Below are 55,174 nucleotides of genomic sequence, written 5' to 3'. Positions count from 1 at the left end.
CCGGGGTGAGACGGGTGCGGTATGAAAGCCGTCGTACTCGCGGGGGGTTACGCGACCAGACTCTGGCCGATCACCGAGCACCGTCCGAAGATGTTCCTGCCGGTGGGCGACAACACCGTCATCGACGAGATCTTCGAGGACCTAGAGGCCGACGAGCGCGTCGACGAGGTGTTCGTCTCCACCAACGAGCGCTTCGCCGACACGTTCGACGAGTACCTCACCGACAGCCCGTTCGAGAAGCCGACGCTCTCGGTCGAGGAGACCGTCGAGGAGGACGAGAAGTTCGGCGTCGTGGGGGCGCTCGAACAGCTCGTCGACCGCGAGGACGTCGACGACGACCTCATCGTCGTCGCCGGCGACAACATGATCAGCTTCGACCTGGCCGACTTCACCGACTTCTTCGAGTCGAAGGGGACGCCGACGCTGGCCGCCTACGACGTCGGCGACCGCGAGCGCGCGAAGTCGTACGGGCTCGTCCAGCTCGACGGCGACGAGGTGATCGACTTCCAGGAGAAGCCCGAGGACCCGCAGTCGACGCTCGTCTCCATCGCCTGCTACGCGTTCCCCGCCGAGACGCTCCCGAAGCTCACGACCTACCTGGACGACGACAACAACCCGGACGAGCCGGGCTGGTTCCTCCAGTGGCTCCAGCGGCGCGGGGCGGTCCACGCGTACACCTTCGACGGCGCGTGGTTCGACATCGGCACCGCCGACAGCTACCTCGACGCGGTCGAGTACGCCTTAGAGGGCGGCACGCTCGTCGCCGACGACGCGACCGTCGAGGGCTCCGACCTCGGCGACGTGGTCCACGTCATGTCGGGCGCGACCGTCACCGACTCGACGCTCGACCGCGCGGTCGTCTTCCCGGACGCGACGATCACTGATTCCGAAATCCGGAACTCCGTGATCGACGAGGGCGTCACGCTGGAGGGGGTCGACCTCTCCGGCGCGCTGATCGGCTCGTACACCTCGATCACCGAGGGCGACGGCTTCTAGGTCGACTTCGCGGTTCGACCGCGACCCCGTCAGTCGGTGCCGGCCTGCTCGTGCGTGTGGTGATAGCAGTCGAAGGCGGGGTCGCCGTCGTCGGTCGCGGGGTGGAAACAGACCCGCCGGTAGCGCTCGTTGTCCAGCAGGTTCGCCACGAAGCCGCCCGCGTGTCGCGAGACCGAGTCGTACGGGTCGCCGCAGGCGGGGCAGGCGTCGGGCGGGTCGTCGGGGACGTGCATGCTGGTCGCGGCGCGCTCGCTCGGGGATACGGAACCGACGAGTAAAACGGATCCGGCGGTCGGGCCGGCGGTGCTCGCGTCGACGCGTCCCGCTACGACCCGTTCCCGCCGTCGCCGCCCTCGACGCCGAGGGCGTCGAACAGCTTCCGGCGGACGGCCTCCTCGGTGAGGTGGAGGAGGGTGTCGCGGTTCTCGCCGCTCGCCTCGATGCCGGTGAAGATGCCGAGGGGGATCTCCAGCGACCCCTGCGTCGAGTGACCGGCGGCGTCGCCCATCTCCGAGAACGCCTCGTCGAGGACGTTGCCGATGTTCAGCCGGATGTCCTTCGAGCGCGCGGCGAGGTAGATGGTGTCGTCGGCGATCCCGAGGACGGCGGTCGTCGTGATCCCCTCCAGGTTGAGGAGGTGTTGGGCCGCCTGCGCGAGCGCCTCGCGGTCCCGGATGAAGCCGGCGGTCGAGAAGAGGTGGCTCCCCTGCACCTCGCGGTTCTGGATCGCCTCCGCGAGCACGTCCAGCGTCTCGGGGCTCATCGACGGCGACTCCACCTGTTCGAGGGTGTCGTGGTTCGCGAACGGGTGGAGGTACGCGGCCGCCGTCAGGTCCGCGGGCGTCGTGTCGCGCTTGAAGTCGAGCGTCTCGGCGCGGATCCCGTAGAGGAGCGCGGTCGCGACCGCCTCGGTCGGCGACTGGTCGAACTCCTGGAGGTACTTCGTGAGGATCGTCGACGTCGAGGAGACGTTGGTCCGCACATCGACGAACCGGGCGTCGAACGGCACGTCGGCTTCCAGGTGGTCGACGTAGACGTCGATGTCGACGTCGAAGTCGAAGCCGTCGTCGGCCGACTTCGCGAGGTCGACCGCGGCGACCGTCTCGTACTCCGAGAGGTCGGGCGCGTCGGACCGCGCGACGAGGTCGATCCCGAGGAGGTTGACGAACGCGCGGTTCTCCTGGTGCCCCACGTCGCCGGAGTAGAGGATGTCGGCCTCGACGCCGAACGCGCCCGCGATCGCCTGGAGCGCGGTCGCCGACGCGATCGAGTCGGGCTCCGGGTTGTCGTGGGTCAGGATCGCCATCCGGCCGCCGCCCTTCTCGATGATCTCCGCGAGCTGGCGCGCCATGTACTCCAGCTCCCCCGTTTCGAGCGACTGGAGGGCGCTGTCGGCGATCACGGTCGAGGGGTTGATCACCACGTCGGCGCCGCGCTCGCGGAGCTCGTCCTCGCTGACCGGGTCGGAGGCGCGGGCGACGAGGTAGTGGTCGCCGCCGACGTCGCGGATGGCCGAGACGGCCGCCTTGTTGGCCTCGACGTCGCTGGCGAGGATCAGCACGATGTCGCGGCCGTCGATCGCGTCGACGACGTCCGGCTCGGCGATGTCCTGCACCTGGGCGTTGAGGTCCTGATCGCGGAGCGCCTCGACGCGGCTCTCGTCGCGGTCGAGGATGAGCACGTCCTTGCCGCGACCGGTCAGCTCCTCCGCGACGGCGTGTCCGACGCTGCCACAGCCGAGGATGGCGTATCGCGTCCGCGCCGATCCGGATGCCCCACTCATTGCACGTGATTTCCCCGGGACGACACTTAACGAGTGCGCTCTCCGCGCGGGGCGGGCGGAAGCGGTGAGTCCATCGGGGACGACGGCGCCCCGGAGACCGCGTCGTCGAATGAAAAGGTCTTTTACCTCGACAGCGGTAGAATTCGGTGAGGGCCGGTAGCTCAGTTAGGGAGAGCGACGGACTCTTAATCCGTCGGTCGCGTGTTCAAATCGCGCCCGGCCCGTGCACCGAACCGCAGAGCGACAGCGATGCGGTGAGGGAACCGGACGGAAGCGGTTTGAAGTAGAGAAGTCGCAGCGCGAGCGAAGCGAGCGACCGTCTTCTCGTAGTTCACAATCGCGCCTGGCCCGCTCATTCACTAAACAATTTGAGCCGCGTATATCACAGGACTGCAGACTTACCACCTCAAAGTCAACACAAATCGCAGAGTGAGTTCGTCTGGTAACTGAACATTTCCCGGGTACCTGAGCCCACATTTAATGAGTGCGCGGATGAGTGTCATCTCCGTGGTGTTGCGGTGTCTGTCTCAGCGTGAGAATTGACTGTGACAAAGTCGAGATACCACTACATAACCTGAACAGTGAGCGAGAACGACAAGCCTCCTCAATGCAGCTCTTCCTGAATGTCATCAAAAATGCGTACTCTGCAGTCCTCAAAATATAGTATGAGGAGACTCAAGCCGGAATCACGATTAGGCCAAACAATGATCCGAGCGATACACACATTATACAAATAATTCCAAATATCCAGGTTCCAATAGAGCCTATTTCTCGTCTATTTTTGTCAATTGCATTCTGATATATCCCAACAATCTCCTCAGTAGCGATACTTCTCGATTCTGAATTTATTTCTGCTACAAATTCACGATTAAGCCCGTATCCCCAAGCTTCAGTCAAATTTCTGTATTTGATTATGGCGAGTAGAATAGCTAATATCTGTAATGCAATTGGTATGGAGAACTCAAGCAGCCCAATAGGTAGGCTTGTTTGTATAGCTACACCGGCAAATGCGAGTAACATACTAAGTAAAACTATATTAAAACTCGCAATTCTCAGTAAGGAAAGGCGTCCTTGTCGCAATGTCTGAAGTTGCTGCTCATGTGTGCTCAATATCGCTTCGAGAATTAGATCACTGTTACCACCGTCACTCATAAGATCGTATTTGACAAACTGATCAAAAAACCACCGTAATGGAGTAGGTTTACTCGTCGGTATAATTACGCTCGAACTCAAGCTCGTATTCACCATAGAGCGTGTTAATATGCTGTGTCAATTTCCTATTGTTGGGGCTGATCTGTCCGTGTCGACCGCAGAACGAGCCACCGCTTCCCCGACGCGATCCTTTATCACCGCGCTCTGCGATCCGCCGGACATGACGACGCTCGACGGCGAGACGGCACTGGTGACGGGCGCGAGCTCCGGGATCGGCGAGGCGACCGCGCACGCGCTGGCGTCCCGCGGCGCGAACGTCGCGCTGCTGGCCCGGCGGCGCGAGGCGCTGGAGTCGGTGGCGGCGGACCTGGAGGCCGAGCACGACGCGAGCGCGCTGGTCGTCGACGGCGACGTCCGCGACCGGGCGACGGGCGAGGCCGCGGTCGAGGCGGTCGTCGACCGCTTCGACGGGCTCGACGTCGTCGTCTCCAACGCGGGGCTCGGCCGCGGCAGCGACGTGGAGACGATGACCGACGAGGAGTACTTCGCCATGCAGGAGACGAACGTCGACGGGACGTTCTTCCTCGCGCGCGAAGCGCTCCCGCGGCTGAAGGAGAGCGAGGGGACGCTCGTCGTGGTCGGGAGCTTCGCGGGCCAGTACCCGCGCTCGTTCAATCCGGTGTACGCCGCGACGAAGTGGTGGGTGCGCGGCTTCGCGCACAGCGTCGCGGCGCAGGTCGGCGACGAGGGCGTCGCCGTCTCGGTAGTGAACCCCTCCGAGGTGCGCACGGAGTTCGGCAGCGAGGACGGCGAGCCGTTCGAGGAGCGGTTCGAGCCGGGCACGGTGACCGAGCCCGAGGAGGTCGCCGAGGCGATCGCGTTCGCGGCCACGCGCCGTGGGTCGTCGGCTCAGGAGATCGACCTCTTCCGCCGAGACAAGTTCGGCGACACGCTCTGACCGCGCCCTCGGTCACTCGGGGAGCGACGCGCCGCACTCGGGGCAGGCGTCGTCGGCCCGCGCGACGGCGAGGTCGCACTCGGGACAGAACCGGCGGTCGCAGGCTGGGTCGCCCATGGCGGGGAGACGCGCGCGCCGAGGTAAAACTCCGGCGGCGGTCGCGAGGCGGCCGCGGGCCGCGGTCGCTGTCCGTCGACGGTCGAGAGAGTCGCTGAGGCCGCTACGGCCGGCGCCGACGGCGGCGTCGACGCTATCGACCCGCCGCGCGGCCGGTGCGACCGCCACGACTGCCCCGGAGCTCACGCGTCGCCACGCTTCCGCAGCGCGGCGCGGTAGTGGTACTCGTTCCCCTCGCCGCCGCGGGCGACCTCGCCGAGCTCCCAGCCCGTCCCGATCGCGGCCTCGCGGAGCCGAGCGGGGCTGAACAGCCGGAGCTGGAGGACCGGGTTCGTCTCGCCCTCGTACTCGAAGAACATGACGCGGTGCGCGAGCCCCGGAGTCGGGTCGTCCCGGTAGCCGACGAGCTCGGCGGTCGCCGGATGGGTCGGATCGTAGGAGTCGACGACGGCGGTCGCGTCCGGCGCGGTCACGTGCGCGAGGTCGCCGAGGAACTCGCTCAGTCCCCGCATCGAGCCGGCGAGCCCGACCTGAGTCCCGTTCGCGAGCGCCGAGCCGAACCGGTCGCGCTCGAACTGCTCGCGCAGCGCGAACATGTCGCCCTCGCGGGCGTCGTCGACGCCGCGGTCCCGCATCGTCTCGACCAGCGCCGGGCTCGGCTCGATCGCGACCGTCTCGAACCGCTCCTGGAAGTACAGCGCGTGTCGACCGGTGCCGGCGCCGAGGTCGACGAGCGGCCCCCGAAGCCGGGACGCCAGCCACTCGTGGGCCGGGTCCGCGCTCGGGTCGAAGTCGGCGAAGTAGAACGCCTCGATCGGGTGTTCGACGGTCTCGCCGCCGTCGCGGTGCAGGAGGGGCTCGTCCCGCTCGCCGCGGAAGTGGTCGCGGATCGCTCGGCCGAACGCGTCGGACATACCGAGACCGCCGTCGGCGACGGACAAAAAGGCGAGTGAGAGGCGGTACCGCGCTCCGGTGCGGGGCGCCGCGGGCTCAGGCCTCGTACCCCTGCTCGGCCAGCGCGTCCGCCAGCGCGGCCAGCAGGTACTCGACGTTCTCCCGGCGTGCGGAGCGCCCCATGCAGCCGATCCGCCAGATCTCCCCTTCGAGATCGCCCAGTCCGGAGGCGATCTCCAGGTCGTACTCGTCGAGGAGCCGGTCGATGACCGCGGCGTCGTCGACGCCGTCGGGGACGCGCACGGCGTTCAGGCTCGGCAGCCAGCACTCCTCGGCGGCGTTCATCTCCAGCCCCAGGTCCCGCAGCCCGGCCTTCAGCTCGCCGGCGACGGCGCGGTGGCGGTCCCACCGGTCCTCGATCCCCTCCTCGGCGACGAGCCGGAGCGCCTCGCGGAGCGCGTAGACGTTCGTGATCGGCGCGGTGTGGTGGTACGCGCGCTCGTCGCCCCAGTACCCCTCCAACAGCGAGAGGTCGAGGTACCACGACCGGGCCCGCTCCTCGCGCGAGAGCACCTTCTCCATCGCGCGGTCGTTGAGCGTGAGCGGGCTCGCGCCCGGCGGACAGGAGAGGCACTTCTGCGGCGCCGAGTAGGCGACGTCGACGCCCCACTCGTCGACGCGCATCTCGACGCCCCCGAGCGAGGTGACGCAGTCGGCGATCACGTACGCGTCGTGGGCGTGGGCGATGTCGGTCAGCTCCGACACGTCGGGCTGGCGGACGCCCGTGCTCGTCTCGGCGTGGACGAAGCCGAACACGTCCGGCTGATGCTCGTCGAACGCGCGCTCGACGTCGACCGGGTCGAGGGGCTCGCCCCACGGGGCGTCGACCTCGACGACGTCGCCGCCCGCCCGCTCGGCCATGGACCGCATCCGCCCGCCGAAGTAGCCGTTCGTCGGGACGAGCATCGTGTCGCCCGGCTCGACGAGGTTCCCGATCGCGGCCTCCATCGACGCGGAGCCGGTGCCCGAGACCGGGATCGTCCACCGGTTGTCCGTCCGGAACGCGTACCGCAGCAGCTCCTGGACCTCGTCCATGATCTCGACGAACGACGGGTCGAGGTGGCCGACCAGCGGCGTGCTCATCGCCCGAAGCACGCGCGGGTGGACGTCGCTCGGCCCGGGCCCCATCAGCGTGCGGTCGGGCGGTGTCAGCTCGCCGACGTCGGGCGGCCGTTCGTCGAGCGTCGGAACCTGCTTCGACATACGCGACAAACGGAGCGGAGACGGTAAAAACGCGACGGAACGCGCAACCGAACGCGGGCCACGGCCGCGTCGCCGCCGCGACGACGCGGGCCGGGATCCGGGTTACCTAAATGGGTGGTGGCCGAACCCGGCGGTATGACTGACCTGTCGCCCGGACCGGGGTCCGAGGAGGACTTCCGGACCGTCCTCGACCGGATGGCCGACGGGTTCTTCGCGGTCGACACCGACTGGCGGGTCACGTACGCCAACGAACGGGCGGCGGAGATCCTCCAATCGGCGATGACCGACGACGCGCTCGGCGACGCGGAGTCGATCGAGGGAACCCACCTGTGGGAGGCGATCCCCGACGCCGTCGACACGGAGTTCTACGACGAGTACCACGAGGCGATGGAGACCCAGGAGCCGGTCTCGTTCGACTCGCACTACCGGCCGCTGGGGACGTGGTTCGATGTGCGAGCGTTCCCGTCCGAGAGCGGGCTCTCGGTGTACCTCCGCGACATCACCGAGCGGCGGGAGCTGGAACAGCGGCGACAGGAGAGCCTCCACGCGACCCAGCGGCTGTACGCGGTGTCGTCCGACCAGGACCGCTCGTTCGAGGAGAAGGTCGAGTCGATGCTGGAGCTGGGCTGTGAGTACCTCGGGATGCCGAACGGCTTCCTCACCCGGATCGAGGGCGACACCCAGTACGTCGAGTTCTCGAACGCCGAACACCCGGAGCTGCGGGCCGGCGAGAGCTGTCCGCTCGAAGAGGCGTACTGCAAGCGGACCGTCGAGCTCGACAGCCTGTTGACGATCGTGAACGCGGCCGACGAGGGGTGGGACGAGGACCCCGCGTACGACCGGTTCGAGCTGAACTCGTACATCGGGGGCCGGATCGAGATCGGGAGCGATCGGTACGGCACCCTCTGTTTCGCGAGCACGGCCGCCAGGGGCGAGGCGTTCACCGACACGCAGCGGACGTTCGTGGAGCTGTTGACCCGCTGGATGAGCTACGAGCTGGAGCGCCAGCGGGCGCGGTCGGAGCTCCGGCGCGAGCGGGACCGGCTCGACCGGTTCGCCAGCGTGGTGAGCCACGACCTGCGGAACCCGCTGAACACCGCGATGGGTCGCCTCGACCTCCTCGCGGCCGAGTGCGACAGCGAGCACGTCCCGCCGATCGACCGCGCGCTCGAACGGATGGAGACGCTCACCGAGGACCTCCTCACGATGGCCCGGGAGGGGCTGCCGGTCGACGACGTGGACGACGTCGACCTCGGCGAGGTCGCGGCCGACGCGTGGGAGACGACCGAGACGGCGGGGGCCGCGCTGCGCTCGGAGGCTGACGGGCACCGGATCACGGCCGACCGGACTCGGCTCCGACAGCTGCTGGAGAACCTCTTCCGGAACAGCGCCGAGCACGCGCCCGCGGACGGGGACGGAGGGGCGGACGGCGCGGACGGGATCACGGTCGCCGTCGGCCCCCTGTCCGACCGCACCGGGTTCTACGTGTCAGACGACGGTCGGGGCGTCCCGACCGCCGAGCGCGACCGGGTGTTCGAGACGGGGTACACGACGACGGACGAGGGCACCGGGTTCGGACTGAGCATCGTCGAGGAGATCGCCGGCGCGCACGGGTGGGAGGTCGCGCTCGTCGAGGGGGACCGCGGCGGCGCGCGGTTCGAGGTCACCGGCGTCGAGCCGGCGTGAGCCGGCGGGGCGAGCGCCCGGGAGCGGCCGGGGTCACGCCGCGTCGACGAAGTCGGGCTCGGTCCGCTTCTCGTCGCGCTCGTCGGTCAGGTGGTCGACGAAGGCGTCGAGCTCGACGTCGCCGCGCTGGTTCTCGAAGCGGTCGCGCACCGAGACGGTGCCGGCCGCCTCCTCGTCGTCGCCGACGATGACCATGTACGGGAGCCGGTCGTCGTGGCCGGCGCGGATCTTGCGGCCGACCGTCCAGTCGCGGTCCTCGACCTCGACGCGGAAGCCGGCCTCGGCCAGCTCGTTTTTCACCTGGTGGGCGTAGCCGAGCGTCTCGTCGGAGACGGGGAGGATCCGGACCTGTTCCGGCGCGAGCCACAGCGGGAAGTCGCCGTCGAAGTGCTCGATGAGCACCATGAAGAAGCGCTCGTAGCTCCCGTACAGCGCGCGGTGGATCATCACCGGCCGGTGGTCCTCGTTGTCCTCGCCGGTGTACGTCAGGTCGAACCGCTCGGGCATGTTGAAGTCGAGCTGGACGGTGGGGCCGTCCCAGACGCGGCCCAGCGCGTCCTCGAAGCCGAAGTCGATCTTCGGGCCGTAGAAGGCGCCGTCGCCGGGCTCGACGTCGTAGTCGTAGCCGCCGGAGTCGAGCACCTCGCGCAGCTGCTCCTCCGCGGACTCCCAGATCTCGTCGCCGCCGACGGACTTCTCCGGGCGGGTCGCCAGCGCGACCTCGACGGAGAGGTCGAGCGTCTCGACGACCTCGAAGATCATCTCGATGACGGACTCGATCTCCCGGCGGATCTGGTCGGGGCGGACGAACAGGTGGCCGTCGTCGATGGTGAACGACCAGACGCGCGAGAGGCCGGAGAGCTCGCCGCGCTGCTCCTTCCGGTACACCTTCCCGTTCTCGAAGTAGCGCTGCGGGAGGTCGCGGTACGACCACGACTGCTGGTCGAAGATCGTCGCGTGGCCCGGGCAGTTCATCGGCTTGAGCCCGTACTCCTCGTCGTTGACGTCGAGGAGGAACATGTCGTCCTTGTAGTTCTCGTAGTGGCCGGACTTCTTCCAGAGCTCGGTGCGGAACACGTGCGGGGTCTCGACCTCCTCGTACCCGTTCTCGCGGTTGAGCTCGTTCGCGAACTCCGAGAGCTCGCGGAGCACGGTCTTGCCCGGCGGGTGGTACAGCGGGAGCCCGGGCCCGGTCACCGTTGGGATGGAGAAGAGGTTCATCTCCTGGCCGATCTTCCGGTGGTCGCGCTCCAACGCCTCCTCGCGCAGTTCGAGGTGCTCTTCGAGGTCGGACTCGGAGGCGAAGGCGGTGCCGTACACGCGCGTGAGCGTGTCGTTGTCCTCGTCGCCGCGCCAGTACGCCGCGGAGACCTCTAGGAGGGCCGCCGCGCCGATCTCGCCGGTCGACTCGACGTGGGGGCCCTGACAGAGGTCGCGCCAGCCGTCCTGGACGTAGAAGGTCACTTCCTCGTCGTCGGCCTCCTCCTCCAAGATCTGCAGCTTGTACTCGTTGTCGGCGTAGATCTCCCTGGCCTCCTCGCCGGAGCGAACCTCGCGTTCGATGTCGTAGTCGGCCTCGATGATCGCCTCCATCTCGTCTTCGATCTCGGCCAGGTCGTCCTCGTCGAGGTCGACGTCGGTCACGTCGTAGTAGAACCCGTCGTCGGTCGGGGGACCGATGGTGAGCGTCGCCTCGGGGCGGAGCCGCTGGAGGGCCTGCGCGAACACGTGGGCGGCGGAGTGGCGCAGCACGGTGAGGTACTCGTCGGACTGGTCGGTGACGATCTCGACCCGCGCGCCGTCGTGGACCTCGGCGTGCTTCTCGACGAGCTCGCCGTCGATCTTCCCCGCCACGGTGTCGCGACCGAGCCCGGGGCCGATCTCGAAGGCGACGTCCTCTACTGTCGCCCCCGCCGGAACGTCCAGCTCTGATCCGTCCGGAAGGACGACCGTCACGTCGGCCTGCGCATCGGTCTCGCTCATACCTCTTCGGAACCGGACGAGGGGCATAAGTTTGTTCGATCCCCGGCACCCGTTGACGAGACCGTCGATCCGGTCGCGTCACGGGCGGCGGCAACGCCCGCCGACGGCGACGACAGGTGGCGGTCGACGCGGCCATGGAAACACGCAAAAGGGGCGGCAACGATTGCGGGAACATGACGACCCATCGGGAGCCCCTGTCGTCCGTGCTGGAGACGATCGGGGAGACGCCGCTCGTCCGGGTACACGACTCGCCGGACGCGGTACCGGTGTACGCGAAGCTGGAGACGTTCAACCCCGGCGCGAGCGTCAAAGACCGGATCGGGAAGCACATGCTCGAACGGATGCTCGAGCGCGGCGACGTGGGCGAGGGCGGCACCGTCGTCGAGCCGACCGCGGGGAACACCGGGATCGGCATCGCCGTCGCGGCGAAGCAGCTCGGGCTGGACGCCGTCTTCGTCGTCCCCGAGCGGTTCTCGGTGGAGAAACAGCAGCTCATGCGGGCGCTCGGCGCGGAGGTTGTCAACACCCCGAGCGAGGACGGGATGGGGTTCGCCATCGACCGCGCGCACGAGATCGCCGACGAGCTCGACGACGCCGTCGTCCCCCAACAGTTCTCGAACCCGCTCAACGCCGAGGCCCACTACGAGACCACCGCCCCCGAGATCGACGAGGCGCTCGACGGCGAGGTGGGCGCCGTCGTCGCGGGCGTCGGCACCGGCGGGACGCTGATGGGGACGGCCCGCTACTTCCGCGAGCGCGACCCCGACACCTGCGTCGTCGCGGTCGAGCCGGAGGGGTCGGCCTACCGCGAGTTCCTCGGCGAGGAGGTCGACCACGGGGCGTACAAGACCGAGGGGATCGGCACCCACGACATCTCGCGGAACGAGCTGTTCGACCCCGACCTCGTCGACGACATCCTGACCGTTCCCGACCGCGCGGTCCACGAGGAGATGGGCCGGCTCGCGGCCGAGGAGGGACAGCTCGTCGCCTCGTCCGCCGCCGCGAACGCCATCGCGGCGAAGCGGGTCGCCCGCGAGGTCCGCGACGGCGACATCGACGCCCCGCACGACGCCGTCGTCACGATATTCTGCGACTCCTCCGAGCGCTACCTCTCGAAGGGCGTCTACCGGAGCTTCGAGGAGTGGGAGGGGTGAGCCCTCTGCCGCCGGTCCCCGCCGTCACCCCCGGAGGCGACCGTGTTCGACCTTCATACAGCGGTCCTGTACGACCTCGATCCCGTCGGCCTCGGCGGCCGCGGCCGCCTCGTCGTGGCCGATCCCGAGCTGGAGCCACGCCGCGCCCGCGTCGCCGCGCGCCGCGTGTCGCTCCCGCACCGCTTCGAGGATCTCCGGCACCTCCTCGCTCGGGCGGAACACGTTCACGAGGTCGACCTCGGCCTCGACGTCCGCGAGCTCGTCGAACGCGGGCTCGCCGAGGACCTCGTCGGCGAAGGGGTTCACGGGCACGATCCGGTAGCCGTGCCGCTGGAGGTACGCCGGCACGTCGTGGGCCGCCTTCCCCGGCGTCGTCGAGCAGCCGATCACGGCGACCGTCTCGGCGTCGAGCAGTCGGTCGAGTCCCTCGTCGTCGGTGGTGGGCATGGCCGGGCGTACGCGGTCGCGGGAATTAAACCGCCCGGCGGTCGCCCCCGCTCGGCGCTCAGGCCAACCGGATACTCGGCTCGTCGTCCTCGGAGAGCGTGACGACGCCGTCGAAGAGCTGCTTGATCGTGTTCATCGCCTGGTCGTCGTGGGAGGTCGAGTCGATGCTGAACAGGCCCAGCCCGTTCACGCTCTGGATGCGTCCGGTGAACACGTGGAGGAACCGGAACACGGTCTGGAGGTCCGAGTACATCAGCAGCGTCGAGAGCGAGTGGACCATCACGCGGTTCCGGTCGATCCCGCGGTCGCCGAACGCCTGCAGGAACTCGGAGAGCTTGATCCCGATGCCCGTCATGTCGACCGGGGAGGAGGCGTACTTGATACGGTCCGACTCGCGGGCGTCGCCGACGCCCTGCTGGCGCGTGACGCAGTCGACGACGGCGACCGGCTTCCCCTCGTACGCGGTTCGCTTCTCGTAGTCTTTCAGCACCCGGTCGGCGCCGTCCTTCGTGGTGACGACGATCGCGCCGTCGCCGCGGTCGGTGCCGGCGGCCAACACGTCCATCATCATGGACCGCTTGCCGGTCAGCGGCGGGCCGGTGAGGAGGAGGTTCGTCCCGGGGTCGACCTCCTCGTCGAAGTGCGGCCTCAGGTCATACATGGGCGCACCTCGGCGACGGCGAAAGCGACCCGGGCCTCTCGTTCGGCCGCGAGGCCGTACGACCAGAACACATCTACTACGGAAACCATGCTCGGTCCCGATAATATTCTTTTTGATCGGTCACGGCCGCGACCCGACGGCCGCCCGCGATGACCGCCGATCGGGTCCGAACCGCGGGAGTTAAAACGTCCAGCGGAATACCACACGGCACGGGCGCTTAGCTCAGTCTGGATAGAGTGCTTGGCTTCGGACCAAGTTGTCGCGGGTTCAAATCCTGCAGCGCCCATCCTGCCGCATAACACCTAGGAGTCAACAGACGGCGACGAGGTGTATTTAAACCTTTCTCCGATATTGGAGTAGAGTTCATTATGCCACGTCATCCCCATCTCCTCCGTCGTGCGATTTGCTAGAGTCAAGATTACCGTAGTTCATAATAAAGCTACTGACGCTTGACCTTCTGGAGAACGATTCAGCCTCTCTCGTGGTCAGCTCGCCACCTCTGATGACATCGTTCTTGTTCAATAGTTTGTGTCCCCAATAGAATTATTGTAGTTCAGCGCTAACCGCTACGCATGACAGATGAATCTGGGGCCGAGCTCTGGAAAGAGCACCAGAGTGCCTTTGACCGCGTGCGCGCGGTCGCCGTTACAGTTTCCGAGCCTAAGCCGGCTGACTGGATTGCAGAGCAGGCCCACGTCGCGGGAAATACTGCGCGCGACCACCTCCAACGCCTCGTGGAAATGAATGTTCTCCGAACCGCTACCGGAGGGACTGCAACCCGGTACGAACCCGACCCGCTCTACACGCGAATGCAAGCTCTCCGCGACCTCCTCGACAACCGGACCCGCGACGACCTTCTCGAACTGCGTGGCGACCTACAGGAGCAGGTCGAGGAGTGGAAAACCGAGTACGACGCGGATTCACCGAGCGACCTTCGCGAGCAGGCGGCACATGCCGATACTGCCGAGGCAACGCGAGAGATGCGCCGGACTGCGAACGACTGGGACATCATCTCGTATCGTCTCCAACTTGTAGAGGACGCTATCGAGCATTACTCTGACTACGCTGGAAGTACCCCAGCACCTGCCTGACCGGATGTTCGCGTTCGACGGCGGCTACGACCCCGGACAGGCATCGCACACGATTCTACTCGAACTCAGACGCACGATTGAGCGACACCCTACCGTCCAACATGCGAGTGGGGAGCCGCCCGGCCAATTCATCCGTGTCGTTGCGACACTTGACCCTGCTATCCTCGGCAGCGAAGCGGACGAGGGAACACTCACCCTTCGGTGGTACGCGGGCGAGGCTGCCGACGCAGACCCCGAATTCGCCTTTCATTACAGCGAAAGCTCGGGCTTCGACTGTGGGTGGCACCACGAACCGAATCCGCACGTGGATGGATGGGCGCACTATCAAGAACGCCCGGCGGCTAATGACGAGTACGTGTATGAGGCTATCTCCTTCCGCAGTCTCCAGCCAGTTCCGTTGCTTTGGGAAATCCTTGACCGCCTTGAAGCCCGCCTTATTGACTAAGTCGCCGAGTGTATGTAGTTTAGACTATTCTCACTGTGTGTCTGTGGATGTTGAAAGCCATTCGAGTATGAATCACAACGAGGCGCACAAGTTAGTGAACGTAGACGGTAGCAGTTTCTGCTACTAACGGTGGACGATGTCGTCACGTTGATTGGCCGAAATGCTCCTCAGCTTTCTCACGGAACCACGTCTTGAATTGCTCATACTTCTCGTGTTCGTAGATATCCGTGGCAGACGACCGCCACAGTGTCCCGTGCCGAGCATAGTAGATGCCGACTTCAGAGAAACGAGGCATTTCATCTAACTCGTCTCCCGCGAGGTCAGCTAACACGACATACCCGACAAGCTGACGCCAATAATCCGGTTTCAATTTGAGATTCTTGACGGTCTTGATGTCGACGAGCATCTCGTCAAGGACGATGTCTGCATCTGCTCCACTCACCAAGCGTGATGCGGACCCGAACGTGGGATTTAGCAGTACGTGATTCGCTCCCCGGAATTCATCTCGCGGAATAATGTCGTACAGACAGCGGCTGCTGGAGGCCTTAGGTGCGATGAGAACTCCACAATCTTCGCAGAAGTTCATGTAACGTACAGAATCGAAGACAAGATAGTCATATGCTATGTGGTGCCCTCAACGAGCTTGTCGTCATCAGTCGAATTTCTTGGGTAAGAGGTCGGTCTTTTGTAAAGGGAGTCTCGACCGAAATGCTCGCGATACCATATTGGACAAACGTCTAATATTATCCAGAATATAGGGCTGCCCCTAGCGAAGATAGCCGATGTGAAAATGCCGATTATTCTCGAACAACACAGACAATTGAAATCTGGGTATAGGGCACAGTAACCCTGAATTTGGCTATTTAACTTCTTCTACTTTCTCAGTCTTTCCTCCATCTAGTATATGAATCCTTCTACTTTAGAAATTCCAAAACTAGTCACACTTATACTACATTCAGACGTTTGTAGGAGTAATGGAAACGAATGAATCGGCTGTGATTGACCCGTGCATGAATCTCAGTAAAATGCCGTCTTTCTTCCGCGAGGTGAGCCACAAATGAGCGCTGCTGACGACACATCTCCGAAGGTCTCTGACCTGTCTGCGGAAGAGATGATGCAGATGTTCACGGACAAGATGTCGGAGGAACTGAGTCCATCACTCTCGTCAAAGACACCGAAAGAGGCCGTGGACAAATACTTCCAGACCCGAAATATGAGAGCTGGTACTGAGTACACGCACCGTTCTGCCTTGTACAACCACTTCGTTGTCTGGTGTGATGAGGTGAGGGGAATCACTGACCTGAGCGAATTAACGGGTAACGACCTCGCGGATTACCGTGTCTGGAGGCGAGAAGAAGCACCGACGAAGGTCAAGAAACTACGACCCAAGTCAGAAGAGACGCAGCAAAAGATTCTTCGAGTGTTCATCAAGCGATGTGAGCAGTGGGAATTCGTCACGCCCGGTCTACACGAGTACGTCCTCATACCGAAGGTCAGCCGAAGTGACGAGGTTCGAGATGAAATTCTCGATTCACACACTGCGAAGCAAATACTCGATTGGCTTGCTCGGTACGAGTATGCGAGCCTTCACCACGTCATCTGGCTCCTGTATGCAGAGAGTGGAGCACAATTGGGTGGAATTCATTCGCTTGACGTGTCGGACTACGTGTCCCAGAGGGAAGGTGGGTATCTGAAATTGAGACACCGACCGAAGACGGGAACGACACTGAAGAATGGTGAGGAGGGTGAACGCGATGTTAGTATTACTCTGGACGTTTGTGACGTTCTGGATGACTACCTTGATGATAAGCGGGTGGACCAGTCAGACGAGTACGGCCGAGCACCGTTGCTGACTACCTCGCATGGGCGAGTTTCGAAGTCGACCATTCGCACGTACTTCTACGCGTGGACGCGTCCCTGCGCTATCGGTATGGAGTGTCCCTACGGTAGAGACCCGCGTGAGTGCGATGCCGCCAAGAGAAATAACTGGGCATTCAAGTGCCCAGACAGTCTGAGCACCCATCCGGTTCGGAAAGGGTATATCACAGCCAGTCTCAAGGATGCGATTCCAAAGATGGTACTCTCAGAGAGGTGCGACGTATCCGAGAAGATTCTCGACCGGCACTACGACTTCCGGACCAAGCAAGAAAAGATGGAGGCCCGGATGAGGTTGATGAAGATGGCACACCAACAAAACCAGAAATATGGCGCATAGAGGCCTTTCCATCAAATAATTCCTTAGAGGGCACGAAACAGCAGATAGCGGAAGCTCTGAGTTTTCCCACAGTAGCTCATACTTTGACTGAAATCACAATGACCTTCATAGATGGTTTCCAGACTTCCACTTTCGGAGCTGATGGCTAGGGAGTAGATTTATAGCGATGAATCACTTAACTGCTCGTATGTCGACTGAATTCGCTCGGGAACCCGCTCAGTCAGAGGGAGACGATGAGCCCTCTGTACCGGTAGAGGTTCTCGAAGCGATTGATAACCTTGCAGAGGGCAACACCGCTAGCAAGGACGAAATCGAAGCCGTTCTCAAATTTTAAACTTTTAAGTCGCATTACCGTCTCTTGAAGCTGTGTGGCGCATATTCCTCTAGGCGGGTCTGAAGAGACGCACATTATATTTGATGGGAGGTTCCCTAACCATCTCGCTGGTCTGAGTGCTTCCGAACAAAAGAACCTACTAACGAAACTCAGGAATATCGCGAAGGAAACTGCGCCGCCTGACGGGTATGTTTACGAACAAATTGGAAACTTAGATATAATCAAATTCAGCGAAGCGGGCCGTGTATACGCAAAAGTAGTCACGTTCATACCCGAGGGCAATACTAACTATCATATAATTTACGTTCTCTACGTTGACGAAGACCACGAATATGACCAAGGCGAACTGGGAAAATTCAGCCAGCAAGCCCAACAGAAACTTGATATGATTACAGATTTGGACACGGTTGAAGATGTTGATGCATATCTTGAGGAGCATAATTCGCTGACTGCCGGCGACTTAGATGACCTTCTGGACGGGTAGATAACTTCTTACAAGTTTCCAGTAGAACGGTCCAGAAAGACTGGTAGCCAGACATCCTACGAGCACTGCCGGACACCGTAGGAGTAATAAAAAGTTGTGAATACCGACTCACGGTTGTTGTGTAGTTTGGATTATATATTGTTGAGGTATTTTCTCCGCTGTTCCATCTTCGTTTTCTCATCCCGCCGGTCGTAGTGTTTGTCGAGGGTATCTGGGTTCACGTTCGCACGGGCTGAGACGACCTCAACCGGAACATCCGAGCTGAGATGATGCGTTATCGCACCTCGGCGAACAGCGTGCGATGACACGCTCTCGGGACACTTCGATGCGTGGACGTACTCCGCAGCTTCGCATTCTTCCGGGTCCCGATTGAGAGGACATTGAAGTCCAATTCTACACGGCCGCGACCAGTTGTACACAATCGTCGTCGGCGTGGTAGCGTGCATTCGTCCGTGTGGTGTTGCGATGAGTGGCTCCCTCCCGAATTCATCAACAACATCCGGTCGTTGGTTGTCTATCCAGTCATCAAGCAGAGCACAGACCTCCGAAGAGAGCGCGACGAACCGTTCTCCCACCATTTTATTCTTGATTGGCGTGTCCGTCTCTGGTCGATGGCGAATTTCCAGCGACTGGTCGTCTGGATGGTAGTCCGACAAATCGAGTGTTCGGACTGCTCCACGACGGAGCATCGTATGCCACTGGAGCGTGAGAACCACGTGTGCTCGCGAGGCATACTCGTATTTCCCCAAGTGGGTCAGGATGGCTTCGGCCTGCTCGGGAGTGAGCCGGTCGTCCCGTACGTTTTCGTCGGCATCAAGGTCGGGTGAGAGAACTTTCTCGCTGAGGTCGGGTTTGACTGCGTCGACAGTCTCTAGGAACCGGATGAACACGCGAAGCGTATCCATCTGCGTTTTTTCGGTGACCGGTTTGATTTCCCCGTCGTGGCTTCGCCGCCATAGTCGGAACTCGTGGAGAAGACGGCCGGTGAGCTCGTTGAGATTCGTGATTTCCTTTTCGTGTTCACACCAGCGGACGAAGTGTCCGAGGCGGGATTTGTGGGAGCGAAGGGTCGATTTGGCCACTTCGCGTCGTCGATGGTCGATGTACAGTGCGAGTGCTTCGTCGGGCGCGATTGGTTCGAGGTCGTCCATAGTTGGTCCAGCAAATCCCAGTCGGGAGGCGGCGGATTCTGGACCAGCCTGCTGATTGATACTAGGTTGTTACGGGGTGGACAGGGTTCCTGCAGCGCCCATGATTTTGCGACGACCGCACAGGAAGAGCTAAATCCGGGTCGAAGGTTTGAATCGGGGTATGAAGCGAGGCGGGACGACCGTGGTTCACGATCCCGCAGCGCTCATTTTTGCGGGTCGTTTCGAAACGAGCTCCGAATCGCTCGGAATCGCTGTCGCTCGGACGGACACCGAGCGGGAGTTCAGTCCGCCGGACAGCGGTCGATTCCGAGCACGCGGTAGAGGAGACACCGACGCGTCGCGCCCTCGACGATCAGGACCGCCCCCGCGACGCCGAGTCCGACCGCGGAGACGACCGGAACGGTCAGGCGCCCGGTTGCCGCGAGGACCGCGAGCACGGCGATCGCGACGCCGGCCGCGATCCGGACGAGCGCGTCGATCCGCCCGATGTTTCGTTTCACGCGGTATGCTAAGGGCTGCCCGAACAAAATTCCGTGGTGTCCGCGTAACGGCTTACGGCCCGACAGCGACTCGCTACGCCGGGGCGACGCGCCACGTCGTCGCGCCCGTGTACGACCACTTCTCGATCTCGACGTCCTCCATCGAGTCCCGAAGTCGGACGATCAGCGCGCCGATCTCCTTCGGCGAGAGGCCGACGTCGTCGGCGATGAACTTCGCTTTGAAGTACGTCTCGCCGTCCGCCGCCTCGGTCCGGAGGAACTCGGCGAGCCGATCGGCCTTCGACGCCGACGGTTCGGGCTCGGCGGCCGAGTGAACGGTCTCTTCGGTCGCGCTCATGCGTGACCCCCGGAACCGTGGTGGTCGTGACCGACGACGACGCAGGCGACGTGGAGGACGATGAGCGCGAGCGGACGCCACCCTTGCTCGAAGCCCGCGACGCCGTACGCCGCGGGCACGTACGCGATCGGCAACAGGATCGCCGCCCAGAAGGCGACGGCCCGAACGCTCGCGACCGCTCGGTTCCAACACGCGCTCGACAGGGTGGCGCCGATCCGTATCGGCGCCCGAATCGATCGGGAGGACGTTTTGCTTGACATGGGGAACACCGGACGTACTCGTCGCATGGACGGCCGGCATCATATAAGGGGCAGAGCGTTGTCGCGGCTTCGCCTGGATTAACGATCGCTCCGGTCATTTCGAGACTGTTTACCGATGTGGCGCGATCGTTCAAAACGCTGTCAGAGGCAGTTAGAAAATTTATAACTGTCTGAGGGGCGCTCGTTTTCGGAAGCTTCTGGTCAGTGGTCGGACGCCGGATCGCCGTCGCTCCCCGGTCGAAACCCTTCACTCGTCACATCGCCGCCGCTCGCGACGTCGTGCGCGGCGGCAGAAAAATGGGGCCGGAGGGATTTGAACCCCCGATCGACTGATATCTCCGGTGCGCCTCGGAACTCCAGAGGGTCGTCAACGCGAGCGATGATCAGTCGCCCGCTCGGTATATCAGTCTGGAGCGTCGTCCCAGGCGCGGACCTCTGGAGTCAGTCGCCATGCCTGGCTTGGCCACAGCCCCACGCGGTGTCGCATCGAGACGTTGCCGAAAGACGGGTAAAGGGGTTTCGATCGCGAGCGATTGAGGGACGGAAGGGCGACGCGATCGGCGTCGAACACCGGATCGCCCTCGACCGTCACGACCGACGCCTCGCCTCCGTCAGCGGTCGTCGTCGCTCCAGTCGCATTCCTGGCATTTGAACCCGGTGACGAACTCGGTGACGCTCGGCATGTAGCCGACGGTGATGACGTCGCCGCCGCACTCCGGACAGTCGCGGTCGGCGTCGGCGATCGACTCGGCTTCGAGCACCGGCTCGCCCTCGACCAGCTCGGCGAGCTTCTCGGGCGTCACCATCCGCCCCTGAACGACGCGATTGGACATACACGGCGTAGCGGACGGAGCACCTAAACCCCGGCGACACGCCGGAGCGGGGGCCGATCGGTTCCGGGCCGACGCCTACAGCCAGGGAGCGCGGGAGTCGTCGTCGGTGAACGGGTCGGCGTCGTCGTCCGGGTCGCGGTCGCCGCCGTTGGCCAACGCCGTCACGTCGTCGCTGACGATCGGACCGGGAGCGTCCGGCGGGGTGTCGAGCGGCGGGTCGGTCGGCGCGATCCCCTCGTCGCCGGGGGTCTCGTCGTCCGCCGGGCCGTCCGCGTCGCCGCCCTCCGCGTCACCGTCGCCATCGCCCTCCGCGTCACCGCCGACGGGCCCGTCGTCCGGCGAGTCGCCGTCGGCGTCCGCGACGGGACCCGCGTTCGGGTCGTAGGCGAACAGCGTGGTGACGGCGAGGACGGCCAGCGCGATCGGCGCTTCGGTCTGCATCAGGTCGAACGGCCCGAGCAGGATGGGGAGCGCGAGCACGCCGAGCGCGACCGCCGAGCCGAACCGGAAGCGGTCGATGTCGACGCGGCCGCGGAGGTGCGGCGACAGCAGCGCGATCGACAGCGCGAACGCGACGCCGACGCCCGCCGCGGCGGCCCCGTTGACCACGTACTCCGGCGACGTCTCGATCGCGAAGCCGCTGGGGTCGAAGCTCGCGACGAGCCCGAGCGCGATGATGACGCCGGGGCTCGGCAGGAACTCGCCGATCTCCGAGCTCGCGGTCTTGGCGGCGATCGTGAGGATCACCAGCCCGGCGAACCGCTCGAAGACGGGGAGGTTGAGGAAGCCCCTGAACGTGGGGGCGAACGCGGCTTCGAGCGCCGCCAGCGGGACGACCACCGCGCCGATCAGCAGCACCGAGGTCACCATCTCGCGGCGGCTGCCGTCCATCTCGGCGAGGATCACGGCTGCGGTCGCCGATCCGCCGAAGATGAGGATGCCGGTCTCGACGACTCCGGTCGCGGTGCTCAACACGCCGGCGACGACGAGGGCGGGGAAGATGCCGTCGATCAGCGGCAGCACCATGACCGTCGCGAGCAGCTTCGTCGCGCTGCCCACCTGCCGCTCTAAGCGGAGCGCTATCGGGTGGCGTGAGACGCTCATTCAGGGGCGATGTCCCTGACCGACGGGGAGACGGTGGGAAGCGGACGACCCGCGATAGCCGAGGGCCCGGCGTGCGGAGTCGAAGCCGAAGGCGGCCCGACGAGCCCATGTGAAGAGTTTGCGCGGATTGCCGGCTGTAAAGGAGGCGCCGAGGACGCGGATCGGCTGGCCGGCGGTGCGCGCGTTCATGGAACTGTCGGAGTCCATACTTCGTATACGCGTTTCGGTCGCGTTAAAGGTTGTGTGAGACCCGTCCGCACGACACGGACGATCGCCGGCGTCCGCTTATGAGTGCGGGCGGGAACCGACGGCCGATCGCCCGCTCCGCCGACGATCCGTCGCCGAACCCGGCGCCCGGGCGTCGAATCGCGGATCGGTTCGGGCATGCGAAATCGAACGAGGCGGCGGCGGCCGCCGGGACGGAACGCCAACGATGTCGGCGACGTGAGACCACGGTGATAGCCCCGGTCGACACCGGCCTCGTCGTGCTCTGTTCGATCCACGAATTCGCATATCTGCCGGCCAGGAATGAGAACGACGTGCACGTCCGTGCTGACTCGCAACGTTTTTTATTCGGCACTCACGACGGTTTATATGGAGACAAACTCCGGTCGATTCTCTGCGAAGCTCGACGTGCCGGAAGCGCTGACGTTCGACGACGTGCTCCTCCGCCCCAAGGAGAGCCGGGTCGAGCCCGACGACGCCGACCTCTCCGCGCGCGTCTCGAAGAACGTCGAACTCACCGTGCCGGTGCTGTCGGCGGCGATGGACACCGTCACCGAGAGCGACCTCGCGATCGCGATGGCCCGCGAGGGCGGGCTCGGTGTCCTCCACCGCAACATGACCGTCGAGGAGACGGCGGCCGAGGTCGAGCGCGTCAAGCGCGCCCACGAGCTCGTCATCCGCCGCGAGAACGTCGTGACGGTCTCGCCCGACGACACCGTGCGCGAGGCCGACGCCGTGATGGAGCGACAGGGCGTCTCCGGCGCCCCCGTCGTCGCCGGCGACGACACCGTTCTCGGGATCATCTCCGGCACCGACATCCGCCCGTACCTCGAGGTCGGCGAGGACGACGCCGTCAGCGAGGCGATGACCGACGAGGTCATCACCGCGCCGGAGGACGTCGAGGCGCGCGAGGCGCTCGAACTGATGTACGACCACAAGATCGAGCGCGTCCCGGTCGTCGACGGCGACGACCGGCTCGTCGGGCTCGTCACGATGCAGGGGATCCTCCAGCGCCGCGAGCACGAGGACGCCGCCCGCGACGGGGAGGGCCGCCTGCTGGCGGGCGTCGCCGTCGGCCCCTTCGAGGAGGAGCGCGCGATCGCGGCCGACGAGGCCGACGTCGACGTGATCTTCATCGACTGCGCGCACGCTCACAACCTCAACGTGCTCGACTCGGCGCGGGCGATCAAAGGGACCGTCGACGCCGACGTCGTCGTCGGCAACGTCGGCACGCGCGAGGCCGCGGAGGCCGCCGTCGACTTCGCCGACGGGCTGAAGGTGGGGATCGGGCCGGGCTCGATCTGCACCACGCGCGTCGTGAGCGGCGCCGGGATGCCGCAGATGACCGCGGTCTCGGAGGTCGCCGACGTGGCGACCGAACACGGCGTGCCGGTGATCGCCGACGGCGGCATCCGCTACTCCGGCGACGCGATCAAGGCGCTCGCCGCGGGCGCGAACGCGGTCATGCTCGGATCGTACTTCGCCGGCACCGACGAGGCGCCGGGCCGCGTCATCACGATGCAGGGGAAGAAGTACAAGCAGTACCGCGGGATGGGCTCGGTCGGCGCGATGAAGTCGGGCGGCGGCGACCGCTACCTCAAGGAGGAGGAGGAGGACGAGGAGTTCGTCCCCGAGGGCGTCGAGGCCGCGACCCCGTACAAGGGGAGCCTCGCCTCGGAGCTCCACCAGCTCACCGGCGGGATCTGCTCCGGGATGGGGTACGTCGGCGCCGAGACGGTCCCCGAGCTGCACGAGCGCGCGGAGTTCGTCCGCGTCTCCAGCGCCGGGCAGACCGAGGGGCACCCACACGACGTGATGATCACGGACGAGGCGCCGAACTACAGCCCGAACGAGTGACCCGGCCGGCGGTCGGGCGACCGGCGGGCCGATCCGGCGGGGTCCGGTAGCGGCGGTGTGGGCCCGAAGAGGTATTTTAATATAGCCCGCGGAACGACGAAAGGTGTGAGCGAATACCTCGTCGCTCCGAGAACCCATGAGTGAGCAACCGCCGCTCGTCCTCGTGGTCGAGGACGAACCGGATTTGGCCGACCTGTACGCCGCGTGGCTCGGCGACGAGTACCGCGTCCGGACCGCGTACGGCGGCCAGGAGGCGCTGGAGCAGCTCGACGAGGCCGACGACGACGTCGACGCGATCCTCCTCGACAGGCGGATGCCGGGGCTCTCTGGCGACGAGGTGCTGTCGGCGGTGCGCGAGCGCGGGATCGACTGCCGGGTCGCGATGGTCACCGCCGTGGAGCCCGACTTCGACATCCTGAAGATGGGGTTCGACGACTACCTCGTGAAGCCGGTCACCAGCGACACCCTCAAGGAGACCGTCTCGGGGCTGTTGCGGCGCGGCGAGTACGACACGGAGATGCAGGAGCTGTTCTCGCTGACCTCGAAGAAGGCGATGTTGGAGACGGAGAAGAGCGCGACGGAACTCGCCGACAACGACGAGTACCAGCGGCTCACGGACCGGATCGAGGAGCTGCGGTCGCGGGCCGACGAGTCGCTGGAGGCGGTGACCGAGGACGACGATGACTTCAAGAAGCTGTTCCAGGAGTTCGACGACGGGGAGTGACGGGCCGGCCGCGGACCGCCGCCGGGCCGCCCCCGGCGGGCGTCGGTCGTGTTCCCGCGGTCCGTAACCTGACGCGCTGTCCGTAAGCCGACGGTGCCGCCGGTCCCGTCCCCGCCGACTATTTAAATACGGTCCGGCCGAACCGACGATCGAATGCGCGTCAGCGACCTCCCGCTCGCGGAGCCGCACGTCGACCACTTCGCCGAGCGGGGGATCCGGGAGCTGTACCCCCCGCAGGCGGCCGCCGTCGACGCCGGCGTCTGCGAGGGCGAGAACGTCGTCGCGGCGATCCCCACCGCCTCGGGCAAGACGTTCGTCGCCGAGCTGGGGCTGTTGACCGCGGACGGGCCGGGGCTGTACGTCTGCCCCCTCCGGGCGCTCGCCCGGGAGAAGTACGAGGCGTTCGCGGCGCTGCCCGGCGTCGACGTGGGGATCTCCACCGGCGACTTCGACGCCGCGGGCGAGGCGCTCGCGGGCAACGACGTCGTCGTCGCCACCAGCGAGAAGGTCGACTCGGCGATCCGCAACGGCGCCGCCTGGGTCGACGAGCTCGCCTGCGTCGTCGTCGACGAGGTCCACCTCCTCGGCGCGGAGCGCCGCGGCCCGACCCTCGAAGTGACGCTCGCGACCCTCCGCCGCCGGAACCCCGACGTGCAGGTCGTCGCGCTCTCGGCCACCGTCGACAACCCGGAGGCGATCGCCGGGTGGCTGGACGCGACGCTCGTCGAGTCCGACTGGCGTCCGGTCGACCTCCGGACCGGCGTCGCCGTCGGCGGGCGCGTCGAGTTCGACGACGGGACGGCGATCGACGTCGCGGTCGAGGGGGGAGCGGGCCCCGGAGAAGACGGCGACGATGACGCCGACGGCGACGACGCCCCCGACGACACCGAGGTCACCGCCGCGCTCGTCGCCGACACGGTCGCCGACGGCGGGCAGTGCCTCGCGTTCGTGCGGTCCCGGACGGAGGCGGTCGCGCTGGCGGAGCGGCTCGCCGAGGACGGGCTCGGAGCGGAGATGGGGGTCGAGTCGGCCGCGGCGGCCGCCGCCGACGAGGTCGAGGCGGTCGACGGCACGGTCACCGGGCGACGGCTCGCCGACTGCCTCCGGTCGGGCGTGGCGTTCCACCACGCCGGGCTCCGCTCGGGGCACCGCTCGGTCGTCGAGTCGGCGTTCCGCGACCGCGACGTCGCATGCATCTGCGCGACGCCGACGCTCGCCGCCGGCGTCAACGTCCCCGCGCGCCGCGTCGTGGTCCGCGACCAGAAGCGCTACGCCGGGTCGGCGATGGAGTGGCTCCCGACGCTGGAGGTCCACCAGATGTGCGGCCGCGCGGGCCGCCCCGGGCTCGACCCCCACGGCGAGGCGGTGCTCGTCGGCGACGCCGACAGCGAGGCCGAGCTCGTCGAGCGCTACGTGGAGGGCGAGCCGGAGGCCGTCGAGTCGACGCTCGCGGACCCCGCGTCGCTCCGGACCCACGTCCTCTCGGCGGTCGCGACCGGCTTCGCCGAGACGGAGGAGGAGATCCTCGGCGTCTTCGAGGGCACCTTCTACGCCCGGGAGGCCGGCGCCGGCGGCCTCGCCGACGCCGTCGCCGTCGCGGTCGACGACCTCGTCGCGGCCGAGATGGTCCGCCGGGAGACCGGGGGCGTCGACGACTACCGGCTGGTCGCCACGCCGGTCGGCGAGACCACCTCGAAGCAGTACGTCAGGCCGGAGACCGGCGAGCGGATCGTCGCGGGGCTCCGGACCGCCGCCGAGATGGCCGACGCGACGACGCTCACCGCCTTCGAGGTGATCTGCGACACCCCCGACATGCAGGACACCTACCTCGGCAACGAGGAGCGCGCCGAGATCTACCGGTTCGCCCGGGCGAACGCGGGGCGGCTGACCACGGCCATGGGCGAGACCGACGAGTTCGAGGAGTGGTTGGAGTCGGTGAAGACCGCCCGGATCCTCGACGAGTGGATCGGGGGCGCGACGGTCGAGGAGCTCGTGGAGGCGTACCGGATCGGCCCGGGCGACCTCGACTCGCGGATCGAGCGCGCCGAGTGGCTGCTGAGCGCGGCCGAGGCGCTCGCGGAGACGGTCGGCGTGAGCGTGCCGGCGGTGTCGCGGGCGCGGGCTCGGTTGTAGCCGGAGTGAAGAAGCGGCGGCCGGACCCGTCAGTCGGCCGGCTCGACCGCGCGGTGGAACGGCGTCCGGGCGATCGTCCGGCGGAGGTCCGCCAGCGAGTCGCGGCCGGCGTCGCCGGCGACGGACATCACCGCGAACACCTCCTGCCTGGAGACCTTCACGCCGGTCTCGGTGAGCGCGTCCTCGGGGCGGGAGCTGAGCTCGCGGAGGGTGCCCACCGCGAGCAGGTACGGGACGGTCCACGCCTCCATCGTGTTCCCGTTCGAGAGCGGCATCGTCTCCAGGTACGCCTGCGCGTCGTCGAGGAACGACCGGGCGTACTCGGCGGTGCGGCCGACGACGCGGGCCGACGACTCCCGGTTGTCGGGATGGACGACGCGCTCCTGCTCGACCCCCTCGTCGGCCAGCCACTCGGCGGGGAGGTAGACGTTGTTCTCCTCGGTGTAGTCGTCGTACACGTCCTTCGAGACGTTGACGAGCTGGAGGAGCAGCCCGAACTCCTCGGCGGTGTCGCGGAGCCGCTGCGCCCGGTCCTCGCCGACGTCGCCCCGGGTGAGGAGGTTCGTGATGAGGTTGCCGACGGTGCCGGCGGCGTAGTAGCAGTACTGCTCTAACTCGTCGCGGTCGTCGATCCGGAGGCCGCCCTCGGTGGCGTGCCGGTCGACGAACATCGCCATCCCGTCGACCATCTCCAGCACGGGCGGGACGATGGCCTCGCGGGCCTCGGGCTCTAAGTCCTCGAACGTCGCCACGATCGTCGGGGCCTCGGCGACGACCTCCCAGTCCTCGTCGCGCTCGGCGGGCGCGGGGAGCCACTCGTCGACGGCCTCGCGGAACGCCGCGATGTCGACGTCGGAGTCGGGGTCGACGGCGTTGCGGTACGTGCGAAGCGCGTCGCTCTGGGCCTCGGGGGGGATGTGCCCAGCGTCCTCGACGGTGTCGGCGACCCGGCAGAGGAGGTACCCCACGCAGATCTGCGAGGCCATCGGCTCCTCCAACACGTCGACCGTCAGCGCGAAGGTCCGAGAAACGCCCTGCACCGCCTCGTGACACCACGAGAGGTCGGGCTCGACGGGATCGTGTGCTCGTCCGCTCATTCAGTTACCGACACTTACGGCACAACGCATAAAAAGCCTCGTGGAACGCCGCAAGCCTCCGCGAGCCGGGACGGCGACGGCGTCCCGGCGTTCGCGGGGACGGACCGACCGACGGCGGCGCGATCGGCGGTGAGGAATCCCACCGGCGTGTAAGATCGTGTAGAAACCGATAAGTCGCCGTGTCCGGAGTGTGTGGCATGGACTTCGCGCTCTCCGAGGAGCAGCGTCAGATCCGCGACACGGTCGCGGCGTTCGTCGACGCGGAGGTCGTCCCGCGGGCCGCCGAAATCGACGAGACCGACGAGTTCCCGGCGGACCTGATCGACGAGATGGCCGACCTCGGCCTCATGGGGATGCCGTTCCCGGTTGAGTACGAGGGCGCCGGCCTCGACTACCACAGCTACGCGATCGGCCTCGCGGAGATCTCTCGCGGCTCCGGCGGGCTCGGCACCGTCGTCGCCGCACACACCTCGCTCGCGGGCAACATGCTCTACGAGTTCGGCGACGGGGCGCAGAAGGAGCGGTACCTCACCGCCCTGAACACCGGCGAGGACGTCGGGGCGTTCGCGCTCTCGGAGGCCGAGGCCGGCTCGGACGTGCCGGCGATGACCACGACCGCGGAGCGCGAGGCGCGGAGCGCCTCCGAACGGAGCGGCGTCGCCGCGGAGCGCGACGGCGACGGCTACCTCGTCAACGGCGGGAAGCTCTGGATCTCGAACGGCTCCGTCGCGGACACGGTCGTCCTCTTCGCCAAAACCGACCCCGACGCGGGCCGGAAGGGGATCTCCTCGTTCGTCGTCCGTCCCGAGGAGGACGACGGCTTCGTCGTGGAGGGGACCGAGGACAAGCTCGGCGACAAGGGGTGCCCGACCGCGGAGCTCCGCTTCGACGACATGTGGATCCCCGAGGACCGACGGCTCGGCGGGGAGGGCGAGGGGTTCGTGCAGGCGCTGAAGACGCTGAACGGCGGCCGGATCACGATCGCGGCGCGGTCGGTCGGCATCGCCCGGGCCGCCCTCGACGAGGCGAAGTCGTACGCGGGGGAGCGCGAGCAGTTCGACCGGCCAATCTCCGACTTCCAAGCGATCCAGCACAAGCTCGCCGACATGGACACGAAGGCCCGCGCCGCGGAGCTGCTGATGCACGAGGCCGCGGACCTGAAGATGCGCGGCGAGGAGTACGTCAAGGAGGCCGCGCAGGCGAAGCTGTACGCCTCGGAGATCGCCCGCGAGGTCGCCAACGAGGGGATCCAGATCCACGGCGGCTACGGCTACACGAAGGACTTCCCGGCCGAGCGCTTCTACCGCGACGCGAAGCTCTCCGAGATCTACGAGGGGACCAGCGAGGTCCTGCGGAACACGATCGCTCAACGCCTGCTCGACGAGTGAGTCGGGCGCGGAGGCCGACTACGTCTCGTCGTCCGCCGAATCGCTCCCGCTCTCGACCGAGTCCGCGGCGGTCCCGTCGTCGCTCTCGGCCGAGCCGTCCTCGGACTCGTCGCCGCTCTCTCCGTCCGGCTCGTCCCCGCGATGCGCCACGTCCGCGTCCGAGGGGAACCGATCGACCGCGTACTCGCCGGTGTCGATCCGCTCCGCGGGCTCGGAGTAGTCCCGCTCGCTCGTGGAGAAGTCCGGTCGGATGACGCCGTCGTCGGGGACCTCCGGGCTCGCGTCGTCGTCGCCGGTGTCGGCGTCGACGTCGGATTCGGCGTCCGCGATATCGACCGCGTCGGTGTCAGGGGTCGACTCGACCGTCTCGTCGGCGTCGCCGTCCGCCGTCTCGTCGACATCGCCGTCGGAATCTGGCTCTACCGCCTCGTCGGCATCGGCGTCGAGATCCGACCCGACCGCCCCGTCGGCGTCGCCCTCGAACCACTCGAAGCGGTCCCGGCGGTCGCGCTGTTCCCGGAGCGACGACTGGAGCCGCTCCTGTAGCGTCTCGCGGAGCTCGATCGCCTCGTCGAGCTCGAAGTCGACCGCGGCGGCCGACGTGCCGGAGAGCGAGCTGCCCCCGGCGGTGTCGGCGACGACCGTCGCCACGTTCCACCGGCGCTGGAATATCGTCCGGCTGTCGATGACGGTCTGGATCCGGTAGTACGGGACGACCGTCACCGTCCGGTTCCAGAAGCCGTTGCGCGTGAGGAGGTGGTCGTCGCCCAGCCAGTAGCCGCGGTGCTTCCACTTCAGGTGCGCGGCCGGCGGCACGGCGAGCAGCAGGACGGCCGGACCGTACCACGGGAGGTCGGGGCCCGCGAACCAGTCGACGGCGAAGGCGACGCCGACGAGGACCGCGACGGCGATCGCGTACCGCACGACGTAGCGCCACCGGATCCGCTTCGGCGGCCGGGAGAACGTCGGCGTGCCGAACGGCTCGACCTCGTGGGCGAGCCGGTAGACGCGGTCCGTCGCCGCGATGGGGACGGCCGCCTGGCTCCCCCCGTCGCCGGACTGCCCGGGGGCGTAGCCGGCGGTCTCGATCGAGAGGCTCGCGTAGCCGAGCGCGCGCTTCGCCGGGTTGTCGGAGACCGTCAGCGTCTGCACCTTCTCGGTCGGGATCGAGCCGCTGTACCGGCGGAACAGCCCGCGCTCGTACCGGAGCTCGTCGCCGGCGCGCGAGAGGCGGAAGCCGTAGTAGTTCGAGAACGCGACCCCCGCGCCGAGGACCCACGACACGAGGAACAGCGCGCCGACGGCGACGACCGCGGTCGCGGTGAGCGCGGCGGCGGACGCCTCGGGGATGTACCCGGAGAGCACCGGGACCGACCCCGAGCTCAGGAACGCCAGCAGCCCGATGAGCCGCCCGTCGAACGAGAGCGCGCCGACCAAGGCGAGCTCGCCCGGCGAGATGGCGAACAGCTCCTCCTCCTCCGGACCGACCGCGTCGCCGTCGGCGGCCTCGTCGGTCCCCGCCGCCCCGGTCGACTCGCCGTCCGACGAGCCCGACTTGCGCCGTTGGACCTCGCGGCGGATCCGGGTCGCCTCGTCGGGCGTGACGAACCGGATCGACCCCTCGGTGGAGGAGCCGCCCGCGGTCTCCAGGTCGACCGCGGCGATGCCGATCGCCCGCTGGATCACGCTCTGGCTCACGTCGACGTTCTGGATCCGTCGGTAGGGGATCTCCCGCTCGCGGCGCGAGATCACGCCGGAGGAGATGTCGAGCGTGTCCTCCGTGAGCTCGTACTCGAACCGCCGGTAGTAGGCGACCTGGTACGCGAGCGCGGCGAGGAGGATCGCCCCGCCCGCACCGACCGCGATCGGGAGTCCGAAGTCGTTGCTGTTGACGACGAAGAAGGCGACCACGACGAACCCCGACACCTTCTGGAGCGCGCGGTACGGGACCGACCGGGGCGCGAGCTTCACACCGCGTCCTCCCCGTCCGCGCGGATCGCCAGTCGCTTCAGCTCCTCGCGGAGGTCGCTCGCGCCGTCCGGCGTCAGCCCCGGGATCCGGACGTCGGCGCCGCGGGAGCCGGCCGTGTAGACGACGCAGGAGGCGAGCCCGACGCCGCGCTCGACCGGCCCGCGCCGGGAGTCGACGTGCTGGATCCGCACCAGCGGCACCGTCGTCCGGACCTGCGTCACCACGCCGCGGTCGAGGTACAGCGCGTCCTCGCGGATCTCGTAGCTCCAGCGCCGGTACTTGAGCACGGCGTGCGTCACGCCGAGGGCGAGGAAGGCGCCGGCGGCGGCGACCGGCGCCCACCGCGGGAGCCGGTCGAGGTAGAACGCGCCGGCGAACGGGAGGGAGAGCACCGCGGCGACGAGCACCGCGCGGAGGACCCACACGACCTGGATTCGGGGATGCAGCGACTGTGCCGTCATCGGCGCTCCCCCGACGCGTGTCCGCGTGTCATACGCCGCCGTTGTCGACGCCGACGTATAAGTCCGGGCGGATCAGACCCGCCGGATCCGGTCCGCGCTCACGTCGATCGGGTCGGCACAGTGGACGATCGGCTCGCCGTCCGGGCGCTCGAAGCCGTTCGCCTCGAACAGCGTGTTCGCCCGGAGCTCGGCCGTCCCCTCGCGCAGCGTCCACGGCTCGTGCGCGATCTCCCCGCGGTAGAGGCGGTCTCCGTGAGCGTAGAACCGGTAGTTCTCGACGAGGAACGCGTCGAGCGACCCCGGCTCGGCCGCGAACGCCTCGCCGGTCGGCTCGTAGGTCGCGTCGAACCGCGCGCTCGGGACGCCGCGGTGCGTCCGGCGGCTCCGGAACCGGACGCCCTCGCCGGCCCGGGACCGCGTCGCGCTCATCTCGGCCCGGTAGTACGGCAGGGCGAACAGGCGCCGGGCGACCGCGACGCCGAGGCGGTCGTCGGCGTCGAGGTTGTAGAAGTAGACCCCGGGGCCCGCGGGACCTTCGACGTAGGTCCGGAGGTTGAGCTCCGGGAACGAGAGGCCGACGGGCGACCCGCGCGGCCGGATCCCGTCCATCACGAACGCGACGACGCCGAGGTACGCGTCGCCGTCGTGCGTGGCGACCGAGAGCCGCTCGGGAAGCGTCTCGTCGACGACCGCGGAGTCGACCGGCCAGTGGCAGAACAGCCCGTCGCGCCACGTCATCTCCAGCCAGCGGCGTCCGAACATACCCGAGGTAGGGGCGCGACGGGCAAAACCCACACGACGAGCGAGGGCTCTGGAGGCTCGGCCTCCCGTTCCGGACCGGGTCAGGCGTTCCGGCCCATCCCGATCCGGGTCAGGCGTCGCGGGTCCCCGGTTCGGGGGCCGGACCGGACCCCTCGCCCGCGTCGTCGGCGTCCTTCCACTCGCCGAGGCCGGACGGGTCGAGGTGGACGTGGACGTCGCCGACGTCGCGCAGGTCGCGGAGGCCGGTGACGAGCTGGGTCTCGACGTCGTGGGCCTCCCGGAGCGTCATCTCGCCGTCGACCTCGACGTGGACCTCGACCTCCAGGTCGGTCCCGTCGTAGAACACCGTCAGGTCGTGGACGCCCTCAACGGCCGGGTGTTCGCGGAGCGCCTCGATCACGCGGTCGCGGTCCCCGGCCGGCGGCGCCGCGCCGACGAGGTAGGTGACGTTCTCGCGGGCGATCTCGATCCCCTGGTAGACGACGAGGACGCTGACCAGCGCGCCGGCGACGGGGTCGAGGACGGGGAACCCGAACAGCGCGCCGACCACCCCGACAAGCGCCGCGACGGTGGTGTAGATGTCGTTGAGGCAGTCGGCCGCCAGCGCGGTCAGCGCCGTCGACCCGAGGGTCGCGTTGACCCGCTCGGTGTACCGGTAGAGGAGGTACATGTCGACCAGCGCGAACGCCAGCGCCGCGACGAGGACGGGGCTCGCCGTGATCTCCGGCGACCCGAGGAACTCCGAGACGGACTCCCGCAGCAGCAACGCGCCGAGCAGGAAGATGGTCGCGCCGACGAACAGCGCCGCCAGCGGTTCGATCCGCTGGTGGCCGTGGGGGTGCGTCTCGTCGGCGTCGTCGTAGCGGGCGCCCCCCCAGACGAAGACGACCGCGCTGGCGACGAGGTCGGCGACCGAGTGGGCGGCGTCGGCGAGCAGCGCGACGCTCCCGAACGCTAGCCCGGTGGCCCCGACGACCGCGATCTTCACCGCGTTGCCGAGGATGTTCGCCCCCGCGGCCAGCCGGAATCGGGCCTTCTCGCCGTCACCCCAGGGGCGCCACATACGTCCGGGTCGTCGCCGGGCGTGCTTAAGAACCTCGCCGTTTCGATCGGCGGCCGAGAGCCCCCGCGCGGCTCGGAGAACCGCCGCGCGGTCCCGGGAGCCGCCGCGCCGCCGAGGCGGCCGACGCCCGACGATCGCGGCCCCAGCGCCGCGGATCGCCGCCCGTCGTAACGACTAAGAACGAAACGCTCCTCGGTTACGGTAATGAATCACGAGTTTTTCGCCCGAGGTGGTCCCCGTGGGCGTCGAGATTAAGGAAACGGAGGTGAGCGACGAGGACTTCGAGGAGATGATGGGGTTCGTGCGGGACTACCTCGCGGCCAGCGTCGAGAGCGAGGAGGACGGCGGTCGGATGCGCTGGTACCCGTGGCACTCCGCGGACTACCGGTTCAACCACATCGTCAACGTCGTCGACCTCGCGACCGAGATCGCCGAGGCCGAGGGCGCCGACGTCGACGTGGTCCGGGTCGCCGCGGTGTTCCACGACGTCGCGAAGCTGGAGGCGGAACAGGACGTCCACGCCGAGGCCGGCGCCCGCGTCGCCCGCGAGTACCTGCAGAGCCGCGGCGACTACCCCGAGTCGTTCGTCGAGGAGGTGTGCGGGGCGGTCGTCGACCACTCGTACACGGGCGACCTCGCGGACGTGTCGCTCGAGAGCCGGTGCCTGATGGAGGCCGACCTGCTCGACAAGGTCGGCGCCAACGGCGCCGTGCTGATGCTGCTGCGGATGGGGTACGAGTCCCGGACGCACATGGACGCCGCGAAGATGGTCGACCGCGTGCTCCAGCGCGCGCACGACCACACCGAGCGCGTCGTCTCCGACACCGCCGAGAGCATCGCACACCAGCGCATCAAGCGCGTGAAGTGGATCCGCGAGTGGCTCGAAGAGGAGGTCAGCCGGATGGACGCCGAGGGCGTCACCGAGCGCTGACCGCGGCGCCCCGCTCGCGCTCGGCGGCCTCTCCGCGACCGGCGCGGTGGGACGGCCGGCTACTCCGCCGGCTCCGGGCGATCGACGTCGTCCCCCGCCCGTCGCGACCGGGCCTTCCCGGCGAGCACCGCGGCGACGTAGACGCCGACGGCGACGAGGACGATGGTGCCGCCGGCGGTCGTGTTGTAGCTGAACGACAGCGTGATCCCGACGATCACCGCGATCTGCGCCAGCACGACCGACGCGAGCAGGGCCTCGCGGAAGCCGCGGGCGAGCTGGGCGGCGGCCGCGACGGGCACGACGAGCATCGCGGCGACGAGGATGACGCCCATGATCTGCATCGCGCCGACGACGACGAGCGCGGTCAGCGTCGTCATCAGGCGGTTGTACCACGGGACGTCGATCCCGGCGACCCGCGCGGCAGTCTCGTCGAACGTGACGTACAGCAGCTGTTTGTACGTGACCGTGACGACGAGCGAGACGATCGCGAAGAGCGCGACCAGCAGGACGGCGTTCTCCCGGGAGACCGTCGAGAGGTTCCCGAACAGGTACTGGTTGATCCCGACCGCGAGCCCGCCGGTATTTAAACTGATGAGGACCGCGCCGAGCGCGAAGCCGGTCGAGAGCACGATCGCCATCGACACGTCGTTGTACGCGTCGGTGGTCTCCGAGATCAGCTCGATCGCCAGCGCGGCGATCACGGCGACGACCACGGCCGTGACGTACGGCGAGATCCCCGTCCCGAGCACGGAGTTGACGAACAGCCCGACGGCGACGCCCGCGAACGCGGTGTGCGCGAGCGCGTCGCCGATGAGCGCGAGCTGGCGGTGGACGAGGAAGGTGCCGATAAGCGGCGCCATCACCGCGATGAGCGCGCCGACGAGGAAGGCGTGGTGCATGAAGACGTACTCCAGCATCGCGATCCCGAGCCTCTCGCCGACCCAGCCGAGCCCGTCGCTCCACAGCCCGACGAGCCGCGAGAGGAGGTCGAAGGGGGCGCTCGACGGGAGGACCGACGCGACCGCGGCGGGCGCCGCCGGGGTCACGTCCGGAGCCCTCCCGCCTCGCGGCGCACGTTCGTCCCATAGGCGCGGTCCAAGGCGTCGCTCTCGGCGAACGCGACCGGGTCGCCGTCGAAGTACACCTCGCGGTTGAGACAGACGACCCGGGAGGCGTGCTCGATGACGGCGCCGATGTCGTGCTCGACGAGGAGGACGGTGATCCCGTCGGCGACGAGGTCGTCGAGGAGGGCGAAGAAGGCGTCGACCGACTCGGCGTCGACGCCGACGGTCGGCTCGTCCAGGACGAGCAGCTCCGCCTCGCCGGCGAGCGCCCGCGCGATGTACGTCCGCTGGCGCTGCCCGCCCGAGAGCGCGGCGATCTTCCGGTCGGCGAGCCCCTCGATTCCGACCGTCGCCAGCGCCTCGCGGACGCGGTCGCGGTCGGCGGCGGTCACCCGCCCGAAGCCGGCGTGCGGGAACCGGCCCATGAGGACGACCTCGCTCACCGTGATCGGCATGCGCTTCTCGTCCTCGGTCACGTCCTGCGCGACGTAGCCGACGCGCTCGCGCTCCGCGAACGCCCGGGCGGGGTGGCCGAGCAGCTCGGCCGTCCCCGCGTCGGGCTCGTGGAGCCCGAGGAGGAGGCGGAGCAGCGTGCTCTTCCCGGAGCCGTTCGGCCCGACGATCCCGACGTACTCGCCGCGCTCGACCCGCAGGTCCACGTCCTCGACGACGGGCGACGCCGCGTAGCCGAACGTCAGCCCGCGGGCGTCGACGAGGGGTCCGATCTCGCTCGCGCGGGAGCGCTCGGCGGCGGCGGCGTCCCCGCTCGTGGTCTCCTCGCGCGCGGCGTGTTCCCCGCTCATGGCTCGAAGTTCCGACCGTAGTCGGCGAACGTCACGTCGTCGGGGTCGTCGACGCCGAGGAGGATCCGGAACGTCGAGAGGTTCACCTCGCGGGCGATCTCGAAGTACCCCCAGCCGCGCTCGACCCACGATTCGGCCGTCCCGGCGTACGGCGTCACCGGGAAGTACGCCTCGACGTCGGTCTGCGCGAGGAGCTGTCTCGCCGGCCGTATCGGCTCGAAGACGGCCGCACCGATGTGGCGGATATCGTTGGCGGCGATCGTGTCCTGCGCCCGCCGCATGTCGGCCGGCCGCACGTCGTCGCTGGCCGCGAGGTTCACCACCAGCGGCTCGATCGTCGCGCCGTAGCGCTCCGAGACGTACGCGAAGGCGTTGTGCGCCGCGAGGAACGCCACGTCGCGCTCGGCCGCGTCGAAGACGGCCCGCCACTCCGCGTCGAGGGCGTCGAGCTCGGCGTCGATCGCGTCGGCGTTCTCGCGGATCGTCGCCTCGTCGTCGGGAGCGAGCGCCGCGAGCCCGTCGGCGATGTTCTCGACCGCGACCGTCGCGCGCCGCGGGTCGAGCCAGAAGTGCGGGTCCTTCGCGTCCTCGACCGCCTCGTCCTCGGTCAGCGAGTCGGCGAGGTCGAGCAGGTCGACCCCGGCGCGGGCGTTTATCAGCGCCGTCTCCGTCGTCTCCGCCTCCAGCGTCTCGATCGCGCGGTCGACCCACGGCTGGAAGTCGGGCCCGACGTGGACGAGGGCGTCGGCGTCGGTGATCCGGCGCTGGATCGACGGGTCGGGCTCCCAGCCGTGGCCGTGGAGCCCGGTCGGGACCAGGTTCTCGACCGCGACGTCCGTCCCTTCGGCGAGCGCGTCGGCGAAGTCGTAGAAGGTGAAGAAGGAGGCCACGACCGTGTACTCGCCGTCGGCGGCGGCTTCGTCGGTCCCGTCGCCCGCCGGATCTCCTCCGCCGGACTCCCCCGGATCGGCCGCGTTCCCCGCGCAGCCGGCGAGACCGCCCGCGAGGATGCCGGCGCCGACACCGGCGAACCGCCGACGCGAGAGACCGGTCGCCTCGTTCGTGTCAGTGTTCATTGCCGCTCTTTTGCGGCGGTGTATATAATACTCTTTGGACCAAAGAAAAAGATTAGAGTAGTCTAATTTTTTGCGGCGGGAGGGGAACGGTCGCTAGCACCGCCGAGACCGCCGAACGCGGCGATACCGTTTAGTTGCGCGACCGGCACGGGTGCGACAATGGCGGACTCCGGCGTGCGCGGGCGGTTCGAGCGGAACGCGAGCGAGATCGCGGTGACGGTCGTGACGGGGACGTGGCTCGCGGCGCTCTTCCTCGACGTCGGGTGGTGGCTCCCGCTGCTGCTGTTCGGCTACGTGGTCGTCGTCCCGGCGGTCGCGATCCTGTTCGACGAGGGCGAGGCGGCGAGGTGGCCCGGCGACGTGCGCGGCGACCGCACCGCAGAGTCCGACGCCGACGCGGGGCCCGAACGCGCGAGCGACGCGCTCGATCGGCTTCGCACGCGGTACGCCGAGGGAGACCTCACCGATGAGCAGTTCGAGCGGAAGCTCGACCGACTGCTGGAGACCGAGACGCCGGAGGACGCGGCCGAGTACGCGCGTCGCGATCGGGCGCCCGACCGCGCCGCGGACCGCGAGCGAGACGAGGGCCCCAACGCGGACCGCGACGCCGAGCGCGAGCGGTGACGACGGGCGTCCCGAGGGGCGCCGTCCGCGAACCTCAAGCTTCAACTGCCGCGACCGAGTGAACGGGGTATGAGCGACCAACAGCTTCGCAAGGAAGCGCACGACCTCGACGTCACCGTCTGGGTCGGGAAGAAGGGCGTCGACGCCGTCGTCGACGAGACGGCCGACCAGCTCGACGACGCCAAGCTCGTGAAGGTGAAGTTCCTCCGGGCGGCGCGGGGCGGGACCACGACCGACGCGCTCGCCGCGGAGCTGGCCGACGCGGCCGACGCCGAGCTCGTGGAGACGCGCGGGAACACGGCGGTGCTCCACTGATGAGCGCCGCGGGCGGTACGGGCGGGGTCGTCGGGGTCGCGGGGACGCTGGAGCCGTACCTCGGCCCGGCGACCGGCCTCGCCGTCGACGCCGCGATCTTCCTCGCCGTCGTCGCCGCGACGTACCTCCTCTACAAGGCGGCCATCGCGCCGCTCGTCCGGCGGGTCTTCGACAGGCAGGGGCTCGATGAGCACGCGCGGCGACCGCTCCAGAAGATCGTCGCGTTCCTCGTGCTGTTCGCCGGCGTCACGGTCGCGTTCGGGGCGGCGGGGTACCAGGGGTTCCTGCGCTCGCTGGCGACGATCGCCGCGGCGGCGACGCTCGCGATCGGCTTCGCGCTCCAGGACGTGATCAAGAACTTCGTCGCGGGCGTCTTCATCTACACGGACAAGCCGTTCCGCATCGGCGACTGGATCGAGTGGCAGGGGAACTCGGGGGTCGTGGAGGACATCTCGTTCCGAGTCACCCGCGTCCGCACGTTCGACAACGAGCTGCTCACGGTGCCGAACCACGCGCTGACGAGCGACGTGGTGAAGAACCCGGTCGCGAAGGGGACGCTCCGGCTGAAGTTCGTCTTCGGGATCGACTACGAGGACGACGTGGAGCGGGCGACCGAGATCATCGTGGAGGAGGCCGAGGCGAGCGACGCGATCCTCGACGACCCCGCGCCGTCGGTGCGGCTGACCGAGCTGGCCGACTCCTACGTCGGGCTGCAGTCGCGGATCTGGATCGACGACCCGTCGCGGGCCGACTTCGTGAAGGCGCGCGCGGACTACGTGAAGGCCGTCAAGCGGCGGTTCGACGAGGAGGGGATCTCGATCCCGTTCCCGCAGCGGACCGTCTCCGGGCGGAACGAGTGGACGGACCCCTCGTCGTTCGGCGGGGAGGCGTAGGCGTCCGTCGGGCGGACCGCCGTTCCGCGGCGCTCCCCCGGCTCCCGATAGTAACGAACTTGAGGGCTCGGTGACTCGTTGGGCCCATGCACGTGGTCGTCATCGGGGCCGGCGAGGTCGGGACGAGCATCGCTTCGAGCCTCGCGTCGGACCACGAGGTCGTCGTCGTCGACGTCGACCCCGAGCGCGCGGAGCAGCTGAAGTACGAGCTCGACGTGCTCACGATCGCCGGCGACGGGACGACCTCCGACATCCAGACGGCGGCGGAGGTCGGCCGCGCGGACATGGTCATCGCCTGCACCGACAACGACCAGACGAACCTCGTCGCCTGCGGCACCGCGAAGACGCTCGGCGACGGGTTCACGATCGCCCGCGTGAAGAGCACCGACTTCCTCCGGACGTGGGAGGGCAGCGAGGGCGCGTTCGGCGTCGACTTCATGGTGTGTACGGACCTGTTGACCGCGCAGAACATCGTCCGCGTCATCGGGCTCCCGGCCGCGATCGACGTCGACCCGTTCGCGAGCGGGCTGGTCCAGATGGCCGAGTTCGAGATCGCCGAGGGGAGCCCCGTGGCGGGACAGACCGTCTCGGAGGCCGACCGCTTCGAGTCGCTCACGTTCGCGGGGCTGTTCCGCGACGGCGAGATGATCGTCCCGCGGGGCGACACGGACATCAGGGTCGCGGACCGCGCGGTGGTGATCGGGAGCCCCGAGAGCGTCCAGTCGTTCGCGACCGACGTGGCGCCCGAGACGACCCCCGACCGCGCCGACGAGATCGTCGTCGTCGGCGGCAGCGAGATCGGCTATCAGACCGCGCGGCTGCTGGAGGAGCGCGAGTTCACGCCGCGGCTGATCGAGCGGGACGCCGACCGCGCGCGCTGGCTCGCGGAGAACCTCCCGAACACCGTCGTGATGGAGCACGACGCGACGGACACGGAGTTCCTCACGCGCGAGCACGTCGACGAGGCCGACATCGTCGTCACCGCGCTCCGGTCCGACGAGAAGAACCTCCTCATCTCCGTGCTCGCCAAGCGGCTCGGCGTCGACCGCGTGATCGCCGTCGTCGACAGCCCGGACTACGTCACCGTCTTCGAGGAGATCGGGATCGACATCGCGATCAACCCGCGCACCGTGACCGCCGAGGAGATCACCCGGTTCACCTACGAGAGCGTCGCGGAGAACATCGCCGTGCTGGAGAACGACCAGGCCGAGGTCCTCGAACTCGAACTCACCGAGGGGTGCGGGCTCGTCGGGCGACCGATATCGGAGATCGTCGCTGACACCGACGCGCGGTTCGTCGTCGGCGCGATCACCCGCGGCCGCGACCTCGTCACGCCGCGGGGCGACACCGTGCTCCGGCCCGGCGACCACGTCATCCTGTTCGTGGAGTCCGACTCCGTGAGCGCGATCACCGCGATGGCGTGAGTCCGCCGTGAGCACCAGGATCCGGGTCGGCTGGCGGGCGAGCGTGGGACTCACCGGCGACGTCCTCGCCGCCCTCCCGGTCCCGCTCGCGTTCCCGCTGCTCGTCGCGCTCTACTACGGCGAGTCGCCCCTCCCCTTCGTCGCGGCGATCGCCGCCTCGCTCGCGGTCGGCGCGGCGTTCCGGTCGGTGCAGGACCCGGAGGAGGACCTCGGCCCCCGAGAGGCGTTCCTCGCGGTGGCGCTGATCTGGTTCCTCGTCGCCGCGGTCGGCGCGATCCCCTTCGTCGTCGCCGGCGTCGGAACGGTCGCGCACCCTGTGAACGCGCTGTTCGAGTCGATGAGCGGGCTGACGACGACCGGGGCGACCGTCCTCCGGGACTTCTCGATCCACTCGCGCTCCGTCATGATGTGGCGGCAGGTGATCCAGTGGCTCGGCGGGCTCGGGATCCTGATCTTAGCGACCGCGGTGCTCTCCGAGGTCGGCGTCGGCGGGGCCCAGCTGATGGAGTCGGAGTCGCAGACGCAGGACGTCAACAAGCTCACGCCGAAGATCTCGGAGACCGCGCAGCTCATCTGGGGGATCTACTTCGGGCTCACCGGGCTCGCCGTCGTCGTCTACTTCCTGCTGGGGCTGGCGTTCGACCCGCGGATGGACCTGTACAACGCCGTCGCCCACGCGTTCACGTCGGTCGCGACCGCCGGCTTCTCGCCGGAGCCGCTCTCGATGGGGGCGTTCCACCCGGTCGTCCAGTGGGCGGTCGTCCCGTTCATGGTGATCGGCTCGACGAGCTTCGTCCTCATCTACTTCGCCATCAACGGGGAGCCGATGCGCCTGCTGCGGAACGAGGAGTTCCACTTCTACCTCGGCGCGATGGGGACGTTCGCGACGGTCGTCGCCGTCGCGCTGTTCCTCGATCCGGGCGTCGCCTTCGGCGCCGAGGCGACGGTGCGCCACGCGGTGTTCAACGTCGCGTCGATCGTGACGACGACGGGGTACGCCAGCACCGACTACGTCCGGTGGGCGCCCGCGGCGAAGCACGTGCTGTTCATGGGCATGTTCGTCGGCGGGATGGTGGGGTCGACGACCTGCTCGATCAAGTCGCTCCGGTGGCTGGTGGCGCTGAAGTCGTTCAAGCGGAACCTCTTCACCGCCATCCACCCGGAGGCCGTGCGGCCGGTGCGGATCTCGGGGAAGCCGATCGACGAGGGCGCAATCCGCGACATCTACGCGTACCTCCTCCTCAGCATCGTGATCTTCTTCCTGCTCGCCGTGGTCGTCGTCGTCGACGCCGAGCGGGCGGACGTCCGGGTCACCGAGTTCGAGGCGCTCGGCGCCGCGGCGACGACGTTCCTCAACATCGGGCCGGCGTTCGGCGCGGCGGGCCCGTACGGGACGTTCGCGACGTTCCCGACGACGACGCGGGCCGTGATGATCGTCCTGATGTGGATCGGCCGGATCGAGATCATCCCCGTTCTCGTGCTGTTCACGAGGGCGTTCTGGACGTCGTGACGACCGGAACCGGGGATCCGAGTCGGGGCGTTAGTCCCCGGACGCGACCGCGACGGCGACGCGCCGAGGTCGCCGGCGCCGTCCCCCCTTCGACAGTTTAATACAGCGAACGGGCGACTCCCGGATCGATCGAACAACCATGTCGTGGGGCGTCAACTGGAAGGCGAGCGTGGGGCTTCTCGGGGTCGGGATCAAGTACCTCGCCGTCACGATGTTGGTACCGCTCGTCGTGGCGCTCGCGTACGGAGAGGACGCCGGGGTGTTCCTCGCCTCGATGGCGCTCGTCGCCGCGATCGGGTTCGCCGTCGAGCGCGTCGACCCGGACCCGGACCTCGGGCCGCGCGAGGCGCTGCTTTTCGTCTCGCTCGCGTGGCTCGCGGCCGCGGCCATCGGCACGGTGCCGTACCTGATCGCCGGGTACAACACGGCGTCGACCGTCGGGCTCCAGACGGGATCTGTCGGCGCGTTCACGGGGTCGATCGTCAACGCGCTGTTCGAGTCGATGAGCGGGTTCACCACCACGGGCGCGACCGTCCTCGGCGAGATCGGGACGGACCGACACTCCCACGCCCTGCTGATGTGGCGCCAGCTCACGCAGTGGCTCGGCGGGATGGGGATCATCGTCCTGATGATCGCCATCCTCCCCGAGGTCGCGGTCAACGGCGCACAGCTGATGGAGTCGGAGGCGCCGGGCCCGGAGCTCCAGAAGCTCACGCCGAAGATCGCCGAGACGGCGCGCGCGCTGTGGCTGATCTACTTCGGGTTCACCGTCCTGCTCGCGGCGCTGCTGTACGCGCTCCACCTCCTCGGGATGGCGCCGAACATGGACCTGTTCAACGCGGTGGCCCACGGCTTCTCGACGCTGCCGACCGGGGGGTTCTCGCCGCAGGCCGACAGCATCGGCGCGTTCTCGGCGGCCGTCCAGTGGGTCGTCATCCCGTTCATGGTCGTCGCCGGCGTCAACTTCGCGCTGTTCTGGCACGTGCTCCGCGGCGAGGCGGAGGTAATGTTAGAGAACGCCGAGTTCCGCGCGTACGCCGGCGCCCTCGCCGTCATCACCGCCCTGCTCGCCGTGCTCCTGTTCCGGGGGGCCGCCCCGCTGATCGAGCTCGGCGGGACCACCCAGGGCGTCGCCGGGAACTCCATCCGGCAGGCCGCCTTCCAGATCGGGTCGCTGCTGAACTCGACCGGATTCGCGACCGCGGACTTCGCGCAGTGGGACGCGCACGCGCAGGTCCTGCTCCTGTTCACGATGTTCATCGGCGGCTCCGCCGGGTCGACCGGCGGGGGCGTGAAGATCGTCCGCTGGCTCGTCGTCGGGAAGGCGATCCGCCGGGAGCTGTTCACCTCGGCGCACCCCGAAGTCGTTCAGCCGGTCCGGTTGGGCGGCAACGTCGTCGACGAAAGCGCCATCCGCGGTATCATGGCGTTCACCATGCTGTACGTGGTGTTGTTCGCGCTCTCCGCGGTGTTCATCGCGCTCGACACCGCGCGGATCGGGGTCCAGCTGAGCGCGCTGGAGTCGATCAGCGCGTCGCTCGCGACCATCGGGAACATCGGACCGGGGTTCGGTCGGCTCGGGCCGTTCGGGAGCTACCTGTTCTTTCCGAACACGTCGAAGCTCCTGATGATCTTCCTGATGTGGATCGGCCGGCTGGAGATCGTCCCGGTGCTCGCGGTGTTCATCTCCGGGATCGACGCGCGGTAGCCGCTCGGACCGGCCGACCTCCGCCGGCCGACGCGCGGAGCGTATCTTCTTAACGGACGGGGGAGTTGATGCCCGTATGACCAGCCACGACGAGACGGGCGGACGGGACCTGCTCGCGCACGCGCTCCTCCCCGTCGCTAACGAGGACGACGCGCTCGCCACCGCGAGAGCGCTCGAACCGTACGACGTCGGCCGAGTGACGGCGCTCCACGTCGTCGAGAAGGGCGGCGGCGTCCCCGACAAGACGCCCGTCGAGCAGTCGGAGGAGCTCGCCGCCGAGTCGTACGCGGCGGTGCGGACGGTGTTCCCGGACGCCGGGGAGCACACCGCCTACTCCCGGGACGTGGTCGACGCGATCTTCGACGCCGCCGGCGAGGTGGACGCGAGCGCGATCGCCTACCGGCCCCGGGGCGGGAACCGGCTCGCGCAGTTCCTCTCGGGCGACCTGTCGGCGAAGCTCGTGACCGACGCGCCGGTCCCGGTCGTGGCGCTCCCGCGCGCGGAGTCGGCCGAGCGCTGACCCGGCTCCGAACGGATGACCGAGACCGGCGACGGGCCGACGGTGCTGGTCGCGCTCGCGAACCCGCGGACCGAGGGCGCGCTCGTCGCGCTCGCCGGCGCGCTCGCCGAGCGCGAGGGCGGGCGCGTGCTGGCGATCCACGTCGTCACCGTCCCCGATCAGACGTCGCTGGAGAAGGCCGCCGAGAACAGGGAGCGGCTCGACGACTCCTCCGCGGAGCTGCTCGACGCCGCCGTCGCCGACGCGGCCGCCTTCGACGTGCCGGTCAGGACGAAGACAGTCCTCTCGCACCGCGGGATCGAGGAGGTGTTCGACGCCGCCCGGACGAGCGACGCCGACGCCGTCGTGATGGGGTACGGCGGGACCCGGTTCGCCGGCGGACGCGTGGAGGGGTCGCTGGACGAACTCGCCCGGGACCTCCCGTGCGACTTCCTCGTCCTCGACGGCGAGCGGCCGGACCCCTCGGACGTGCTCGTCCCGACCGCCGGTGGCCCCTCCTCCGACCTCTCCGCGGAGGTCGCGGCGGCGCTCCGGGACGTCGCCGGCGCGGAGGTCTCGCTCCTGCACGTCGTCGAGCCGGGCGACGAGGAGACCGGCCGGGCGTTCCTCGCGGACTGGGCCGACGGTCACGGCCTCGCCGACGCGACGCTGCGGGTCGAGACGGGCGACGTCGAGGAGGCGATCGAGCGCGTCGGCGAGGGGTACGGCCTCGTGATCGTGGGGGCGACGGAACGGGGGCTGCTCTCGCGGATCGTCCGCGGGTCGCTGGCGTCCGAGGCGGTCGAGCGCCTCGACGCGCCGGTGTTGCTCGCGGAGCGCCCGTCGTCGCGATCGCTCCGCGAGCGGCTTTTCGGGGGGCGATGACGTCGTCCGGTTCGAGCGTTTCGCCGTCCGAGTCGCGCATCTCTTAAAATATAATGAATATTTATACGAGTCCGGCGGGTAGCGGGCGCCATGTACGACGACGAGGAGCTCTCCGAGATCCGCGAGGCCAAGGCGTCGTGGGAGGCGGAGACGCTCGGCCCGACCCTCGACCGGCGGGGCGAGCGGAGGGAGCGGTTCGCGACGGTGTCGAACCGCGAGGTCGACCGCCTCTACACCCCCGCGGACGTTGCCGACCTCGACTACGGCGAGGACCTCGGCTTCCCCGGCGAGGAGCCGTACACCCGCGGCGTCTACCCGACGATGTACCGCGGCCGGACGTGGACGATGCGGCAGTTCGCGGGGTTCGGCACCGCCGAGGAGACGAACGAGCGCTTCCGCTACCTCATCGACGAGGGACAGACCGGCCTCTCGACGGCCTTCGACATGCCGTCGCTGATGGGGCTCGACTCCGACGACCCGATGTCGCTCGGCGAGGTGGGCAAGGAGGGCGTCGCGGTCGACACGCTCCGGGACATGGAGGTCCTCTTCGACGGCATCGACCTCGCCGAGGTGTCGACCTCGTTCACGATCAACCCGAGCGCGCCGGTGATCTACGCGATGTACGTCGCGCTCGCTGACCGGCGCGGAATCCCGCGCGAGGAGCTCCGCGGGACCCTCCAGAACGACATGCTCAAGGAGTTCATCGCGCAGAAGGAGTGGGTGATCCCCCCGGAGCCCTCCCTCGATCTGGTGACCGACACGATCGAGTTCGCGGTCGACGAGACCCCCAAGTTCAAGCCGATCTCGGTGTCGGGGTACCACATCCGCGAGGCGGGGTTGACCGCGGTCCAGGAGCTCGCCTTCACCCTCGCCGACGGGTTCGCGTACGTCGAGGCGTGTCTCGACCGCGGGCTCGACGTCGACGCGTTCGCGCCGCAGCTCTCCTTCTTCTTCAACGCGCACAACTCGGTCTTCGAGGAGGTGGCGAAGTTCCGCGCCGCCCGCCGGATCTACGCGCGGATCATGGGCGAGTGGTACGGCGCCGAGGCCGACGCCTCGAAACGGCTCAAGTTCCACACCCAGACGGCGGGGCAGTCGCTGACGGCCCAACAGCCCCTGAACAACGTCGTCCGCGTCACGCTCCAGGCGCTGGCGGGCGTGCTCGGCGGCACCCAGAGCCTCCACACCAACTCCTTCGACGAGGCGCTCGCGCTTCCCTCCGAGCGGGCCGTCCGGGTCGCGCTCCGCACCCAGCAGATCATCGCCGAGGAGTCGGGCGCGGCCGACATCGTCGATCCGCTGGGCGGCTCCTTCGCGGTGGAGGCGCTCACCGACGAGGTGGAGGCGGAGGCGACGGCGTATATCGAAGAGATACGGGACATGGGCGACGGCTCCGTCCGCGACGGGGTGCTCCGCGGCATCGAGCGGGGGTACTTCCACCGCGAGATCCAGGAGGCGTCCTACGAGTACCAGGAGCGGGTCGACGAGGGCGAGGAGACCGTCGTCGGCGTCAACGCCTACCGGGTCGAGGCGGACACGGAACCCGACCTGCTCCGCGTCGACGAGACGACCCGGGAGCGCCAGCTCGACCGGCTGGAGTCGGTGAAGGCGGAGCGCGACGACGACGCGGTCGAGGCCGCCCTCGACGACCTCCGCGACGCGGTCGACGCGGGGGAGAACGTCGTGCCCGCGATCGTCGCGGCCGTCAAGGCGTACGCGACGATGGGGGAGGTCATGGACGTGTTCGAGGCGGAGTACGGGAGCTACCGCGAGCGCGTCGGGGTGGCCTGAGCGGCGCGAAAAACTGAGACGGCGGGACGGGCGGACCGGCGGCGCGTCACGCCGGGTCGACCGGCCGAGCGGACTCCGCGCACCACGCGTTGCCGCGGCGGCCCGCCCGCCAGAGGTCGAGCTCGACGACCGAGCCGGCGTCGAGCGCCGACAGCTCGGCTTCCACGTCGGGATCGTCGTATTCGACGACGTACAGCGTCCCGTTGCGCGGGTATTCACGGAGCGTGATCGCCCCGTGGTCGTTACACGCGTCGACGATCGTGTACTTGCCAGTGCGGTCCATCCCGCGTCGAGCTACGAAGTGTCCCATGTTAACGCTTGTGCGAACGGGCGCCGAGCCCGCACGCGGCGGCCGCGAACGGTCCACTTTACTCGGCGCGCCGCCTCGCTCGGGTATGACGGAGACGGAGGTCCCGGAGGACCACCCGCGGTACGCCTCGCTCGTGACGCGTCACCGGATCGAGGCGGGCGTCGAGAAGGGGATCACCTCGAAGCAGGGGCTGATCGCACAGGGGCGCGGCGAGGCGTTCGACTACCTCCTCGGCGAGCGGACGCTCCCGAGCGCGGACCGCGCCGCGCGCGCCGCCGCGGCGACGCTGCTCGCGGCCGATCGCCCGGTGATCTCGGTGAACGGCAACGTCGCCGCGCTCGCGCCCGCGGAGACGGTCGAACTCTCCGAGGCGGTCGACGCCGACCTGGAGGTGAACCTCTTCAACCACACCGACGAGCGCGCCCGGCGCATCGCCGACCACCTCCGCGAGCACGGCGCCGACGAGGTGAAGGGGCTCGCCGGCGACGGCGAGATCCCCGGCCTCGACCACGCGCGCGGCGTCGTCGACGCCGACGGGATCGAGGCGGCCGACGTCGTCGTCGTCCCGCTGGAGGACGGCGACCGCGCCGCGGCGCTCGACGCGATGGGGAAGACGGAGATCGTGATCGACCTCAATCCCGGGAGCCGGTCGCCGCGGACGGCGGACGTCCCGATCATCGACAACCTGATCCGCGCGGTGCCGAACGTCGCAGATCACGCGCGCGACCTCGCCGACGCCTCGCCCGAGGAACTGCGGGGGATCGGCGACGCGTTCGACGCGGACGAGGCGCTCTCGGCGGCGGAGACCGCGATCCGAGAGGGGTCGCTCGAGACGCCCGACGAGCCGTAGCCGCGGGGCGGCCGCGAAGACGAGGCGGGCGGCGGGGGTGGGCCCCTCGTCGACGAGATATTAGGAAAACGAGGAGTAGCGTTCGCGGGACGTCGGAACTGCAAAGTCCGTCCCCGACCTAACGAGGGCATGGAACTCGACGAGACCGACCGCGAAATACTCAGGATCCTCCAGGAGGACGCCCGTACTCCCTTCTCGGAGGTCGCGCGTCGGATCGACATGTCGAGCGCGACCGTCCACGACCGGGTCGGGCGGATGGAGGAGGCCGGCGTCATCGAGGGGTACCACGCCGAGGTCGACCCCAAGGCGGTCGGCTTCGGGGTCAGCGCGTTCGTCGGACTCCGCGTCGAACAGGGGCGCGAGGAGGACGCGCTGGAGCGGCTCCGCGAGATCGACGGCGTCAGCGAGATCCACCTGACGACCGGCGAGTGGGACGTCATGCTCCGGGTCGTCGCCGCCGACACCGACAGCCTCCGCGAGCTGATGTTCGAGGAGATCGCGGAGATGGACGGGTTCTCGCGCTCGCAGACGATGATCATCCTCGGAACCGACTTCGACGACGACGGGCCGCCGATCTGAGCGGACCCCGCGGACGAGGCCCTCGCTGACGGGGTTCGCGGCGGCGCTCGGCCCCGACGACGCCGGGCCGCGCGACGAGCGGGGACCGGAACGCTAAACTCGGAAACACCCCGAACGGGAACCATGAGCACACCGGTCGCCGGACGGGTCGAGCGGTCACCGGAACGGGCGTGGGCGGCGATCGTCGGCGGGTTCGCGCTGCTGCTCGCGGTCGGGTCGGCCGTCTTCCCGCGGGCCGTGTACGACCGGTTCGTCTGGCGGTACTTCTGGGGGCCGGTCGTCGCCGACGGTCGGGGCGCGCAGTGCGCCGTTCGGGACGCGAGCGGGACCGAACTGCTCGGGAGCTCGTCGGCGTGTCAGGCCGCGGTCGACGCCGGCGAGGTCGTCGCGTTCCCGGGGTACACCACCGTCTCGACCGTGAGCTACGTGGTCGTCCTGCTCGCGATGCTGATCGGCGTGGTGTTCCTGCTCCGCCGGCTGGAGATCGGCGAGGAGCTCCGGTTCTTCTTCGCGCTGTTCCCGTTCATGCTGCTCGGGGGCGCGCTCCGCACCGTCGAGGACTCGGGCGTCGCCGCGCTCCGCGCCGGCACGGAGCCGCTGATACCGTTCCCCGCGAGCGCGCTGCTGATCAGCCCGTTCATCTACTTCACCGCGTTCGGGTTCACGCTCGCCTGCGTCCTCGCGGCGTACGGGCTGGCGAACCGCGGGGTCGTCGACGACTACGCCCGGCCGCTGTTCGCGATGGGGGCAGTCGCGCTCGCGGCCTCGGTCGGCTACCTCTCGTACCTCGCCGCCGCGACCGACTACGTCGAGTTCTACCCGCAGGTGCTCGCGCTGACGTTGGTCGTCGCGACCGTCGCGACCGCGGTCACCTGGAAGCTCGCGACCCGCTACGAGCCGACGATCCGCCAAGGGACCGGCGTCGCCGGGATCGTCATCGTCTGGGGCCACGCGATCGACGGCGCCGCCAACGTGATCGGGCTCGACTGGATGCCGGCGCTGACCGGGACCGCGAACCTCGTCCCGAAGCACGTCGTCAACGCGCTGATCGTGAACTGGACCGGGCGGCTCCTCCCGGACCCGATCGTCGCCGTCACCGGCGACGCGTGGCCGTTCCTGCTGGTGAAGCTCGTCGCCGCGTCGTTCGTCGTCTGGGTGTTCAACGGCGAGATGTTCGAGGAGTCGCCGCGGTACACGCTGATGCTGCTGATCACCGTGCTGGCCGTGGGGCTCGGCCCCGGCACGCGGGACATGCTGCGTGCGACGTTCGGTATTTAAATAGGCGAATCGGTTTAGTCCGGTATCCGTCAATTTTCGCTTTTGGTGGCGCTGAGAGCGCTTTAGAGAATTCAGTCGCTTGTATATAAATGGCTGATCACAGATCGGCGGTGAACACCTCCAAAGCCCCAGCCGCAAGGAGGGCGCACGCTCGCTGTCGTTCGAAAGGCGCTCCGCGCCTTTCGTGATGACGAGAGAGCTTCGCTCTCTCGAACCACGCGCTTCGGTCGCTCGCGTTGCTCGCTCCCTGCAGTGCTTACGTCGCCTGCGCCCTCCTTGCGGCTGCCCCTTTGAGTCCCACCCGCCAGCACCGCACCTCACGCCTCCCCAGCCTCGTCGGTGGTCCTCCGCGGTGCTCCGGACCACCGACTCCCTCGTGCGGTCTGCTCGCGCCCGATGGGCGCTCGCAGGCGCACGCCACAACGGTCATTCGTTTTTAGTAGCGCCGACCGGGTGCAGCGAGCGGTCGATGTCAACCCCGTTCCGCAACGGTATCTTATAAGCCGCCAGGGGCAGAACGGTCTCGGTAATGCTACAGGGGGTCAACGTCGCGCTCGGCGTCTCGGGGAGCATCGCGGCGGTGAAGGTCGTCGAACTCGCCCACGAGCTCCGCCGACAGGGCGCGAGCGTGCGCGCCGTCATGTCTCCGGCGGCGACCGACATAATCCACCCGTGGGCGGTCGACTTCGCGACCGACGAGCCCGTCGTCACCGAGATCACCGGGGACGTGGAGCACGTCGAGCTCTGCGGCCGCGAGGGGTGGGCCGACGTGCTCCTCTTGGCGCCGGCGACCGCGAACACCGCCGGGAAGGTCGCCGGGGCGATCGACGACACGCCCGTGACGACCTGCGCGACGACCGCGCTCGGCGCCGGGATGCCCGTGGTGATGGCGCCCGCGATGCACGAGCCGATGTACGACCACCCGGGCGTGTTGGAGGCGCTCGACCGGCTGGAGGCGTGGGGCGTGACGTTCGCGGACCCCCGGATCGAGGAGGGGAAGGCGAAGGTCGCCGCGGAGTCGGAGATCGTCACCGAGGTCGCCCGCGCGACGACCCCGCAGTCGCTCTCGGGCGCGCACGTCGTCGTCACGGCGGGCGCGACGAAGGAGCGCATCGACCCGATCCGGATCTTAACGAACCGGGCGTCGGGGAAGACGGGTCGGGCGGTCGCCCGAGCGCTCTACGTCCGCGGCGCGAAGGTGACGCTCGTCCAGGACGGCCCGGACGTGCCCTACGCCGACGTCGTCGCCGTCGAGACCGCGGACGAGATGATGGCGGCCTGCCGGCGGACCGCGGCCACCGCCGACGCGCTGGTGTCGGCGGCGGCCATCTCCGACTTCACCGCCGACGCCGTCAACCAGAAGATCCGGTCGGGCTCGCCGCTCTCGGTGGACCTCCGCCCCACGCCGAAGCTCATCGACTCGGTCCGGGAGGCGTACCCCGACCTGCCGATCGTCGGGTTCAAGGCCGAGACGTCGGGCGACGACGCCGCGATGGTCGCGGAGGCCGAGCGGATCCGCGACCGCGTCGACCTCGCGTTCGTCGTGGCCAACGACGCGAGCGTGATGGGCGACGACGAGACGCGCGTCCTCCTCGTCGGCGACGAGGGCACGGAGCCGGAGGAGGCGGCGGGCTCGAAGGACCGGGTCGCGGGGCGGATCGCCGACCGGCTCGCGGCCGCGCTCGGGCGGGACGCGGCGGGGTAACGACCCCCTCCGGCCGCGAGAGGGACGACGGCGACGCGGTCGATTCGTTCGACATCGGCTGGGATACAAACTGTTTTGAGGCGGTAGGGAAAGGATCCCGATAGAGATACCTATGTGCACAGAGACGGTGGCCCTCGGACCCGCCGGAGGTGTGGTGGGTGACTGACGCCGCCGACGCCGACGGGCCCGTCGCGGACGACGCCGACGCGGAGCCGGCGTCGACGGTCGTCGTCCCCGTCGAGCCGTCGCCGACCCTCCGCGCGACGGTCTCCCACGTCGTCGAGGCGGCCGTCGACGGCGAGTTCTCCGCGATCCACTTCGTGGAGATCGCCTCGTGGCGCGACGGCGACCCGGGGTCGGACGACCACAGCGCCGAGGCCCGGCGCGTCCTCGAGCGGGTGGTCGCGTGGGCGGAGGCGGACCTCGACGACGCCGACGGCGACGCGGGCGACGGCGTGACGGTCGCCTCGGCGCTGATCGGCGCGGAGGGGTACCTGTTCGGCCCGGACGACTACGTCGAGGTGCTCGCGGGGTACGCCGAGGAGCACGGCGCCGACGCGGTGGTGCTCGACCCCGAGTACACGCCGGTCGGCAACACGACGCTGCTCCAGCCGCTTGAGTTCGCGCTGTCGAACACCTCGCTGGACGTCCGGACGGCCCCCGTAGGGCGCCCGACCCGACCGGAGCGGCTCCGGAGCGAGGCGACCGGCGTGCGGTTCGCGGCGATGTTCGGCCTCTCGCTCGCCTTCTACTTCGTGCTCGGCGACCCCCTCTACTGGTTCGACTGGGTGACGGGCGTCGCGACCGCCGCGATCGTCTCGATCACCCTCTCGCGGGTCAGCTTCGACGCCGACCCGGCGGTCCCGCGGACGCCGCTGCGGCTGGTCCGCGGCGCGGTCTACGTCCCCGTCCTGCTGTACGAGATCGTCGTGGCGAACCTGGTGGTCGCCCGCGTGATACTCGACCCCAGGCTCCCGATCGACCCGACGCTGAACCGCGTCCGGGTGATCGTCGGGAGCGGGCTCCCGCTGATGACGCTCGCGAACTCGATCACGCTGACGCCGGGGACCCTGACGGTCCGCGCCCGCGACAGCGACCTCTACGTCCACTCGCTGCTCCCGTGGGCCCGCGAGGGGCTGTTCGACGGCTCACTGGAGCGGTGGACGCGCTTCGTCTACTACGGGCGCTCGGCGGCCCGCCTTCCCACGCCCCGCGAGCGCGACGACCACGCGATCCTGCAGGGCCCCGACGCGACCGAGGAGCTCCCGATCGCCGCCGCTGACGGCGGCGCGACCGACGCGGACGGGATCGAGGCGGGCGACGGCGACGACGGACCGCCGGTCGAGGACGACGGCCCCGCCGCCGAGGACGAGGGGGTGACCGACGCGTGACGCTCGTCGACGTCGCGGTCGCCGCCGGCTACACTGTCGGCGACTTCCTCCTCTTCGCGGCCGCCGGGTTCGCGGTGCTCGCGATCGGAATGTTATACCGGGCGGTGAAGGGGCCGACGATGCAGGATCGGGTGCTCGCGGTGAACGTCCTCGGGACGAACACCGTCGTCATCCTCGCGATCCTGGCCGCGGCGCTGTCGGAGCCGACGTTCCTCGACATCGCCTTAGTGTACGCGCTGCTGAACTTCCTGATGGCGATCGCCATCTCGAAGTTCACGGTCGAGCGGGGTGGTGTGCTGTGACCGAGACGCTCGGGGCGCTCGGGACGGTCCGCGTCGCGCTGGTCGTCGCGTTCACCCTGCTCGGGCTGTTCTTCACGTTCGTCTCCATGACGGGCGTGCTCCGGCTCCCGGACGTCTACTCCCGGGCCCACACCGCCTCGCAGGCCGACACGCTCGGGGCGGGCTTCGGGCTCGCCGCCGTCGCGCTCGCCGTCGGCTGGGAGGGCGCCGGCTTCAAGTCGATGCTGCTGCTGTTCTTCATCTTCGTGACGAACCCGACTGCGGCCCACGCGATCGCCCGGGCCGCCTTCGAGGAGGGGATCGTCCCGTGGACCGAGGGGGACGACCGGCGATGACGGGAGCGATCGCCCTCGCACCGTCGACGCCCGCCCAGGCCCCCGTCGTCGCTCAGGTCACGGCCATCGAGGCGAGCCTGCTCGCGTTCGTCGTGTTGACCGCGCTGGCGACGGCGCTGGCGCGCGACGTGCTCGCGGCCGTCATCGTCTTCGGCGCGTACAGCCTCGGCATGGCCGCGCTGTACACGTTCTACCGCGCGCCGGACGTCGCGCTGACGGAGGCGGCGATCTCCGCCGGGGTGACCACCGTCCTCCTCCTGTTGACCCTCGCGAAGACGACGCGGATCGACCACGACGTGGCCTTCGAGTCGGTGAACCTCCCGGCCGTCGGCGCCGTGGGAATCCTATTCGGGGGGCTCCTGCTCACGATGGGCGACATCCCGGCGGTCGGCTCGCCCGACGCGCCGGTGTGGTCGAACCCGGAGGTGAGCCAGTGGTACCTCAGCGAGTCGTACGCACAGACCGGCGTCGAGAACACGGTGATGGCGGTGCTGGCGGCGTTCCGCGGATTCGACACCTTCGGCGAGGCGGTCGTCGTCTTCGCCGGCGGGATCGCGGCCCTCATCGTCCTCCATCGAGAGGTGTTCGCATGAGCGACGTTCGCCCCGAGGACGAGACCGCCGGCGGCGACGCGGTCGGCGGCGCGGCCGACGCGACCGACGCGGAGTCGTCCGGAGGGGGAAGCGACGAGGGCGAGTCGGACGTCCCGCCGCACCGGGCGGTCCCCCGGTCCGGGCGCCTCGACTCCGAAGAGCGGCAGGGGACCCCGTACACGGAGAGCCAGGTGATCATGCCGACGGTGAAGATCGTGGCGCCGTTCGCGTTCACCTACGGCCTGTTCATCACCTTCCACGGCGCCGGGTCGCCCGGCGGCGGGTTCCAGGGCGGCGCGATCGTGGCCGCCGTCGTCTTCATGATCGCGTTCGCGTTCGGGATCGAGGCGACCCGCGACTGGCTCGCGAACACCGTCGTCGTCGCGCTCGCGGTCGGCGGCGCGCTGGCGTTCGCCGGTATCGGGCTGATCCCGGTGGCGCGCGGCGGCGCGTTCCTCCAGTACGACCTGCTGCCGATCCCGGTGAAGTACGGGTTAGAGAGCGTCGAGGTCTTCGGCATCGCGGCCATCGTGAGCGGCGTGCTCATGGGGCTGTTCTTCCTGCTCGCGAACGGGTTCGACTCGGACGGGAGCGGGTTCGGCGATACCGGTTCCGCCGAGGACGACGCCGACGAGCCCGCTGGCGAACCCGGCGGTCGGGAGTCGGACCGCACCGCGGCCGCCGACGGGGGTGAGCGATGACGGGCGCCGCGTCCGCCGTCCCGGTCGCGGATCCCGCCGTCGCGCTCGCGTCCGCGGGGGCGTTCGAGGTCCTCGCGA

At 68.4% G+C, this 55,174-nt stretch carries 58 protein-coding genes and 3 tRNA genes (1 of these 61 running past the window's edge); 35 read left to right on the top strand and 26 right to left on the bottom strand.

Annotated features, from left to right (window positions below):
- Positions 1–21 precede the first annotated feature (21 nt).
- Positions 22–996 (top strand): nucleotidyltransferase family protein, encoded by a 975-nt coding sequence (locus NO900_RS12180; protein ID WP_256409492.1) that lies wholly within the window; start codon positions 22–24, stop codon positions 994–996.
- A gap of 29 nt (positions 997–1,025) precedes the next feature.
- Here NO900_RS12180 and NO900_RS12175 read toward each other — a convergent pair whose 3' ends face one another.
- Together NO900_RS12175 and NO900_RS12170 are read right to left on the bottom strand one after the other, a co-directional pair.
- On the bottom strand, positions 1,026–1,229 hold the full coding sequence (locus NO900_RS12175; RefSeq protein WP_256409491.1) for a DUF8145 family protein: 204 nt from the start codon (positions 1,227–1,229) through the stop codon (positions 1,026–1,028).
- Between the two features lie 92 nt (positions 1,230–1,321).
- Positions 1,322–2,779, bottom strand: coding sequence for a DHH family phosphoesterase (locus NO900_RS12170; protein WP_256409490.1), 1,458 nt, complete (start codon positions 2,777–2,779; stop codon positions 1,322–1,324).
- 150 nt (positions 2,780–2,929) lie between these two features.
- Here NO900_RS12170 and NO900_RS12165 point away from each other — a divergent pair.
- Positions 2,930–3,003, top strand: a tRNA-Lys gene (locus NO900_RS12165).
- A gap of 451 nt (positions 3,004–3,454) precedes the next feature.
- On the opposite strand, the gene NO900_RS12160 is transcribed toward NO900_RS12165, so the two are convergent.
- Positions 3,455–3,931 carry a hypothetical protein gene (locus NO900_RS12160; protein WP_256409489.1) on the bottom strand — a complete coding sequence of 159 codons (477 nt, stop codon included), beginning with the start codon at positions 3,929–3,931 and terminating at the stop codon, positions 3,455–3,457.
- Positions 3,932–4,151: 220 nt separating this feature from the next.
- Between NO900_RS12160 and NO900_RS12155 the strand changes: the two genes are divergently transcribed.
- Positions 4,152–4,889, top strand: a complete 738-nt coding sequence (locus tag NO900_RS12155; protein WP_256409488.1) for an SDR family oxidoreductase — start codon at positions 4,152–4,154, stop codon at positions 4,887–4,889.
- A gap of 299 nt (positions 4,890–5,188) precedes the next feature.
- Here the strand turns inward: NO900_RS12155 and NO900_RS12150 are convergent, their stop codons facing one another.
- Positions 5,189–5,920, bottom strand: coding sequence for a methyltransferase domain-containing protein (locus NO900_RS12150; protein ID WP_256409487.1), 732 nt, complete (start codon positions 5,918–5,920; stop codon positions 5,189–5,191).
- A 76-nt stretch (positions 5,921–5,996) separates the two neighbouring features.
- Entirely contained in the window at positions 5,997–7,163 is a 1,167-nt protein-coding gene (locus NO900_RS12145) for a pyridoxal-phosphate-dependent aminotransferase family protein (protein ID WP_256409486.1), read from the bottom strand.
- A gap of 135 nt (positions 7,164–7,298) precedes the next feature.
- Here NO900_RS12145 and NO900_RS12140 point away from each other — a divergent pair, with 135 nt between their 5' ends.
- Positions 7,299–8,849 carry a PAS domain-containing sensor histidine kinase gene (locus NO900_RS12140; RefSeq protein ID WP_256409485.1) on the top strand — a complete coding sequence of 517 codons (1,551 nt, stop codon included), beginning with the start codon at positions 7,299–7,301 and terminating at the stop codon, positions 8,847–8,849.
- 33 nt (positions 8,850–8,882) lie between these two features.
- On the opposite strand, the gene thrS is transcribed toward NO900_RS12140, so the two are convergent.
- A complete protein-coding gene (thrS, locus tag NO900_RS12135; protein ID WP_256409484.1) occupies positions 8,883–10,859 on the bottom strand; it encodes a threonine--tRNA ligase in 1,977 nt (658 codons plus the stop codon).
- Between the two features lie 146 nt (positions 10,860–11,005).
- On the opposite strand from thrS, the gene NO900_RS12130 reads away from it, so the two are divergent.
- Positions 11,006–11,986, top strand: coding sequence for a PLP-dependent cysteine synthase family protein (locus NO900_RS12130; protein WP_256409483.1), 981 nt, complete (start codon positions 11,006–11,008; stop codon positions 11,984–11,986).
- Between the two features lie 24 nt (positions 11,987–12,010).
- Here NO900_RS12130 and NO900_RS12125 read toward each other — a convergent pair whose 3' ends face one another.
- Together NO900_RS12125 and NO900_RS12120 are read right to left on the bottom strand one after the other, a co-directional pair.
- Complete coding sequence (locus NO900_RS12125; RefSeq protein ID WP_256409482.1) at positions 12,011–12,433, bottom strand: CoA-binding protein; 423 nt, start codon at positions 12,431–12,433, stop codon at positions 12,011–12,013.
- Positions 12,434–12,491: 58 nt separating this feature from the next.
- Positions 12,492–13,094, bottom strand: coding sequence for an RAD55 family ATPase (locus NO900_RS12120; RefSeq protein WP_256409481.1), 603 nt, complete (start codon positions 13,092–13,094; stop codon positions 12,492–12,494).
- A 211-nt stretch (positions 13,095–13,305) separates the two neighbouring features.
- On the opposite strand from NO900_RS12120, the gene NO900_RS12115 reads away from it, so the two are divergent.
- The 3 genes from NO900_RS12115 (at position 13,306) to NO900_RS12105 (ending at position 14,630) form a co-directional block, all read left to right on the top strand.
- Positions 13,306–13,380 (top strand) — tRNA-Arg (locus NO900_RS12115).
- 286 nt (positions 13,381–13,666) lie between these two features.
- Positions 13,667–14,185 (top strand): DUF7342 family protein, encoded by a 519-nt coding sequence (locus NO900_RS12110; RefSeq protein ID WP_256409480.1) that lies wholly within the window; start codon positions 13,667–13,669, stop codon positions 14,183–14,185.
- A gap of 4 nt (positions 14,186–14,189) precedes the next feature.
- Positions 14,190–14,630: a hypothetical protein gene (locus NO900_RS12105; RefSeq protein WP_256409479.1), complete on the top strand. Its 441-nt coding sequence runs from the start codon at positions 14,190–14,192 to the stop codon at positions 14,628–14,630.
- 142 nt (positions 14,631–14,772) lie between these two features.
- On the opposite strand, the gene NO900_RS12100 is transcribed toward NO900_RS12105, so the two are convergent.
- The gene (locus tag NO900_RS12100; protein WP_256409478.1) at positions 14,773–15,072 is read right to left on the bottom strand and encodes a hypothetical protein; all 300 of its coding nucleotides are present in this window, start codon (positions 15,070–15,072) and stop codon (positions 14,773–14,775) included.
- Between the two features lie 615 nt (positions 15,073–15,687).
- On the opposite strand from NO900_RS12100, the gene NO900_RS12095 reads away from it, so the two are divergent.
- The 3 genes from NO900_RS12095 to NO900_RS12085 all read left to right on the top strand — a co-directional run bounded on the left by NO900_RS12095 (position 15,688) and on the right by NO900_RS12085 (position 17,663).
- Positions 15,688–16,845 carry a tyrosine-type recombinase/integrase gene (locus NO900_RS12095; RefSeq protein ID WP_256409477.1) on the top strand — a complete coding sequence of 386 codons (1,158 nt, stop codon included), beginning with the start codon at positions 15,688–15,690 and terminating at the stop codon, positions 16,843–16,845.
- A gap of 187 nt (positions 16,846–17,032) precedes the next feature.
- On the top strand, positions 17,033–17,179 hold the full coding sequence (locus tag NO900_RS12090; RefSeq protein ID WP_255150403.1) for a hypothetical protein: 147 nt from the start codon (positions 17,033–17,035) through the stop codon (positions 17,177–17,179).
- Positions 17,180–17,213: 34 nt separating this feature from the next.
- Positions 17,214–17,663: a hypothetical protein gene (locus NO900_RS12085; protein ID WP_256409476.1), complete on the top strand. Its 450-nt coding sequence runs from the start codon at positions 17,214–17,216 to the stop codon at positions 17,661–17,663.
- Between the two features lie 131 nt (positions 17,664–17,794).
- Here the strand turns inward: NO900_RS12085 and NO900_RS12080 are convergent, their stop codons facing one another.
- From NO900_RS12080 to NO900_RS12045, 8 genes are all read right to left on the bottom strand, one after another.
- Positions 17,795–18,814: a tyrosine-type recombinase/integrase gene (locus tag NO900_RS12080; RefSeq protein WP_256409475.1), complete on the bottom strand. Its 1,020-nt coding sequence runs from the start codon at positions 18,812–18,814 to the stop codon at positions 17,795–17,797.
- A 281-nt stretch (positions 18,815–19,095) separates the two neighbouring features.
- Positions 19,096–19,314, bottom strand: coding sequence for a YgaP family membrane protein (locus tag NO900_RS12075; RefSeq protein ID WP_256409474.1), 219 nt, complete (start codon positions 19,312–19,314; stop codon positions 19,096–19,098).
- A 73-nt stretch (positions 19,315–19,387) separates the two neighbouring features.
- The gene (locus NO900_RS12070) at positions 19,388–19,651 is read right to left on the bottom strand and encodes a DUF7123 family protein (protein ID WP_256409473.1); all 264 of its coding nucleotides are present in this window, start codon (positions 19,649–19,651) and stop codon (positions 19,388–19,390) included.
- Positions 19,648–19,911, bottom strand: coding sequence for a DUF8028 family protein (locus NO900_RS12065; RefSeq protein ID WP_256409472.1), 264 nt, complete (start codon positions 19,909–19,911; stop codon positions 19,648–19,650). The genes NO900_RS12070 and NO900_RS12065 overlap by 4 nt, the downstream gene beginning before the upstream one ends.
- A 298-nt stretch (positions 19,912–20,209) precedes the next feature.
- A tRNA-Trp gene (locus NO900_RS12060) sits at positions 20,210–20,384 on the bottom strand.
- 138 nt (positions 20,385–20,522) lie between these two features.
- Entirely contained in the window at positions 20,523–20,744 is a 222-nt protein-coding gene (locus NO900_RS12055; protein WP_092565533.1) for a DUF5795 family protein, read from the bottom strand.
- 75 nt (positions 20,745–20,819) lie between these two features.
- Positions 20,820–21,848 carry a DUF5794 domain-containing protein gene (locus NO900_RS12050; RefSeq protein ID WP_256409471.1) on the bottom strand — a complete coding sequence of 343 codons (1,029 nt, stop codon included), beginning with the start codon at positions 21,846–21,848 and terminating at the stop codon, positions 20,820–20,822.
- Positions 21,849–22,055: a DUF8099 family protein gene (locus tag NO900_RS12045; RefSeq protein WP_256409470.1), complete on the bottom strand. Its 207-nt coding sequence runs from the start codon at positions 22,053–22,055 to the stop codon at positions 21,849–21,851.
- Positions 22,056–22,442: 387 nt separating this feature from the next.
- Here NO900_RS12045 and guaB point away from each other — a divergent pair, with 387 nt between their 5' ends.
- The 3 genes from guaB (at position 22,443) to NO900_RS12030 (ending at position 26,787) form a co-directional block, all read left to right on the top strand.
- Positions 22,443–23,930: an IMP dehydrogenase gene (gene guaB / locus NO900_RS12040; RefSeq protein ID WP_256409469.1), complete on the top strand. Its 1,488-nt coding sequence runs from the start codon at positions 22,443–22,445 to the stop codon at positions 23,928–23,930.
- 136 nt (positions 23,931–24,066) lie between these two features.
- Positions 24,067–24,654 (top strand): HalX domain-containing protein, encoded by a 588-nt coding sequence (locus NO900_RS12035; RefSeq protein WP_256409468.1) that lies wholly within the window; start codon positions 24,067–24,069, stop codon positions 24,652–24,654.
- Between the two features lie 153 nt (positions 24,655–24,807).
- The gene (locus NO900_RS12030) at positions 24,808–26,787 is read left to right on the top strand and encodes a DEAD/DEAH box helicase (RefSeq protein WP_256409467.1); all 1,980 of its coding nucleotides are present in this window, start codon (positions 24,808–24,810) and stop codon (positions 26,785–26,787) included.
- A gap of 29 nt (positions 26,788–26,816) precedes the next feature.
- Here the strand turns inward: NO900_RS12030 and NO900_RS12025 are convergent, their stop codons facing one another.
- Positions 26,817–27,884: a phytoene/squalene synthase family protein gene (locus NO900_RS12025; protein ID WP_256409466.1), complete on the bottom strand. Its 1,068-nt coding sequence runs from the start codon at positions 27,882–27,884 to the stop codon at positions 26,817–26,819.
- Between the two features lie 197 nt (positions 27,885–28,081).
- On the opposite strand from NO900_RS12025, the gene NO900_RS12020 reads away from it, so the two are divergent.
- Complete coding sequence (locus NO900_RS12020) at positions 28,082–29,272, top strand: acyl-CoA dehydrogenase family protein (RefSeq protein ID WP_256409465.1); 1,191 nt, start codon at positions 28,082–28,084, stop codon at positions 29,270–29,272.
- A gap of 18 nt (positions 29,273–29,290) precedes the next feature.
- On the opposite strand, the gene NO900_RS12015 is transcribed toward NO900_RS12020, so the two are convergent.
- The 4 genes from NO900_RS12015 to NO900_RS12000 all read right to left on the bottom strand — a co-directional run bounded on the left by NO900_RS12015 (position 29,291) and on the right by NO900_RS12000 (position 33,529).
- Positions 29,291–31,243, bottom strand: a complete 1,953-nt coding sequence (locus tag NO900_RS12015; RefSeq protein WP_256409464.1) for a PH domain-containing protein — start codon at positions 31,241–31,243, stop codon at positions 29,291–29,293.
- On the bottom strand, positions 31,240–31,704 hold the full coding sequence (locus NO900_RS12010) for a PH domain-containing protein (protein WP_256409463.1): 465 nt from the start codon (positions 31,702–31,704) through the stop codon (positions 31,240–31,242). Before NO900_RS12010 ends, NO900_RS12015 begins: the two co-directional genes overlap by 4 nt.
- Positions 31,705–31,776: 72 nt before the next feature.
- The gene (locus NO900_RS12005; protein ID WP_256409462.1) at positions 31,777–32,466 is read right to left on the bottom strand and encodes a YqjF family protein; all 690 of its coding nucleotides are present in this window, start codon (positions 32,464–32,466) and stop codon (positions 31,777–31,779) included.
- A 109-nt stretch (positions 32,467–32,575) separates the two neighbouring features.
- On the bottom strand, positions 32,576–33,529 hold the full coding sequence (locus NO900_RS12000; protein WP_256409461.1) for a cation diffusion facilitator family transporter: 954 nt from the start codon (positions 33,527–33,529) through the stop codon (positions 32,576–32,578).
- Between the two features lie 229 nt (positions 33,530–33,758).
- On the opposite strand from NO900_RS12000, the gene NO900_RS11995 reads away from it, so the two are divergent.
- Complete coding sequence (locus NO900_RS11995; protein ID WP_256409460.1) at positions 33,759–34,460, top strand: HD domain-containing protein; 702 nt, start codon at positions 33,759–33,761, stop codon at positions 34,458–34,460.
- Positions 34,461–34,519: 59 nt separating this feature from the next.
- On the opposite strand, the gene NO900_RS11990 is transcribed toward NO900_RS11995, so the two are convergent.
- Genes NO900_RS11990 through NO900_RS11980 form a run of 3 tightly spaced genes read right to left on the bottom strand, consistent with a single transcriptional unit; the run spans position 34,520 to position 37,403 of the window.
- Positions 34,520–35,506, bottom strand: a complete 987-nt coding sequence (locus NO900_RS11990) for a metal ABC transporter permease (RefSeq protein WP_379791771.1) — start codon at positions 35,504–35,506, stop codon at positions 34,520–34,522.
- Positions 35,503–36,327, bottom strand: coding sequence for a metal ABC transporter ATP-binding protein (locus NO900_RS11985; protein ID WP_256409459.1), 825 nt, complete (start codon positions 36,325–36,327; stop codon positions 35,503–35,505). Before NO900_RS11985 ends, NO900_RS11990 begins: the two co-directional genes overlap by 4 nt.
- Positions 36,324–37,403, bottom strand: a complete 1,080-nt coding sequence (locus tag NO900_RS11980) for a metal ABC transporter substrate-binding protein (protein ID WP_256409458.1) — start codon at positions 37,401–37,403, stop codon at positions 36,324–36,326. The genes NO900_RS11985 and NO900_RS11980 overlap by 4 nt, the downstream gene beginning before the upstream one ends.
- Positions 37,404–37,562: 159 nt before the next feature.
- Between NO900_RS11980 and NO900_RS11975 the strand changes: the two genes are divergently transcribed.
- The 9 genes from NO900_RS11975 to NO900_RS11935 all read left to right on the top strand — a co-directional run bounded on the left by NO900_RS11975 (position 37,563) and on the right by NO900_RS11935 (position 47,052).
- On the top strand, positions 37,563–38,027 hold the full coding sequence (locus NO900_RS11975) for an SHOCT domain-containing protein (protein WP_256409457.1): 465 nt from the start codon (positions 37,563–37,565) through the stop codon (positions 38,025–38,027).
- A 69-nt stretch (positions 38,028–38,096) separates the two neighbouring features.
- The gene (locus NO900_RS11970) at positions 38,097–38,342 is read left to right on the top strand and encodes a YhbY family RNA-binding protein (RefSeq protein WP_256409456.1); all 246 of its coding nucleotides are present in this window, start codon (positions 38,097–38,099) and stop codon (positions 38,340–38,342) included.
- On the top strand, positions 38,342–39,235 hold the full coding sequence (locus NO900_RS11965; RefSeq protein WP_256409455.1) for a mechanosensitive ion channel family protein: 894 nt from the start codon (positions 38,342–38,344) through the stop codon (positions 39,233–39,235). The genes NO900_RS11970 and NO900_RS11965 overlap by 1 nt, the downstream gene beginning before the upstream one ends.
- A gap of 86 nt (positions 39,236–39,321) precedes the next feature.
- Positions 39,322–40,659 carry a Trk system potassium transporter TrkA gene (trkA, locus tag NO900_RS11960; protein WP_256409454.1) on the top strand — a complete coding sequence of 446 codons (1,338 nt, stop codon included), beginning with the start codon at positions 39,322–39,324 and terminating at the stop codon, positions 40,657–40,659.
- Between the two features lie 7 nt (positions 40,660–40,666).
- Entirely contained in the window at positions 40,667–42,169 is a 1,503-nt protein-coding gene (locus NO900_RS11955) for a TrkH family potassium uptake protein (protein WP_256409453.1), read from the top strand.
- Positions 42,170–42,308: 139 nt separating this feature from the next.
- Complete coding sequence (locus NO900_RS11950; protein ID WP_256409452.1) at positions 42,309–43,877, top strand: TrkH family potassium uptake protein; 1,569 nt, start codon at positions 42,309–42,311, stop codon at positions 43,875–43,877.
- Between the two features lie 76 nt (positions 43,878–43,953).
- The gene (locus NO900_RS11945) at positions 43,954–44,397 is read left to right on the top strand and encodes a universal stress protein (protein ID WP_256409451.1); all 444 of its coding nucleotides are present in this window, start codon (positions 43,954–43,956) and stop codon (positions 44,395–44,397) included.
- A 15-nt stretch (positions 44,398–44,412) separates the two neighbouring features.
- Positions 44,413–45,261, top strand: coding sequence for a universal stress protein (locus tag NO900_RS11940; protein WP_256409450.1), 849 nt, complete (start codon positions 44,413–44,415; stop codon positions 45,259–45,261).
- Positions 45,262–45,351: 90 nt separating this feature from the next.
- On the top strand, positions 45,352–47,052 hold the full coding sequence (locus NO900_RS11935; protein WP_256409449.1) for an acyl-CoA mutase large subunit family protein: 1,701 nt from the start codon (positions 45,352–45,354) through the stop codon (positions 47,050–47,052).
- A 46-nt stretch (positions 47,053–47,098) separates the two neighbouring features.
- On the opposite strand, the gene NO900_RS11930 is transcribed toward NO900_RS11935, so the two are convergent.
- Complete coding sequence (locus NO900_RS11930; protein ID WP_256409448.1) at positions 47,099–47,335, bottom strand: DUF7999 family protein; 237 nt, start codon at positions 47,333–47,335, stop codon at positions 47,099–47,101.
- A gap of 112 nt (positions 47,336–47,447) precedes the next feature.
- Between NO900_RS11930 and NO900_RS11925 the strand changes: the two genes are divergently transcribed.
- The 10 genes from NO900_RS11925 to NO900_RS11880 form a co-directional block, all read left to right on the top strand.
- Positions 47,448–48,212, top strand: a complete 765-nt coding sequence (locus tag NO900_RS11925) for a 4-phosphopantoate--beta-alanine ligase (RefSeq protein ID WP_256409447.1) — start codon at positions 47,448–47,450, stop codon at positions 48,210–48,212.
- Positions 48,213–48,341: 129 nt separating this feature from the next.
- A complete protein-coding gene (locus NO900_RS11920) occupies positions 48,342–48,791 on the top strand; it encodes an Lrp/AsnC family transcriptional regulator (protein WP_256409446.1) in 450 nt (149 codons plus the stop codon).
- Between the two features lie 123 nt (positions 48,792–48,914).
- Entirely contained in the window at positions 48,915–50,069 is a 1,155-nt protein-coding gene (locus NO900_RS11915; RefSeq protein ID WP_256409445.1) for a DUF63 family protein, read from the top strand.
- A gap of 529 nt (positions 50,070–50,598) precedes the next feature.
- On the top strand, positions 50,599–51,774 hold the full coding sequence (gene coaBC, locus NO900_RS11910) for a bifunctional phosphopantothenoylcysteine decarboxylase/phosphopantothenate--cysteine ligase CoaBC (protein WP_256409444.1): 1,176 nt from the start codon (positions 50,599–50,601) through the stop codon (positions 51,772–51,774).
- A gap of 149 nt (positions 51,775–51,923) precedes the next feature.
- On the top strand, positions 51,924–53,165 hold the full coding sequence (locus tag NO900_RS11905) for a monovalent cation/H+ antiporter subunit E (RefSeq protein ID WP_379791764.1): 1,242 nt from the start codon (positions 51,924–51,926) through the stop codon (positions 53,163–53,165).
- Positions 53,162–53,467, top strand: coding sequence for a cation:proton antiporter (locus NO900_RS11900; protein ID WP_256409442.1), 306 nt, complete (start codon positions 53,162–53,164; stop codon positions 53,465–53,467). Before NO900_RS11905 ends, NO900_RS11900 begins: the two co-directional genes overlap by 4 nt.
- On the top strand, positions 53,464–53,802 hold the full coding sequence (gene mnhG / locus NO900_RS11895; protein ID WP_256409441.1) for a monovalent cation/H(+) antiporter subunit G: 339 nt from the start codon (positions 53,464–53,466) through the stop codon (positions 53,800–53,802). Before NO900_RS11900 ends, mnhG begins: the two co-directional genes overlap by 4 nt.
- Positions 53,799–54,395 (top strand): DUF4040 domain-containing protein, encoded by a 597-nt coding sequence (locus tag NO900_RS11890; protein WP_256409440.1) that lies wholly within the window; start codon positions 53,799–53,801, stop codon positions 54,393–54,395. The genes mnhG and NO900_RS11890 overlap by 4 nt, the downstream gene beginning before the upstream one ends.
- Positions 54,392–55,096 carry an MnhB domain-containing protein gene (locus tag NO900_RS11885; protein ID WP_256409439.1) on the top strand — a complete coding sequence of 235 codons (705 nt, stop codon included), beginning with the start codon at positions 54,392–54,394 and terminating at the stop codon, positions 55,094–55,096. The genes NO900_RS11890 and NO900_RS11885 overlap by 4 nt, the downstream gene beginning before the upstream one ends.
- A protein-coding gene (locus tag NO900_RS11880; protein ID WP_256409438.1) for a cation:proton antiporter subunit C crosses the window boundary here: on the top strand, positions 55,093–55,174 show its start. It continues 473 nt past the right edge of the window; only the first 82 of its 555 coding nucleotides appear in the window; its start codon is at positions 55,093–55,095; its stop codon lies off the right edge, out of view. The genes NO900_RS11885 and NO900_RS11880 overlap by 4 nt, the downstream gene beginning before the upstream one ends.

The sequence above is a fragment of the Halorubrum rutilum genome, from assembly GCF_024494565.1.
Note: the sequence above shows the minus strand (reverse complement) of the source record. Positions and strands in the feature narration are given on the sequence as shown.

Excerpts from the sequence above, each read along its gene's own strand:
- NO900_RS12180 (WP_256409492.1), top strand. The coding sequence starts at position 22 with ATGAAAGCCGTCGTACTCGCGGGGGGTTACGCGACCAGACTCTGGCCG.
- NO900_RS12175 (WP_256409491.1), bottom strand. The coding sequence starts at position 1,229 with ATGCACGTCCCCGACGACCCGCCCGACGCCTGCCCCGCCTGCGGCGAC.
- NO900_RS12170 (WP_256409490.1), bottom strand. The coding sequence starts at position 2,779 with ATGAGTGGGGCATCCGGATCGGCGCGGACGCGATACGCCATCCTCGGC.
- NO900_RS12160 (WP_256409489.1), bottom strand. The coding sequence starts at position 3,931 with ATGAGTGACGGTGGTAACAGTGATCTAATTCTCGAAGCGATATTGAGC.
- NO900_RS12155 (WP_256409488.1), top strand. The coding sequence starts at position 4,152 with ATGACGACGCTCGACGGCGAGACGGCACTGGTGACGGGCGCGAGCTCC.
- NO900_RS12150 (WP_256409487.1), bottom strand. The coding sequence starts at position 5,920 with ATGTCCGACGCGTTCGGCCGAGCGATCCGCGACCACTTCCGCGGCGAG.
- NO900_RS12145 (WP_256409486.1), bottom strand. The coding sequence starts at position 7,163 with ATGTCGAAGCAGGTTCCGACGCTCGACGAACGGCCGCCCGACGTCGGC.
- NO900_RS12140 (WP_256409485.1), top strand. The coding sequence starts at position 7,299 with ATGACTGACCTGTCGCCCGGACCGGGGTCCGAGGAGGACTTCCGGACC.
- thrS (WP_256409484.1), bottom strand. The coding sequence starts at position 10,859 with ATGCCCCTCGTCCGGTTCCGAAGAGGTATGAGCGAGACCGATGCGCAG.
- NO900_RS12130 (WP_256409483.1), top strand. The coding sequence starts at position 11,006 with ATGACGACCCATCGGGAGCCCCTGTCGTCCGTGCTGGAGACGATCGGG.
- NO900_RS12125 (WP_256409482.1), bottom strand. The coding sequence starts at position 12,433 with ATGCCCACCACCGACGACGAGGGACTCGACCGACTGCTCGACGCCGAG.
- NO900_RS12120 (WP_256409481.1), bottom strand. The coding sequence starts at position 13,094 with ATGTATGACCTGAGGCCGCACTTCGACGAGGAGGTCGACCCCGGGACG.
- NO900_RS12110 (WP_256409480.1), top strand. The coding sequence starts at position 13,667 with ATGACAGATGAATCTGGGGCCGAGCTCTGGAAAGAGCACCAGAGTGCC.
- NO900_RS12105 (WP_256409479.1), top strand. The coding sequence starts at position 14,190 with ATGTTCGCGTTCGACGGCGGCTACGACCCCGGACAGGCATCGCACACG.
- NO900_RS12095 (WP_256409477.1), top strand. The coding sequence starts at position 15,688 with ATGAGCGCTGCTGACGACACATCTCCGAAGGTCTCTGACCTGTCTGCG.
- NO900_RS12090 (WP_255150403.1), top strand. The coding sequence starts at position 17,033 with ATGTCGACTGAATTCGCTCGGGAACCCGCTCAGTCAGAGGGAGACGAT.
- NO900_RS12080 (WP_256409475.1), bottom strand. The coding sequence starts at position 18,814 with ATGGACGACCTCGAACCAATCGCGCCCGACGAAGCACTCGCACTGTAC.
- NO900_RS12070 (WP_256409473.1), bottom strand. The coding sequence starts at position 19,651 with ATGAGCGCGACCGAAGAGACCGTTCACTCGGCCGCCGAGCCCGAACCG.
- NO900_RS12065 (WP_256409472.1), bottom strand. The coding sequence starts at position 19,911 with ATGTCAAGCAAAACGTCCTCCCGATCGATTCGGGCGCCGATACGGATC.
- NO900_RS12055 (WP_092565533.1), bottom strand. The coding sequence starts at position 20,744 with ATGTCCAATCGCGTCGTTCAGGGGCGGATGGTGACGCCCGAGAAGCTC.
- NO900_RS12050 (WP_256409471.1), bottom strand. The coding sequence starts at position 21,848 with ATGAGCGTCTCACGCCACCCGATAGCGCTCCGCTTAGAGCGGCAGGTG.
- NO900_RS12045 (WP_256409470.1), bottom strand. The coding sequence starts at position 22,055 with ATGGACTCCGACAGTTCCATGAACGCGCGCACCGCCGGCCAGCCGATC.
- guaB (WP_256409469.1), top strand. The coding sequence starts at position 22,443 with ATGGAGACAAACTCCGGTCGATTCTCTGCGAAGCTCGACGTGCCGGAA.
- NO900_RS12035 (WP_256409468.1), top strand. The coding sequence starts at position 24,067 with ATGAGTGAGCAACCGCCGCTCGTCCTCGTGGTCGAGGACGAACCGGAT.
- NO900_RS12030 (WP_256409467.1), top strand. The coding sequence starts at position 24,808 with ATGCGCGTCAGCGACCTCCCGCTCGCGGAGCCGCACGTCGACCACTTC.
- NO900_RS12025 (WP_256409466.1), bottom strand. The coding sequence starts at position 27,884 with ATGAGCGGACGAGCACACGATCCCGTCGAGCCCGACCTCTCGTGGTGT.
- NO900_RS12020 (WP_256409465.1), top strand. The coding sequence starts at position 28,082 with ATGGACTTCGCGCTCTCCGAGGAGCAGCGTCAGATCCGCGACACGGTC.
- NO900_RS12010 (WP_256409463.1), bottom strand. The coding sequence starts at position 31,704 with ATGACGGCACAGTCGCTGCATCCCCGAATCCAGGTCGTGTGGGTCCTC.
- NO900_RS12005 (WP_256409462.1), bottom strand. The coding sequence starts at position 32,466 with ATGTTCGGACGCCGCTGGCTGGAGATGACGTGGCGCGACGGGCTGTTC.
- NO900_RS12000 (WP_256409461.1), bottom strand. The coding sequence starts at position 33,529 with ATGTGGCGCCCCTGGGGTGACGGCGAGAAGGCCCGATTCCGGCTGGCC.
- NO900_RS11985 (WP_256409459.1), bottom strand. The coding sequence starts at position 36,327 with ATGAGCGGGGAACACGCCGCGCGCGAGGAGACCACGAGCGGGGACGCC.
- NO900_RS11980 (WP_256409458.1), bottom strand. The coding sequence starts at position 37,403 with ATGAACACTGACACGAACGAGGCGACCGGTCTCTCGCGTCGGCGGTTC.
- NO900_RS11975 (WP_256409457.1), top strand. The coding sequence starts at position 37,563 with ATGGCGGACTCCGGCGTGCGCGGGCGGTTCGAGCGGAACGCGAGCGAG.
- NO900_RS11970 (WP_256409456.1), top strand. The coding sequence starts at position 38,097 with ATGAGCGACCAACAGCTTCGCAAGGAAGCGCACGACCTCGACGTCACC.
- NO900_RS11965 (WP_256409455.1), top strand. The coding sequence starts at position 38,342 with ATGAGCGCCGCGGGCGGTACGGGCGGGGTCGTCGGGGTCGCGGGGACG.
- trkA (WP_256409454.1), top strand. The coding sequence starts at position 39,322 with ATGCACGTGGTCGTCATCGGGGCCGGCGAGGTCGGGACGAGCATCGCT.
- NO900_RS11950 (WP_256409452.1), top strand. The coding sequence starts at position 42,309 with ATGTCGTGGGGCGTCAACTGGAAGGCGAGCGTGGGGCTTCTCGGGGTC.
- NO900_RS11945 (WP_256409451.1), top strand. The coding sequence starts at position 43,954 with ATGACCAGCCACGACGAGACGGGCGGACGGGACCTGCTCGCGCACGCG.
- NO900_RS11940 (WP_256409450.1), top strand. The coding sequence starts at position 44,413 with ATGACCGAGACCGGCGACGGGCCGACGGTGCTGGTCGCGCTCGCGAAC.
- NO900_RS11935 (WP_256409449.1), top strand. The coding sequence starts at position 45,352 with ATGTACGACGACGAGGAGCTCTCCGAGATCCGCGAGGCCAAGGCGTCG.
- NO900_RS11930 (WP_256409448.1), bottom strand. The coding sequence starts at position 47,335 with ATGGACCGCACTGGCAAGTACACGATCGTCGACGCGTGTAACGACCAC.
- NO900_RS11925 (WP_256409447.1), top strand. The coding sequence starts at position 47,448 with ATGACGGAGACGGAGGTCCCGGAGGACCACCCGCGGTACGCCTCGCTC.
- NO900_RS11920 (WP_256409446.1), top strand. The coding sequence starts at position 48,342 with ATGGAACTCGACGAGACCGACCGCGAAATACTCAGGATCCTCCAGGAG.
- NO900_RS11915 (WP_256409445.1), top strand. The coding sequence starts at position 48,915 with ATGAGCACACCGGTCGCCGGACGGGTCGAGCGGTCACCGGAACGGGCG.
- coaBC (WP_256409444.1), top strand. The coding sequence starts at position 50,599 with ATGCTACAGGGGGTCAACGTCGCGCTCGGCGTCTCGGGGAGCATCGCG.
- NO900_RS11890 (WP_256409440.1), top strand. The coding sequence starts at position 53,799 with ATGACGGGAGCGATCGCCCTCGCACCGTCGACGCCCGCCCAGGCCCCC.
- NO900_RS11885 (WP_256409439.1), top strand. The coding sequence starts at position 54,392 with ATGAGCGACGTTCGCCCCGAGGACGAGACCGCCGGCGGCGACGCGGTC.